Source organism: Pseudoruegeria sp. SHC-113 (assembly GCF_025376885.1).
GTDB lineage: Bacteria > Pseudomonadota > Alphaproteobacteria > Rhodobacterales > Rhodobacteraceae > Pseudoruegeria.
Map to the genome: position 1 here is coordinate 2,227,086 of NZ_JAHUBR010000001.1, position 56,291 is coordinate 2,283,376.

Here is a 56,291-nt window from a genome sequence, read left to right on the forward strand (position 1 = left end):
TTTGAAACCACTTTCCCGCGCCCTTCTTCTGATCGTGCTGCCCGTGGCCGCGCTTCTTTCGGCCCTTGCGCCTGCAGCGGCGCAGAGCCCGTTCAGCCCGGTGGCCTATGTGAACGACGGCGTCGTGACCCGCTTCGAGCTGGAGCAGCGCATCCGCTTCCTTGAGGTGCTGGGCACGCCGGGCGATCTGCGCAACGAGGCGCTGGACCGGCTGATCGACGACCGCCTGCAATCGCAAGCCGCCGCGCAGTTCAACCTGACGGCCAGCGACGAGGAAATTGCGCAAGGTATCGAAGAATTCGCCAGCCGCGCGAACCTGACGGGCGAGCAGTTCCTCGTGGAAATCGCCCGCGCGGGCGTTTCGCAGCAAACGGTACGCGATTTCGTCGCTTCCGGCATCGTCTGGCGTGAGCTGATCCGGGGCCTCTTCGGCCCCCGCGCACAGGTGACGGAAGCCGAGATCGACCGCGCGCTGGCCTATTCCAGCGGCAGCGGCGGCGTGCGGGTGCTGCTGTCCGAAATCGTGCTGCCCACAGCGCCCGAGTTTCAGGAGCAGGTGGCCCAGATCCTGCCGCAGCTGCGCCAGATCCGCTCTGTGTCCGAGTTTTCCGCAGCCGCCTCGCAGTTCTCCGCCGCACCGTCGCGCGCCAATGGCGGGCGGCTGAAGTGGCGCTCGATTTCGAGCCTGCCACCGCAGATCGCGCCGCAGATCCTTGCCCTGCGCCCCGGTGAGATCACCGATCCGATCCAGGTGCCCAACGCGCTTGTTCTGTTCCAGCTGCGCGACAAGCAGGAAGTGAGCGCCACGACCTCGCAGAACTACACCGTTGAATTCGCTCAGTACTTCATCGCCGGCGGCCGCAGCGAGGAAGGCCTGCGCCAGGCCTCGCGCATCCGCAACGAAGTGGACACCTGCGATGATCTCTACGGTGTGAACAAGGGCAAAGCCGAGGACGCCCTGCGCATCGAGACCCTGCCCGAGGCGCAGCTCCCCGCCGACATCCGCCGCGAGCTTGACGATATGGATCCGGGCGAAGTCTCCACGTCGCTCACCCGCAACAACGGCCAGACGCTGGTGTTCCTGATGCTCTGCGGGCGCACGCCGGATCTGGGCGAAGAGGTGAACCGGGGCGACATCCGCCGCGAGCTGGTGAACGCACGGCTTGTCTCCTACGCGGCCAGCTACATCGCACAGCTGCGCTCTGACGCCGTGATCCGTATCCCGTGAGCCTGCCTCCCATCGCCCTGACCTGCGGCGATCCCGCAGGCATCGGCCCCGAGATCGCCGCCGCCGCCTGGGAAGCCTTGCGCGGCGATTGCCCTTTTTTTCTGATCGGCGATCCCCGGCATCTGCCTGCCGGAACGCCCGTGGAGTTGATCGACACGCCCTCGGCTGCCGCAGAGGCCAGCAATCGCGCCCTGCCCGTTCTCGCCCACCCCTTTGCCGGCGACAGCCGCCCCGGCGCGCCGGATGCGCGCGATGCGGCCAGTGTGATCACGGCCATCAAGCGCGGTGTGGAACTCTTGCAGACAGGAGAGGCCTGCGCGCTGTGCACAAACCCGATCCACAAGAAGGCGCTCAAAGATGGTGCGGGCTTCGCCTTTCCCGGCCACACAGAATTTCTGGCCCATCTGGCCGGGGTTGAGCGCGTTGTGATGATGCTCGCAAGCCCCGCGCTGCGGGTGGTGCCTGTCACGATCCATATCGCGATCGAGGAGGTGCCGCAGGCGCTCACCCCTGTGCTGCTGGAAGAGACGCTCCGCATCACCCATGCCGCCCTGAAGCGCGATTTCGGCCTGACAGCCCCGCGCCTGCGCATCGCGGGCCTGAACCCCCACGCGGGCGAAGGCGGGGCCATGGGCCGGGAAGAGATCAACGTGATCGCCCCGGTTCTGGACCGCCTGCGCCGCGAGGGCTTGGACCTGCAGGGGCCCGTTTCGGCGGATACGATGTTCCACGCCACCGCGCGCGCGGGCTATGATGCGGCGATCTGCATGTATCACGATCAGGCACTGATCCCGATCAAGACGCTGGATTTCGACAAGGGCGTGAATGTCACCCTCGGCCTGCCCTTCATCCGCACCTCGCCCGACCACGGCACCGCTTACGATATTGCGGGCATGGGCATTGCCACCCCGTCGAGCCTGATCGAGGCCCTGAAACTGGCGCAGCGCCTTGCCGTGGCGCGCGCGAACGGAGGCCCCCATGGCCCAGCTTGATGCCCTGCCCCCCTTGCGCGACGTGATTGAAACCCACGATCTGCGCGCCAAGAAATCTTTGGGCCAGAACTTCCTTCTGGATCTCAACCTCACCGCCAAGATCGCGCGGCAGGCGGGCGACATGCGCGCCTGCGACGTGCTGGAGATTGGCCCCGGCCCCGGCGGGCTGACGCGCGGCCTGCTGGCGGAAGGCGCGCGCAAGGTGCTCGCCATCGAGAAGGACAGCCGCTGCCTGCCCGCTTTGGCCGAGATCGAAGCCGCCTATCCGGGGCGGCTTGAAGTGATCAACGGCGATGCGCTGGAGGTGGACCCGCTCAGCCACCTAACCCCGCCGATCCGGGTGGCGGCGAACCTGCCTTATAACGTGGGCACCGAACTCTTGGTGCGCTGGCTGACACCGAAAGACTGGCCGCCCTTCTGGGAGAGCCTGACGCTGATGTTCCAGAAGGAAGTGGCGCAGCGCATCGTGGCGGAGCCCGGCTCCAAGGCCTACGGGCGGTTGGCGATCCTCGCGCAGTGGCGCAGCGAGGCGCGCATCGTGATGAGCCTGCCGCCGGAGGCCTTCACCCCGCCGCCCAAGATCCATTCCGCCGTGGTGCATCTCACCGCCCTGCCCGAGCCGCGCTTCCCGGCGGATGCGGCCACGCTCTCGCGCGTGGTGGCGGCGGCCTTCAACCAGCGCCGCAAGATGCTGCGCGCCTCGCTCAAGGGTGTCGCGCCGGACATCGAGGACCGCCTGCTGGCCGCCGGGCTCAAACCCACGGACCGCGCCGAGCAGATCCCGCTCGAAGGCTTCTGCGCGCTGGCCCGCGAAATCAAGGCAGGCTGACAGCACCCTGTTCCAAAACGAAAAAAGGCGGGCATGGCCCGCCTTTTGCGTTTGAGGTGGAGCGCCTTACTCGGCGGCTTCCGGTGCGTCCGGCTGAGGGGCGTCATCGCCCTTTGCGGCAGGTGCTTCGGCCGGGGCAGCGTCGCTCTTCTTCGCACGGCTGCGGGTGGAGGGCTTGCGCTTGGGCTTGGGTTTGCTTTCCGGCGTCTCCACGAGGCCCGAATCCGCTTCGTCGTTTTCCGCGACATCAAAGATGTCAGGCTGCGGCGCGCTGCCGGGATCGACCTTGTCGGATTTGCTGCGCTCGGATTGGCCCCGATCAGACTGGCTGCGGTCAGAGCCTTTGCCATCCTGCTGCTGGTCCTGACGATCCTGCCGATCCTGGCGGTCATTGTCGCGCTGCTGCTGGCGGGCGCGCTGTTCGTTTTCCTGCTGCTCGCGGCGGGCATCGGCCTCGCGCTGCGCTTCGCCCAGCATGCGCACGTAATGCTCGGCGTGCTGCTGGAAGTTCTCCGCGGCAACGCGATCGTTGCCGAGCTGCGCGTCGCGGGCGAGCTGGGTGTATTTGTCGATGATCTGCTGCGGCGTTCCGCGGACCTTGCCTTCAGGCCCGGAGCTGTCGAACACACGGTTGACGATATTGCCGACAGACCTGCTGCGGTTGGCTTTAGACCGCGAACGTGATTTCGAAGATCTCATTGTAGTATCTATTCCAGCCTTATAGTGGCGTTCGCTTTTGCCTCTTCCGCGCCTCTTGCGGGGGTTATCGTAACCGGGCAGCTAGCGATTTCTGGCGAACTTACGAGGGGGATGGGCGATGCATCCGCGTCCTTGTACCCCATGAGTAAGCACGATGGGGCGGGCAACACAAGCGCTAATCGCGAATTCCCCTGCCTTGCGCGTCAATTGAGCGCTCCGCGCCACGGTTTCAAGGCGAATGTGCGGGCAAACGCCCCAGAACGTTGCGATCCTTACCAGAAAGATCCTGCGCAATCGTTACCGCGTCAAAGCCCGCTCCGCGCATCAGTGCGGCCACGGCCGCCCCCTGCAGGTGGCCGATTTCAAAGATCACCCGCCCGCCGGGGGCAAGATAGGCTGCGGCTTGCGCGCAGATGATCCGGTAGGGCGAAAGCCCGTCCCCGCCCGGCGTGAGCGCCATATGCGGCTCATGCCCGGCCACTTCCGGCGCGAGTTCGGCCATTTCGGCCTGCGTGATGTATGGCGGGTTGGAGAGGATCAGATCGAAGCGGCCCTCAACGTGCGAAAACCAGTCCGAAAGCCTGAAGGATGCGCGATCCGTAAGCCCGAGCGCCTGCGCGTTGCCCTGCGCGACAGTGAGCGCGGCTTCCGAAGCATCCACGCCAAGCCCTGTGGCCTGCGGGCGCTCGGCCAGCACCGAAAGCAGGATGCAGCCGCTGCCCGTGCCCAGATCCAATACGCGCGTAAAAGGCTCTTGCAGCGCCAGCGCGACCAGATCCTCGGTTTCGGGGCGTGGATCGAGCACATCAGGCGTCACCCGGAAGCTGCGCCCCCAGAACTGCCGCGTGCCGGTAAGATGGGAGACGGGCCGCCGTGCAAGCCGCCCTTTGAGAAGCGCGTCATACGCCGCCACTTGCGCCTCTGTCAGAGGATCAGGCCCCAAAAGCGTGAGCCGCCCGCGCGCAACGCCCAGCACATGGGCCAGCAGCGTGCGCGCATCCGTTGCGGCGCCTGGAATGCCGGCCTCTGACAGCCGGCGCGTGGCCGCGACAAGCGCCTGGCTAACGCTGCTCACGCCTCCATCTCGGCCAGAAGGCCAGCCTGATAATCGGCGGTGAGCGCGTCGATCACCTCGTCCAGATCGCCCTGCATCACCTGATCGAGCTTGTAGAGCGTCAGGTTGATGCGGTGGTCCGTCATGCGCCCTTGCGGGAAGTTGTAGGTGCGGATGCGCTCGGAGCGGTCGCCCGAGCCGACCTGGCTCTTGCGGTTGGCGGCGCGTTCGCTGTCGATCTTCTGGCGCTCCATGTCGTAGAGCCGTGTTTTCAGCACCTGCATGGCGATCTCGCGGTTGCGGTGCTGGCTCTTCTCCGAACTCGTGACCACGATGCCGGAGGGAATATGGGTGATGCGCACGGCGGAATCGGTGGTGTTGACGTGCTGGCCGCCTGCCCCAGAGGAACGCATCGTGTCGATCCGCAGATCATTGGCGTCGATCTGGATGTCCACATCCACGGCCTCGGGCAGCACGGCCACGGTGGCAGCGGAGGTGTGGATGCGCCCGCCGCTTTCGGTGGCCGGCACGCGCTGCACCCGGTGCACGCCGCTTTCAAATTTCAGCTTCGCGAAGACGCCCTCGCCCTGCACATGGGCGACGACTTCCTTCACCCCGCCCAGCTCGGTTTCGCTGTGTTCGATGATCTCAAACCGCCAGCCCCGGCCTTCCGCGTAGCGCTGATACATGCGCAGCAGATCGCCTGCGAACAAGGCGGCTTCCTCGCCGCCGGTGCCGGGACGAATCTCGATCATCGCCGGGCGCGCGTCGGCGGCGTCCTTGGGCAGGAGCGCCAGCTGCAAGGCCTGCTCCAGCGCCGGGATCCGCGCCTTCATTAGCGGGATTTCTTCCTCCGCCAGCGCACGCATCTCGGGATCGTCGAGCATGGCCTTGGCGTCTTCGATATCTGTGAGCAATTGCCGGTAGGCGGCGATTTCCTCGACGACCGGCTTGAGCTCGGAATACTCCCGTCCGAGCGCCGCCAAATCTCCGGCGGCGGCACCTTCCGACATTTGCGCCTCAAGAAACTGAAAGCGCTGGGTAATCTGAGCGAGTTTGTCCAAGGGAACCATGCCTTGCTTTCCCTCAAATGCCCGCTTTGGTCAAGGGGCGAGCCCGTGCTATCATCAGGGCATGATGCGCTTTTTGCTCCCTCTCCTGCTGGCAGCCGCCACCCCTGCCCTCGCCGATGTCAAAGGCCCCGGCGGCAAGGTGATCGATTGCTATTGCACCGACAAAAGCGGGGCCCGCGTGGAGCTGGGCGAGATGATCTGCCTGCAGGTGGATGGGCGCATGTTCATGGCGCAGTGCCAGATGTCGCTCAACAATCCGATGTGGCGGGAAATTTCCGAGGGCTGCCTGTCCTCAAATGTCTCACCCGGCCTGCTGGACCGCCTCCAGAGCCTGCAGCCAAGCGGCAACGCGCTTGCCGTTGACGCCCAGATCTGAGCGCCCGAAGCGCAGACGGGCGAGGATCGCCAGCCGTGCGCTGCCATCGGCCTGCGGCGCAAGCTTTACCGTCGTGTAATCGGGAAATCCCCACAGAAGGCTGCGGGTTTCATAGGTGATCATGCCGTCCGCCACGCTGCCTGCAATAACGCGGGTGCGCGGTGTGGCAAGGGCGATGTTATTCAGGGCGGCGAGCAGCGTGGCGGCCTCGCCTTGCGGCGCACGCGCATCGTCTGAGCCGATGCGCACCCCGGCCACGCCCGGATCGGGCGCGGTGTCGGGATCCTGATGCCAGCTTTGCGCATCAATCGGCGCAAGTCGGACGTAGAGCATTGCCACGGCCAGAACGGCCAGCAGCAGGATCAGCGCTGTTTTCATGCGCCCTGCGCCTTCGCACGGCGGTTCCAGGCCCAGAGGCACATGATTTCCGTAGCCACATGGGCGCCCGCGATGGCGGTGGCGCCGGTGGTGTCAAACGGCGGGTTCACCTCGACCACATCGCCACCCACGAGGTTGATCCCCGCCAGATCGCGCAGAATGATGGCGGCCTGCGCGCTTGTCAGCCCGCCCCAGACCGGCGTGCCGGTGCCCGGCGCAAAGGCCGGATCGAGCGCGTCGATGTCGAAAGTCATGTAGCAGGCGCTGCTGCCGACGATTTCCTTGATCTTTTCGGCCACAGCCAGCGGGCCAGCCAGATGTACCTCGCGCGCGTCGATCGTGTGCAGGCCCATCGTGTCGGGGTTGGTGGTGCGGATGCCGATCTGCACCGAGCGCTCAGGATCGATCAGCCCGAGCTTCACTGCCTTGTAGACAAAGGTGCCGTGGTCGATGCGGTCCATGTCGTCATCGGGCCAGCTGTCGGAATGGGCGTCGAACTGCACAAGGCTGATCGGGCCATATTTGGCGGCATAGGCTTTCAGGATCGGCAGGGTGATGAAATGATCGCCGCCCAGCGTCAGGACGTTCACATCCTTGACCAGAATCCCGGCTACGTGTTTCTCCAGACGCGCCGGAAAATCAGCCACTTTGGCGTAATCGAAGGCCAGATCGCCGTAGTCGGCGATGTTGAATTCGCTCAGGGGATCCACGTCCCAGCCGAAGGGCGGATCATAGGGCTGCAGCGTGGAGGCTTCGCGCAGGGCGCGCGGACCGAAGCGCGCGCCGGGGCGATTGGTGACGGCCTGATCAAAGGGCACGCCGGTGATCGCCAGATCGACGCCGTCGAGATCCTTCGTGTAGCGCCGCCGCAGGAAGCTCGTGGCCCCGCCGAAGGTGTTTTCATAGGCAAGCCCGGTGAGCTTGCTGCGGGTCAGAGCGGTATCGACTTCGTTGACCGCATCTTCGAGGGCCATTTCTTCACGTCCTGTGTGTTGTGATCCGGCGCCACATCGCGCCGCGTGCCGTCAGGGTTTAGCGGCTTCCAGCGCCTCTGCAAGCCCTTCGGCGCGGGCGGCGATTTCGGCCATGCTTTCGATCAGCTGCGGCGGCACGACGGCCACTTCGACCGGAACCTCAACTGGCACTTCCACCTTCACCTCCACCGGCTCGCCGCCCCCTTTGCGGGCCTCAAGCTCGGCGATCTTGGCCTCCTGCGTGGCAGCCTTGCGTTCGGCTTCCTTCAGGCGTTCATCCAGCCCGGCTGTCTTGTCGGCCAGCATCAGCCCTGCCATCAGGAGCATACGCGCTTCCGGCAGTTTGCCGATCTGGCTCACCAATGTATCGGCTTCCGTCGCGAGCAAACCGGCGGCGGAACGCAGGAAATGCTCCTCGCCCTCCTGACAGGCCACCTGAAACTCACGGCCACCGATGGAAATCTTGATCTCCGGCATCACTCTGCCTCCCCGATGACGCCCTCAAGGGCAGTGAGCACCGTGTCCAGCTCGCGCTTCTCGGCGGCACGCGCGGCGCGCAGGGCTTCCAGTTCCGCCATCATCGAGCGGTTGATCAGGAAGGGCTCGCCCACGTTCTGCTCATTGGCCCCGCGCAGGGCGGCGAGGCTTTCGGTTAGCTGGCCGTTGGCGGCGCGCAGCTTCTGGCTATCCTTCTCGGCGTCCGAAAGCTGCTGCATGAGCTCATCGACCCGGCGTTTCAGCCCGGCCACATTGGCCTCCTGCTTTTCCTGAATGGCCGCCACGCGGGCTTCAAGGCTTTCGTTGGCGGCGCGCTCGGCCTCGAGGGCGGCGCGCAGCTCCTCCAGCTCTGCGCCGCTTTGCGGGCTTTCGCCCTGCTCCTGCGAAGGCGTGCTTTCGGCAGCCGCAGCAATGCGGTCGAGCGCGGCGCGGATGCGGGCTTCGATCTCGGTGATGTCGCTCATTTGGCCTGTTCCATGGGTGCCTGTTCCATGACTCTCCCCTTCTCTTTGCCGCCTGCGCGCGGTCGGCGCGCCCCGCAGACGAATCGGGTGTTCTGCATTGAATTGAGAGTTTAGCGAATGAAAAAGGGAATTGCGCCCCCCGCCATCGGCATATTGGCCCCGGATGAGCGCCCGATTGCCTCATGTTAGCGCAGAAACTTGCACTAATCAGCGACCCTGCTATCAGGGGCGCGACCAAGCGATTTCCCGAACCAGAGGATGAACCACGTGGATATCTCTGCCCTGCGCGAAAAACACCCCGAGCATTGGAAAAAGGCCGCCGCGATCCGCGTGCTGACGCTGGACGCCGTGGCTGCTGCGAATTCCGGCCACTCCGGCATGCCGATGGGCATGGCCGATGTGGCCACCGTGCTGTACGAGAACCACCTGAAGTTCGACCCGAAAAACCCGGACTGGATCGACCGCGACCGTTTCATCCTGTCGGCCGGCCATGGCTCGATGCTGCTTTATTCGCTGCTGCATCTCACCGGCTATGCCGACATGACGATCGATCAGCTGAAGAACTTCCGCCAGTGGGGCGCAAAAACCGCCGGCCACCCGGAATACGGCCACGCCAAGGGCATCGAGACGACGACCGGCCCGCTTGGGCAAGGCATCGCCAATGCCGTAGGCTTCGCCATCGCCGAGCAGATCCAGCGCGCCCGTTACGGCAAGAAGGTCATCGATCACTTCACCTATGTGATCGCGGGCGACGGCTGCCTGATGGAGGGCGTCAGCCAGGAGGCCATCGGCCTTGCCGGCAAGCATGAGCTCTCCAAGCTGATCGTGCTCTGGGACAACAACAACATCACCATCGACGGCACCGTCGACATGGCCGACAAGACCGATCAGGTGAAGCGCTTTCGCGCCTCCGGCTGGCACGTGGTGGAATGCGACGGCCATGATCCGGAAGACATCGACCGCGCCATCACCGAGGCCAAGGCCTCCCGCCGCCCCTCCATGGTGGCCTGCAAGACCCATATCGCGCTCGGCTCCTCCGCGCAGGACACCTCCAAGGGCCACGGCGCGCTGACCGATGCCAAGCTGATCGCCGACACCCGCGCCGTTTATGGCTGGGAACATGGGCCGTTCGACATTCCGGCTGATGTGAAAGCCGCCTGGGAAGCCACGGCAGAAAAAGGCGCAGCCGCCCATGCCGAATGGCAGGAGCGTTTCGCCACCCTGAGCGAAGGCCGCCAGAAAGAACTGACTCGCATCTACGCCCGCGAAGTGCCCAAGCGGCTTTCGGCCGTCGTGAAGGCGCTGAAGAAGCAGGTGTCCGAGGAGCAGCCCAAGGTTGCGACCCGGAAGGCCAGCGAAATGGCGCTGGCGGTGATCAACCCGATCATGCCCGAAACCATCGGCGGCTCGGCTGATCTCACCGGCTCCAACAACACCAAGACCGGCGATCTGGGCGTCTTCATGCCGGATAACCGCAAGGGCCGCTACATCTACTACGGCATCCGTGAGCACGGTATGGCGGCCGCGATGAACGGCATGGTTCTGCACGGCGGTGCAAGGGCTTACGGCGGCACCTTCATGTGCTTCACCGATTACGCCCGCCCCTCCATGCGGCTCGCGGCGCTGATGCAGATCCCGACGGTCTTCGTGATGACGCATGATTCCATCGGCCTTGGCGAAGACGGCCCGACCCACCAGCCGGTGGAGCATCTGGCCATCAGCCGCGCCACGCCCAACACCTGGGTGTTCCGCCCCGCCGATGCGGTCGAAACCGCCGAGGCCTGGGAGCTGGCGCTCTCGTCGCAATCCACGCCTTCGGTGCTGGCGCTGTCGCGTCAAAACCTGCCGACGGTGCGCACCGAGCACAAGAACGTCAACCTCACCGCGCGCGGCGGCTACGTGCTGTCGCAATCCGAGGGTAAGGCACAGGTCGTGCTGATGGCGACGGGCTCGGAAGTGGAAGTGGCGCTGAAGGCGCAGGCCGCTCTGCAGGCCGAGGGCATCGGCACGCGCGTGGTGTCCATGCCCTGCATGGAGCTTTTCGCCGCGCAGGACGAAGCCTACCGCCGCAAGGTTCTGGGTGCTGGCACCGTGCGCATCGCCATCGAGGCCGGTGTGCGTCAGGGCTGGGATCAGTGGCTGCTGGGCGAGCGTGGCCGCGAGGCCAAGTCGGCCTTCATCGGCATGGAAGGCTTCGGCGCTTCCGCGCCGGCGGAAGAGCTGTTCGAGAAGTTCGGCATCACCGCCGAGGCCGTTGCCGCGAAGGCGAAAGAGCTGCTGTAAGGCAGCCCTCGAATACGATTGGAAAGAGCGCCCTCGCGGCTCTCTTTTTTGTGTCCCCCTTTGCGCCCGGAGCAAGCCGGGGGCGTGTCGGCCCGTGGGCTGGCGCTTCCAGACGGTGGAGCGTGGCACTTTATCCATGCCACATCCGCGCGCCCTTAGAACGACGCCTGCACCCAGCAAAGCGCCAGCCCGCCCGGACGGGCCGGCGCGCACCCGGCGCCTTCGGCTTGTTCCGGGTGCAGCGTGCCTCGGAGCCGCAGAGTGATTCTGCACGTGCAAAGCGCCGCGTGGAAATGGTGGCGCTAACTCCGTGAAATCGTTTGCGCTAACGCCGTCCAAATTGCCTCAGTTTGCGCTAACACGTTGGAAAAATGCAGCTTTCCGGTTGGCCCCTTAACCCCTTCCCCCCTATAGAAGGCCCAAGCCCGCCATGGCCCGGCGGCTGGTTTGAAGAGTAGGAGAGCGCGACCATGACAATCACCGTTGGCATCAACGGCTTCGGCCGGATCGGCCGCTGCACGCTGGCTCATATCGCTGAAAGCGCCCGCAACGACGTTCAGGTGGTGAAGATCAACGCCACCGGCCCGATCGAAACCAACGCCCACCTGCTGCGCTATGACTCCGTGCATGGCCGCTTCCCCGGCGATGTGAAGGTCGATGGCAACACGATGGATCTGGGCCGCGGGCCGATGGAAGTCTTCTCCACCTATGACCCGACAGAGCTCGACTGGTCCGGCGTGGACGTTGTGCTGGAATGCACCGGCAAGTTCAATGATGGCCCCAAGGGCGCCGTGCACCTTGAGCAAGGCGCGAAAAAGGTGCTCTTCTCCGCCCCGGCCACCAATGTGGACCGCACCATCGTCTACGGCGTGAACCACCGCGCGCTGCAGGCCGACGACCGGCTCGTCTCCAACGGCTCCTGCACCACCAACTGCCTCGCCCCGCTCGCCAAGGTGCTCAACGACGCCATCGGCATCGAGCGCGGCATCATGACGACGATCCACAGCTACACCGGCGATCAACCCACGCTGGACCGCCGCCACAAGGATCTCTACCGCGCCCGCGCCGCCGCCATGGCGATGATCCCCACCTCCACCGGCGCGGCCAAGGCCCTGAAAGAAGTGCTGCCCGAGCTGGAAGGCCGCCTAGACGGCACCGCCCTGCGCGTGCCCACGCCCAATGTCTCGGCCGTGGATCTGACGTTTGAGGCCGGCAAGGACGTGACGGTCGAAGACGTGAACGAGATCGTGCGCGAGGCCGCCTCCGGCCACATGCGCTCGGTGCTGGCCTATGATCCCGAGCCCAAGGTCTCGATCGACTTTAACCACACCACCCATTCCTCCATCTTTGCCCCCGATCAGACGAAGGTTATCGGTGGCCGGACCGTGCGCGTTCTGGCATGGTACGACAACGAATGGGGGTTCTCCTGCCGGATGGCCGATGTGGCCGCAGCGATGGGGCGTCTCCTGCACTAACAGGGAGAACCGGGGCGCAACCGCTGCCCCGTGCCACGCATGACAAACGGACTCGCACTTGTGCTCGGCGGCCTGATCCTCGCGATCTTTGCCGCCGATTTGCTGTTCTTCCACTGGGGCATGTCCCTTTTCCTCGCCAAGAAGTTCTCCGAATTTTCGGAATTTATCGCTTTCTGGCGATAGCGACCAAATGAACGGTTGACCTTCTTTCGCAAATGAACATGTTAGCGATAACAGATTTCCGGGGGTATGGCCCGACCCCATCACTGTTGCCGATAGGAGTTTGCGCGACATGGCTGTGAAAGTAGCAATCAACGGTTTTGGACGGATCGGGCGCAATGTGCTGCGCGCGATCGAGGAAGCAGGCCGCACCGACATCGAGGTCGTGGCGATCAACGATCTGGGCCCGGTGGAAACCAACGCCCACCTGCTGCGCTATGACTCGGTGCATGGCCGCTTTCCCAAGGAAGTGAAAACCACCGAAACCACCATCGACGTGGGCCGTGGCCCGATCGAGGTCACCGCGATCCGCAACCCCACGGATCTGCCCTGGGGCGATGTGGACATCGTGCTGGAATGCACCGGCATCTTCACCGCGCGCGACAAGGCAGCGTTGCACCTCGAATACGGCGCCAAGCGCGTGCTCGTCTCCGCGCCTGCCGCTGGGGCCGACAAGACGATCGTCTACGGGGTGAACCACGACACGCTCACCGCCGATGACCTCGTGGTCTCCAACGCCTCCTGCACCACCAACTGCCTCTCGCCGGTTGCCAAGGTGCTGAACGACACCGTGGGCATCACCCGTGGCTTCATGACGACGATCCACAGCTACACGGGCGATCAGCCGACGCTGGACACGATGCACAAGGATCTCTACCGCGCCCGTGCGGCGGCGATGAACATGATCCCGACCTCCACCGGCGCGGCCAAGGCCGTGGGCCTCGTGCTGCCGGAACTGAACGGCAAGCTCGACGGCGTCGCCATCCGCGTGCCGACGCCCAACGTCTCCGTGGTGGACCTGACCTTTGAAGCCGGCCGCGACACCTCGGCCGAGGAAATCAACGCCGCGATCCACGCTGCCGCCGCCGGCCCGCTCAAAGGCATCCTTGGCGTCACCGACAGCAAGCTCGTGAGCATGGATTTCAACCACGACAGCCACTCCTCAATCTTCTCGACGGACCAGACCAAGGTGATGGACGGCAACCTCTGCCGTGTGCTCTCCTGGTATGACAACGAGTGGGGCTTCTCCTGCCGCATGGCCGACACGGCCGTTGAAATGGCGAAATACCTGTAACAGACCTTCCAACAAGTACGTTACCGGCATGACCCGCCCGCGCTTCCCCAGAGCGCGGGCGGTTTTCTTTTGCGCGGGCGCGAACCGCCGGTATGACAACCTTGCATGACAGACCTGCCGAAACAGACCTAACCGGAAGCGCTTTGGCTGCCCATCTATGGCTCAACAACAGGATCTGAACCGAAAGGAAACGAACATGAGCCTCTTTCACACCCTCTTTGACTCCGCCCGCAAACGCATCGCCTACCGCCGCACCGTGAACGCCATCCGCAACATGCCCAAAGAGATCGCTGAAGATCTGGGTGTATTCCGCGGCGACGCCACCCGGATTGCCACGAAGGCCGTCTACGGCTGACACGCCACTTCAAAAGGCTCAGGCGCGCGATGCGCACCGGATAAAATGCGAAAGCCGCCCTTTGGGCGGCTTGCTTGTTTGTAAGGGCAAGGGGGCGCTGCCCCCGCCGTGCCTGCGGCACGACTCCCCCGGGATATTTCGGCCAAGATGAAGGGAGGCCGTTTTTGCTGAGGCGGCGGGCCTCAGGCCGCTTGGGCGGCCGCCGTTTCGCGGATCCGCTGCACCATGGCGCGCAGGCCGTTGGAACGCTGCGAGGAAAGGTGCTCGTTGAGGCCGAGCCGCGCGAGTTCGCCGCCGGCGTCCACTTTCAGCACCTCGGAGACGGGGATGCCGTTGTAGAGCGCCATGAGCACCGCGATCAGCCCGCGCACGATCATTGCATCGCTGTCGCCCCGGAAGTTGAAGGTGGCGCCTCCGCCCTGCCCGTCAATCTCTGGCAGCAGCCAAACCTGGCTGGCGCAGCCGTCGACTTTCGTGGCGGGCACTTTGAAGGCCTCTTCCAGCGGGTCCATCGCCTTGCCAAGGTCGATCACATGGCGGTAGCGATCCTCCCAATCCTCAAGGAAATCGAAGGTCTCCGCGATCTCTTCAAAGGCTTCGGTGGCCATCGGCATCTGCTCCCGTTTGGTGTTGCACCCTCACCTAAGCCGCCCACGCGTGAAGGTCCAGTGTTTCGAAGCGGGTTTTCAAGTGGCGCGCTATGGGCTAACCGATTGTCAGGCAACGAGGGACCAATTGATGAAACCTGCAGGCATCACGCTACTGGCCGCCACGCTTCTGCTTTCGGCGTGCGGTAACTCCGCCTCACTGAACCCGTTCAACTGGTTTCGCAGCGGCGACAGCGAGGTTGTCACCGTGACGACAGATGACGGGGTGATCGTCATTCAGGATCCGCGTGTGCTGATTGATCAGGTCACGGCGCTTCGGGTGGATGACACGCCCGGCGGCGTGATCGTGACCGCAACTGGGGTGGCCGCGTCGCAGGGTTATTTCCGGGCCGATCTCTTTGCGCTCAATGAAGGCGAGCCGCAGAACGGCGTCCTCACCTACGAGTTCCGCGTGCTGAAACCGCTCACGCCGCAGCCTGTCTCCACGCCGCAATCGCGCGAGATTACCGCTGGCGGTTTCATTTCCGACCCGCGGCTGCGGGAAGGCATCCGCGAGATCCGGGTGAACGGCGCGCGCAATTCCCGCAGCGCCCGGCCTTAAACCTGCGAGCCTGACTGAAAACGAGAACGGGGGCCCGAGGCCCCCGCTTTGGTGTCCGGCATCCGCTCTGCCCTCACGACAGGCGGATCACTTTCACCTTCTGCCCCTTCACGCCGAGCGCCACCTTGCCCTCGCAAATGCGCAGCGCGTCTTCGCCGAAGACCTCCAGCCGCCAGCCTTTCAGCGAGGGAACATCGCGCTCCCCGGCGGCGATGGCGTCCAGTTCGGCGGCATTGGCGATCATCTTGGGCGCCACGTCGGCCTCGTCGCTCTTGGCTTTCAGCAGCACGCGCAGCAGATCGGCCAGCGCCGGGTTCACCTGCACCTTGTCGTTGCCATTGGGCACCTTCGGGTAGGTGGCCGGATCGGCTTCGAGGCCTGCTTTCACCGCCGCCAGAATGCCGTCGGCGATATCGCCCTTGCGGGCTTCGCGCAGCAGCAGCCGCGAGCGGCCAAGATCCTTGACATCCGCCGGTTTGGTGGAGGCCATTTCCAGCAGTGCATCATCCTTGAAAACACGGTTGCGCGGGATGTTCCTGGTCTGCGCGTAATCCTCGCGGAAGCGCGCCAGCTCGCGCACGATGGCGAGGAATTTGCCTGTGTTGGTGCGGGTCTTCACCCGTTTCCACGCCTCTTCCGGCACCACGGTATAGGTGTCGGGCGTTGTCAGGACCTGAATCTCCTCGGCCACCCATTTGTCGCGCCCGGTCTTGGCGAGCTTGGCGGCGAGGAATTCGTAGATGTCGCGCAGATGGGTCACATCGGCGAGCGCGTATGTCTTCTGCGCCTCGGTGAGCGGGCGGCGGGACCAGTCGGTGAAGCGCGAGGTTTTATCCAGCGACTGTTTGGCGATCTTGCGCACCAGCGTTTCATAGCCGACCTGTTCGCCGAAGCCGCAGACCATCGCGGCCACCTGCGTGTCAAACAGCGGATCCGGGATCACGCCGCCATCGACGAAGAAGATCTCCAGATCCTGCCGGGCAGCATGGAAAACCTTCACCGTGGAGGTGTCGCGGAACAGCGCGTAGAGCGGCTCGAGCGAAAGCCCCTCGACGAGCGGATCCACCAGCACGGCATCGGTTTTGCCATCGCCGCGATAGGCCAGCTGGATCAGGCAGAGCTTGGAGAAATAGGTGCGTTCGCGCAGGAACTCGGTGTCGACGGTGACGTAATCGGCTTTCGCCGCCGCCTGGCAGAAGTCAGCAAGCTCCTGCGTGGTGGTGAGTGTGATCATGGGGACCGTTGTTTCTTTGCCTTGGGTCGGCCGGATTTGATCCGTCATAGGCCGCATTGGGAGGGAAGGAAAGGCAACTAGGGCAGATGAACCGGTGTCCGGTCGCCAGCGGCGTAACGGCGCAACACTTCCGGGTAGAGCTGATGCTCCAGCGGCAGCACGCGCGCGGCGAGTGCCTCGGGAGTGTCGCCCGCAAGGATCGGCACGCGGGCCTGCCCCAGAATCGGGCCACCGTCGAGTTCGGCCGTCACCTCATGCACCGAGCAGCCCGCTTCCCCATCGCCTGCCTCAATGGCGCGGGCGTGGGTGTTGAGCCCCTTGTACTTGGGCAGCAGCGAGGGGTGGATGTTGAGCATCCGGCCGGCCCATTTCTCCACGAAGAACGGCGTCAGCACGCGCATGAAGCCGGCAAGGCAGATCATGTCGGGCTGCGCGGCGTCGAGCGCCTCCAGCAGCTTGGCCTCGAAGGCCTCGCGATCCTTGCCAAACGGCCTGTGCTCCACCACCGCCGTTGCCACACCGCGCGCTTGCGCTTTAGCCAGCCCTCCGGCGGCCGGATCATTGGCCAGCACCAGAACGGGCTTTGCAGGGTGATCGACGGCGGCCATGGAGTCCACAAGGCTCACCATGTTGGAGCCGCCGCCGGAGATCAGGATCGCGACGCGGCGTGTCACAGAAGCGCGCCCGTGTAGGACACGCCCTCGCCCTTGGTCACGGTGCCGATGCGGTAGACGGTCTCGCCTTCGGCCTGAAGCAGCGCGGTGAGCGCCTCGGCGCGGTCCGCCGAAACGGCAAGCACCATGCCGGTGCCGGCGTTGAACGTTTTCAGCAGTTCGGCTTCGGCCATGCCGGCGGTCTCGGCCAGCCAGCGGAAAACGGGCGGCAGTTCCCATGCGCCCAGATTCACGGTTGCGCCAAGCCCTTCGGGCAGCACGCGCGGCAGGTTTTCCGTCAGGCCGCCGCCGGTGATATGGGCCAGCGCGTGCACGCCCCCTGCCCGCACCGCCGCCAGCGCCTGTTTCACGTAAAGCCGCGTGGGCGCGAGCAGCGCTTCGCCCAGCGTGCCATCGGCGAAGGGGGCTTGCGCGTCCCAGCCGAGGCCCGAAAGCTCCACCACTTTGCGGACCAGAGAATAGCCGTTGGAATGCACACCGTCAGAGGCCAGCGCCAGCAGCACGTCGCCCTCACCAACGCCTGCAGGCAGGTCCGCGCCACGCTCCATTGCGCCGACAGCAAAGCCGGCCAGATCGAAATCGCCATCGTGGTACATGCCCGGCATTTCTGCCGTCTCACCGCCGATCAGCGCGCAGCCCGAGCGCGCGCAGCCTTCGGCGATGCCCTCGATGATCGCGGTGGCCTGCTCAAGCTCCAGCTTGCCGGTGGCGAAATAGTCGAGGAAGAAGAGCGGCTCCGCCCCCTGGCAGACCAGATCGTTGACGCACATGGCCACGAGATCGATCCCGATGGTGGAGACATTGCCAGTGTCGATGGCGATGCGCAGCTTGGTGCCGACACCGTCGGTGGCCGCCACGAGGATCGGATCCTCATAGCCTGCGCCTTTCAGATCGAAGAGCGCGCCGAAGCCGCCGAGGCCCGACATCACGCCGGGGCGCGCGGTGCGTTTGGCGGCGGGTTTGATCCGGTCCACCAGCGCGTTGCCGGCGTCGATGTCCACACCGGCGTCGGCGTAGGTCAGTCCGTTCTTCTTCTCGGTCATCGGGCGGGCTCCTTCGCAATGATTGGCGTGGCCTTAGCGCAAAGCCCGCGCGAAGGAAACCGGCGATTGCAAGGGCAATCGCCGGTAATTTGCCTCAGAGCGCGTATTGCCAGGGCGTGGGCTGGTAAGCGTAGCCCGCAGCCGCGCCGCGCACCTTGCCAAGGCCGGGGAAATCAAGGTGCGATCCCGTCACCAGCAGATCGTCGGCCACCGCGCGATCAAACATCGCCAGCCGCGTCTGCAGCACCTGCGCCGGGTCGGCGTCAAAGACGATGGAGACCTCGGGATGGGCGAACTGCAGCGCGGTGATATGGACGGTATCGCCCCAGAACAGCAGCTGCTCTTCGCCCGATTGCAGCAGGAAGCCCGCATGCCCCGGCGTGTGCCCCGGCAGCGGCAGGCTGCGCAGCCCCGGCAGGATCTCGGCTTCACTCTGGAAGCGGATCAGGCGATCTGCGTAGGGCGCGAGGCTGGCGCGGGCCATCTGGAAGAAGGGCCGGTTGCCCTCCGGCACCGCCGCCAGAATGGCGTCATCATGCCAGAAGCCGTATTCCACCTCGCCCACGGCCACCTCGGCATTGGGGAAGGTCGCGCTGCCATCGGCTGCCAGCAGCCCGCCCACGTGGTCGGGGTGCAAATGCGTGGCCGCGACGAGATCCACCTGTTCGGGCGTGATCCCGACAGACGCCAGCGCAGCCGGAAGCGCGCCCAGCGTGGGGCCCATAAGCCCGGCGGTGCCCGCGTCCACCAGCACGGTGCGGCCTGCCTCTTCGATGACGAAAGCGTTCACCGGGATACGCACCCCGCCGCCGTGGCGCCTCTGCTGGGCGGCGGCGAGCCCGGCGTCAAGCTGCGCGGCATCATAGGGCGCGATCATCCCCGGCTGCAGATCGACGAACCCGTCCAGAAGCGCGGTGACGCGGGCCTCGCCGACGGTGAAGCGATAGGCCCGCGTGACATCGGCTGCCGCGGCAGAAACGGCAGTCTGGCGGGCGGCTTGCGCGAAAGCCGGCAGGCCGAACCCGGCGATGGCGGGGGCGGCCAGCCCGGACAAAAGGAACCCTCGGCGATTGATTGTCATTAGGATCTCCAATACCTAATCTGGAAAGAATGGCCGCATCGGCGGCTGCCCCTCGTATTTACGCAAGGATTTCTGGAAATGATCCCCGCCCGCCCTGATAGAAGCTATAAGCAAGGCTAATACTCATGGACCGGATCAACCTGCTCGAAACCCTTGTCATCGCCGCGCATGAAGGCAGTTTCTCGGCCGCCGGGGCACGGCGGGGCATCTCGCAATCGGCCGTGAGCCAGCAGATGCGCCTGCTGGAGGAGCAGCTGGGCCAGCAGCTTCTGCATCGCGGCGGGCGCGGCGTGCAGCCCACCCGCGCAGGCGAGATGGTGCTCGCCCATGCGCAGCGCATCCTTGAAGCCCACGCGCTGATGCTGGCGGAGGTGGAATCGCTGGAACAGACCCCATCGGGCAGCCTGCGCATCAGCGTGAGCCAGTTTCTGGGCCGCCGCGTGCTGGGTCCGCTGCTGGTGGATCTGGGCCGCAGCTACCCGGAGCTTGAGATCGTGCTGCGGCTGGAGGACCGTCTCGTGGACGTGGTGCGCGAGGGCTATGATCTGGCCCTGCGCTCCGGCGAGTTGGGCCAGACGGAAGGCTACGGCCGCCGCATCGCCGCGCTTGAGACGGTGCTGATCGCCACGCCGCAATACCTGCGCGACAACGGCCAACCGGAGACGCCCGGCGATCTGTTGCACCACAAGTTCATCCAGCACCACGAAAGCCAGTTTCGCGGTGTCATGCCGCTGACACGCGGGGGCGAGATGTTCGAGGCCCCGATCCGCGTGGGCTTCACCGCCGACGATCCCGATCTGATCATGACGGCGGTGCTGAAACACGCAGGCTACAGCCGCGTCCCCCGGCTTTTCGTGGCCGAGGGGCTGGCGGATGGCACGTTCGCGCAGATCCTGCCCGGCTACCGGCCCGAGGAAAAGCGGCTCTACGCCGTCACGCCCACGCGCCAACAGCCCGGCTCGCGCGTGGATCTTGTGGTCACGGCCTTCACGCGCGAACTGGCCCGGCTGGAATCAGAGGCCCTTGCGCGCAGCCCTGCACCCGTAGCCTAGGCCGAGTCACCCTCAAGCCCGCTTGACCCTGCGCCGGGCTTTGCCTAATCACGGCGCTGGCGGGCCTGTAGCTCAATTGGTTAGAGCAGAGCGCTCATAACGCTTTGGTTGCGGGTTCAAGTCCTGCCGGGCCTACCATCCTCCGCCCCGCTAGCCCTCCTGCCCTTCCCCGGGGCCACTCTCCCCCCCGCCGTCATCCTCAAACAGAGTCGGAGAGATTGTCACAAGGGGTGAGAATCGCGGCTGGGCGGTGCCTTCCTGCCACCCTTCCAGATAACCGACCAATTCGACCTCGTCCTCTGGCAGCGCGCGGTAGACGAAACCCTCCGCCGAAATGTAGCCAGACACGCCGCCCGACAACATACGTGCGCCACCACTGATAACGGCACCCGGCAGCGACCCGACAACCTTGGCTTTCAGCGTATAAAGGGCTTTCGGCGGCTTATCGTCTTTCCAGTGCCACTGCCCGCAGTAATCCGTGCCTTTGGTCCGCGGGCGTTTGCCTGAGACATCCGGGGGCATCAGCATACACTCTGCCGCTTCGTCTGTCCGGTTGTGGCTGCGGCGATGGGGCTTCCAATGATAGCAGGTGTCACAATCCCTCTGAAAACTCATGGGGGGCTCCTATGGTGAAGTAAAAATGTCTTTGCGTTTATGGGGGAAGAGTATAGCGGCAACCGGACCTTGGGCAAAGAATTTGCCAGAGCCCCACACGACTCGGCGGAGCACTTCTGCGGTTGAACGCGCGGTGCGGCTGGCCTACCCATGTCAGCAACTGCCCCCATACCGGAGCCCCCCTGATGCCAGCCCGCACTCTCGCCCTTCTGCTTGCCCTTGCCCTTGACTGCCTTGCCGCGCCGCAAGTCGCGCTTGCCCATAGCGGCGACGGCTACGGCGGCGGGTTCGTGGCGGGCGTCACCCATCCGATTCTCGGCTGGGATCACGTGGCGGCCATGGTGGCTGTTGGCCTTTGGGGGGCCTTCCTTGGCGCGCCGGCGATCTGGATCCTGCCGGTGGTCTTTCCGCTGGTCATGGCCTTCGGCGCGGTGCTCGGCATTCTGGGCATCCCCGTGCCTGCGGTGGAGACCGGAATCGCGCTGTCGGCGGTGGTGCTGGGGCTGATGATCGTCTTCGCCGTGCGCCCGCCGCTTTGGGTGGCCGCCGTGATCGTGGGCGCTTTCGCGATCTTCCACGGCTACGCCCATGGCACCGAACTGCCCGCCACAGTGAATGCCTTTGCCTATGCGGTGGGCTTCGTGATCTCCACCGGGCTGCTGCACCTCATCGGCATCGCCTTCGGCCTGCTGGTGAAATGGCCTGCGGGCCGCCTGGCGGTGCGCGGCGCAGGGGGCGTGATTTCGCTCGCGGGCGTGGCCTTCCTGACCGGCGCGGTATGACGCCTCTTCTCAGGGTTGGCGCGGCGGCTCTGGCCGTGGCGCTTTGCGCGGGCCCTGCCATGGCCCATGCGCCGATCCCCGGCATCAAGGGCTTCTACATCGGCGCCCTGCACCCGTTCTCCACCCCGCCGCAGGCGCTGATGATGCTGGGCGCGGGGCTGCTGGTGGCGGGCCATGCGGTCTACCGGGCCAAGTTCTTCTTCGCGGGGTTCGCGCTCACCAGCCTTCTGGGGCTCTTCACCGGGCAGCCGCCCGCGTGGCTCGATACAGCGATGTATGCGGCGGCCGCGCTCGTCTGCGCCCTTGCCGCGCTACTGCCGGGGCGCGTGCTTCCCGGCGCGACCCTCCTCACCGCCCTCTGTGGCCTGCTGATCGGCATGGCCTCGGTGCCCGATCCCGGCCCGGCGCGGGACATGGCCTTCACTATGAGCGGCGCGCTCTTCGGGGCGAACCTTGGGCTGCTCTATATCTGGGGCGGCACGCTTTTTCTGAAGGAGCGCATCCCGCAGGACTGGCTTGCCATCGGCTTGCGCATTCTGGCGGCTTGGATCGGCGCGATTGCCCTGCTGATGCTGGCGCTGGCTTACGCGCCTGCGGCCTGAAGCGTGAGCTTCCTGCAAAGGAGCGCCTGCGAGTGACACCCTTCTCCGCGATCTTGGCAAAGGGCAGTCCCAGACCGCCGGGTGGGGGCAAAGCCCCCGCCCGATGGGGGCGGTCGGGGGCTGCCCGGCGATGCCGCCGGGCCAGATAGCCGAAACTACCCCCAAAAAACGAAAAACCGGGGCCGCGCGCTCAGTGCGCAGCCCCGGTTCCCCTGTTCACGTCGCGCCGGCTAGCGGGCTAGCCATCCCCCGTCGACGTTGAACACAGCCCCGTGCACGTAGCCCGAGGCCGGAGACGCAAGGAAGACAGCCATCCCCGCGATATCGGCCGGATCGCCCCAACGGCCGGCCGGGATGCGCTCAAGGATCGCCTTGTTGCGGTCGGCATCCTCGCGCAGGGCTTGGGTGTTGTTGGTGGCGATATAGCCCGGCGCAATGGCGTTGACGTTGATGCCCTTGGCCGCCCATTCATTGGCAAGGATCTTCGTCAGCCCTGCCACGCCGTGTTTGGACGCCGTGTAGGAGGGCACGCGGATACCGCCCTGAAAGCTCAGGAGCGACGCGATGTTGACGATCCGCCCGCCGCGCCCCGCAGCCAGCGCGGCCTTGGCGAAGGCCTGACAGGTGAAGAACAGCGCCTTGAGGTTCACGTCCATCACCGCGTCCCAGTCCTCTTCGGAGAACTCCACGGAATCGGCGCGGCGAATGATGCCGGCGTTGTTGACAAGGATGTCCACGCGACGCCCGGCAAACACATCCTGTGCCGCCATCGGATCGGAGAAATCCAGTGTCAGCTCTTCGGCGCTGTCGATCAGGCCTACGGTCTCGGCGCAGGAGGAGCGCCCGGCACAGATCACATGCGCGCCCGCCTGCCCCAGCGCCACGGCGATGGCCTGCCCGATGCCGGTGTTGGCACCGGTCACAAGTGCCGTCTGGCCTTCCAGCGAAAAGGAGATCATCGCAGGTTCTCCATCGGCACCATGTCCATATCGGTGAAGGCCATGTTGTCGCCCGCCATCGCCCAGCAGAACGTGTAAGAGCCCGTCCCCGCGCCAGAGTGGATCGACCACGGCGGCGATACGGCGATCTCTTCGTTGCCCATCACCATGTGGCGCGTCTCGCTCGGCTCGCCCATGAAGTGGAACACGCGCTGGCCCTCGGCCACGTCGAAATAGAGATAGGCCTCCATGCGGCGGTCGTGGATGTGGGCGGGCATCGTGTTCCAGACAGAGCCGTTGTGCAGCTGGGTGTAGCCCATAACGAGCTGGCAGCTTTTCACGCCATCGGGGTGGATGCACTGGCAGATGGAGCGGTCGTTGGAGGTTTCGGCGCTGCCGAGCTTCACCTGATTGGCGTCCTCCGGGCGGATCAGCGCGGCCGGGTATGCCGTGTGCGCGGGGGCGGAGACGATGTAGAAGCGGCCCTCGCCGGAGAAGGAGACCGCACCCGCGCCCATCGGCAGGTAGAGCATGTCGCCCTTGTTGAGCTCCCATGTCTGATCCATCGCGCCGACAATGCCGGTGCCGCCGATGTTCAGGATACCCACCTCGCGGCGGTCCAGGAAGGAGGCGGTGCCGGTTTCGGCCACGGCGTCGAGCACCAGCGTCTTGCCGGCGGGCACGGCGCCGCCGACGATCAGGCGGTCATAGTGGGTGTAGGTCAGGCGAATCTCGCCCTCGGCAAAAGCGCCCCCCACGTGGAATTTCTCGCGCAGGCCGGAGGTGTCGAGGCCTTTGGCGGTTTCGGGATCGGTGGCGTAGAGGGTTTGGACGGTCAGCACGTCTGAGGCTCCTTTAAAGAAAATCGTCGCGGCGGGGTGTGAAACAATCAACCAGCAGCCCTGCCTCGATGCAGGTGCAGCCGTGTTCGGTGTTGGAAGGGATGACAAAGCAATCGCCCGCGCTGATGCGGGTGGTCTTGCCGTCCATCGTGAAATCGAAAACGCCGCGCTCCACATAGGTGGATTGCACGTGCGGATGGCTGTGAAGCGTGCCCACACCGCCGGTCTGGAAGCGGAACTCCACCACCATCAACGCGGGATCTTCTGCGCGCACACGGCGCTCGACACCCTCGCCCGAGGGCACCCACTTGCCGATCAACTCACTGGTTTCGCTCATCTTTCCTCCTCGCGTTTTGCGCTTTCGTTCCTTTTTGCCGATTCCGGGGCTTGACCGACTCGACGTGACTGGAATAGTAATTTCCCAGCTGATACGTCAATTAGAAAAGTGGCATGGCAAAGTTGGTGAGTGACATATCCAAACAATCCGAAGCCCAGACGGCCCCGGTGAGCCAGCGTGTCTATGAGGACATCCGCGAGCGCATCATCTCGCTGGCTCTGCAGCCGGGCGCCCGCGTTTCGGAGAAAGACATCGCCGCGCAGATCGGCGTGTCCAAAACGCCAGTGCGCGAGGCCTTCATCCGCCTGTCCGACGAAGGGCTGATGGAGATTCGCCCGCAAAGCGGCAGCTACGTTTCCGAGATCACCTTTGAGAAGGTCTACGAAAGCCTGATGCTGCGCCGCGCGCTGGAGATGGCCGTGGCCGCCGAGGCCGCCAACCAGCGCAGCACGCTGGATCTGCTGAACCTGCAGGACATGATCGAGCAGCAGCAGGCCGCCGCCGACGCCGCTGATCGCGTGGCCTTCTTCGAACTCGACACCGCCTTTCACCGTGGCCTTGCCGACATCGCGAAAATGCCCTCGGCCATCCGCATGATCCGCATGGTGCGCGGCACCGTGGACCGCGTGCAGCGCCTGCGGATCTCGCGGGGCGAAAGCCGTCACGCACAGGTGATCGAGGCGCACCGCGCCATCGTCGCCGGTATCGAAGCGCGCGATCCGGAGGCCGCCTCGGCCGCCATGGATCGCCATCTGAACTGCGTGGAGCTTTTCGCGCAGATCATCCGAAGCCCGGAAGTGCGTGAGCGAGTCGCTCAGGCCGCGGGCTGATCAAGGAACGAAACCCTGGGGAGGTTATAGGGTGACCAACGTCAAACTGGAAAAAGTGGTCAAGGCCTATGGCGGCATGCAGGTTGTGCATGGCGTGGACCTTGAAGTGAACGCCGGCGAATTCGTCGTGCTGGTGGGGCCGTCGGGCTGCGGCAAATCCACGATCCTGCGCATGATCGCGGGCCTTGAGGAAATCTCGGGCGGGCGTGTCTCAATCGGGGATCGCGTGGTGAACCGGATCGCGCCCAAGGATCGCGACGTGGCCATGGTGTTCCAGAACTACGCGCTCTACCCGCATCTTTCGGTGGAACAGAACATCGCCTTCGGCCTGCGCCTGCGCGGCATGGCGAAGGACAAGCGCCATGAACTGGTGATGGATGCCGCCGGCATCCTCGGCCTGACGGATTACCTTGATCGCCGCCCGGCGGATCTCTCCGGCGGCCAGCGCCAGCGCGTTGCCATGGGCCGCGCCATCGTGCGTGATCCTTCCGTCTTCCTCTTCGATGAGCCGCTCTCCAACCTCGACGCAAAACTGCGCAACAAGATGCGCGCCGAGATCAAGCGCCTGCATTCCCGCCTCGGCACCACCTCGATCTATGTGACCCACGATCAGGTCGAAGCCATGACGCTGGCCGACCGTATCGCCATCCTGAAAGATGGCCGCGTGGAGCAGGTCGGCACGCCGCTGGAGATTTTCGGCAATCCCGCCAATGCCTTCGTGGCCGGCTTCATGGGCAGCCCGCCGATGAACCTCGTGCTCGGTACGATCTCCGGCACCGCCGCCGCGCCTGTGGTGAAACTGGCGGACGGCTCCGCCCTGCCCGTCCCGGCCATGGCGCTGGATACCTTCGAGGATGGCAGCCGCGTGCAGCTTGGCCTGCGCCCGGAAACGATCCAGCTTGCCGACCCCAACGACACCGTCGCGCCGCTGGCGCAGATCCGCGTCGATCTGGTGGAGCCGCTGGGGATGGAAAGCCTCGTGCACGCCGAGCTGGGCGACACCTCCATCGTCGTGAAGGTGCCCGGCGTGGTGCAACTGGTTCAGGGATCGCAGGTGGGCATCACCGTTGCGCCTGAGCATTGCCACCTCTTTGCCGCCAAAAGCGGCGCGCGTCTGCACACGGCGGTGGCGGCATGACCATGAGCGACAACGCCTCCCACTCGGGGCTCGCCCCGGGTGAGGACTACAGCGACTACGACCTTCCCGAACTCAGCCTCGCGGACCGCATCCGTCAGAACTTTGCCCAGAACTGGCAGGTCTACGTGATGCTGGCACCGATGGTGATCTACTTCCTCGTGTTTGCCTACAAGCCGATGCTGGGCCTCGTGATCGCCTTCAAGGATTTCTCGCTGTTCAAAGGCATCTGGGGCAGCCCCTGGGTCGGCTTTGAACACTTCGAGACCCTGTTCAACGACCCCTATTTCTGGCGCGCGGTGAAGAACACCGTGATCATCTCCGTCTTCAGCCTGATCTTCGCCTTCCCGGCCCCGATCATCCTCGCGCTGATGTTCAACGAGCTGCGCCACCAGGGCTTCAAGAAGACAGCACAAACAATCGCTTACCTGCCGCACTTCATCTCGATCGTGATCGTGGCGGGGATCGTTGTGAACTTTTTCTCGCCCTCTGGCATCGTGAACCTGCTTCTGACGAAGCTGGGCATGGATGATCCCATCTACTTCCTGACGATGCCCGAATGGTTCCGCCCGATCTTCATCGGTTCCAACATCTGGAAGGAAGCGGGTTTTGAATCGATCATCTATCTGGCTGCCATCGCCGGTGTGAGCCCCACGCTCTACGAAAGCGCGAAGGTGGACGGCGCAACGCGCTTCCAGATGATGTATCTGATCACCCTGCCCTGCATCCTGCCGACGATCCTGATCATGCTGATCATCCGTATCGGCAACCTGCTGGAGGTGAGTTTCGAATACGTGATCCTGCTGTATCAGCCGGCCACCTACGAGACCGCCGACGTGATCACCACCTGGATCTACCGTCAGGGCCTGCAGAACAACAACTACGACGTGGCCACCGCTGCCGGTGTGTTCAACGCCGTCGTTGCCTTCGCCCTCGTCATCACCGCAAACCGCCTGTCCAAGCGCGTCTCGCGCACGGGCCTCTGGTAAGGAAGGAACAGACACATGTCTTCCCCCACCGGCACCTTCGATCTGTACAGCCGCGGTGATCGCTTCTTCGGCTGGGCCGTCACCATCCTGCTCGGGCTCTTCGTGGCCTCCACGCTTTACCCTTTCATCTACGTGCTTGCCGCCTCGATCTCGTCGGGCGCAGCCGTGGCCCGGGGCGACGTGGTGTTCCTGCCGAAGGAAATCACGCTGGATGCGTTCAACTACGTGATGGCCGACAAGGCCTTCTGGATCGCCTACGGCAACACCTTCTACTACACGATCGTGGGCACGCTGACGTCGCTCGCCTTCATCATCCCCGGCGCCTATGCGCTGAGCCGTCCGAACCTGCCCTGCCGCTCCGGCTTCAACCTCTTCGTGGCCTTCACGCTGTGGTTTCATGCGGGCATGATCCCGGTGTTCCTGAACATCCGCGATCTGGGCATCCTCGACACGCGCTTTGCCATCATCATCGCCTTCGCGGTGAACGCCTTCAACGCCATCCTGATGCGCAACTTCTTCGAGAACGTGCCGCGGTCCTTCGAGGAAGCCGCCCGGATGGATGGTGCCAATGATTTCCAGATCCTGTGGCGCGTCTACGTGCCGCTCTCCAAGCCCGCCATCATCACGGTTGCGCTCTTCTGCGCCGTGGCACGCTGGAACGGCTACTTCTGGGCCATGGTCATCCTGCGCGATCAGGACAAGCTGCCGCTGCAGGTCTACCTGAAGGAAATCATCGTCGAACTGAACATGAGCGACGAATTCGCCACCGATCTTCTGTCGGCCGGCTACTCGTTCGAAACGATGATCGCCGCCATCATCGTGCTCTCGATCATCCCTGTCCTTATCGTCTACCCCTACATCCAGAAGTACTTCCAGAAGGGCGTGATGCTGGGCGGGGTAAAGGAATGATGCGGGCGCAGAAATCCGCATCGAAAACCAAACGTCATAAACCCTGGGAGGAGAACCAAATGACGCTGAAAACCCTCATGATGAGCGCCGCTGCCGCCAGCGCGCTGAGCCTGAGCGGGGCCTTTGCCCCGGCCGCGGCCGACAAGATCGTCGAAGAGCCGCTGGAGCTTGAGATCTTCATGCACTTCCGCGACAAATACGGCTGGAACGAAGAATGGCCGGTGGCGCAGAAAGTGGCCGAGAAGACCGGCATCACCCTGAAAGGCACCGCCCCGGTCGGCGCAGGCGACACGCGCGAGCTGTTCAACCTGATGATCGCCTCCGGTGACATCCCCGATCTCGTGGGCGGTGAGTTCCGCGGCGCCGGGATGAAGGAAGCCTTCGATCAATACGGCATGGAAGGCGCCTTCCTGCCGCTAAACGATCTGATCGCCGAGCACGCGCCCGAGATCCAGAAGGTGCTGGACGAAAACCCGACGATCCGCGCCGCGATCTCGGCCCCTGATGGCAACATCTACTACATCCCCTACCTGCCCGATGGCGACGTGGGCCGGGTGTGGTTCGTGCGTCAGGACTGGCTGGACAAGCTGGGCCTTGAGCAGCCCAAGTCGGTCGATGAGCTCTACGACGTACTCGTGGCCTTCCGCGATCAGGATCCGAACGGCAACGGCGTTGCTGACGAGATCCCCTATTTCAACCGCCACGCCGAAGAGGCCATCCGCCTCGTGAACCTCTGGGGCGCACGCTCCACGGGCTCCGACAGCTACCACCAGTTCTACATCGAAGAGGGCGCCGTGGTGCACCCCTACGCCCATGAGAACTTCAAGACCGGCATCATGAACGTTGCCAAGTGGTATCAGGAAGGGCTGATCGACAAGGAAATCTTCACCCGCAAATCCCGCGCGCGGGACGAGCTTCTGGGCGGCAACCTTGGCGGCGCAACCCACGACTGGATCGCCTCCACCGCCGGCTATAACGACAAGCTCGCCGCCGACATCGAAGGCTTCTCCTTCGTGCCGATCCTGCCGCCGGCGGATGTAAACGGCAACGTCTGGGAAGAGCATGGCCGGATCGCGGTGAAACCCTCGGGCTGGGCCATCGGCTACAGCAACGAGCACCCGGAAGAGACGATCAAGCTGATGAACTTCTACTTCACCGAAGAAGGACGCAACATCGCCAACTTCGGCGTGGAAGGCCTGACCTACGACATGGTCGACGGCAAGGCCGTGTTCAAGGACAGCGTGCTGAACGGCGAAGGCTCTGTCGTCTCCCAGATGTGGGAAATCGGCGCGCAGATCCCGATCGGCTTCCCGCAGGACTACGCCTATGAAGCTCAGTGGACCTCCGAGCTCGCGACGAAAGGCATCGAGATGTACACCGAGGCCGGTGTCGTTGTGGAGCAGTTCCCGGGGATCGCCATGAACGCCGAGGAAAAGGCCATCTACGACAAGCATTGGCCGAACATCCTGTCGTTCATGCAAGAAAGCTACGAGAAGTGGATCCTCGGCGCCGGCGACGTGTCGGCCGAGTGGGGCGACTATCAGGCCCAGCTCGAGCGCCTCGGCTACGCCGAAGTGGTGGCAGCCCTGACGACCGCCTACCAGCGCCAGTACGGCAGCGCCGGCAACTAAGCCGCGCTTTGCCAGCTCCCCCGGGCGGTGTCACTCCCGCTTTGCCGCCCGGGGCCCTTTCCAATACGCCAATAGTCCAGAGGCACGCATGCCGGTCGAATCCAAGAAAAACAGCCCCTCCGCACCGCACCCCGAGGCCGCCCTGCTGCAGCCCGCGGAGAACGTTCTGACCGTGCGCTACCGCCCGTCCGAGGGCGAAGCCTGTCTGGAGAACCCGCCCCGGTTCCAATGGATCCCGCCGCAGGTGGGCCGCCGCCTCTACCAGATCGAACTGCAGCCGCTCAGCGCTGATGGCAGCGCAGCGGGCAAGCCGATCCTCTATTCCGCCATTCCTTTCGCGTTCTTCACGCCAGACGCGCCGCTACCGACGGGCCAATATCGGTGGCGCTACCGCGTGGAGGGCGACGCCGCCGGTGCCTGGAGTTCCTCTCGCCGTTTCACCCTGCCTGCAAGCGCAGCCGAAGCGCCTTTCTCCCTGGATCTCAAGCGTGCCGGCGGCCCGCGCCCCCGTCTTGCCATCGCGCCCGATGGCCACACCGCCCTGCGCAGCGATCCTGCTGTCCTGCCGCAATGGGCCCCCTTCTTTGAAAAGAGCGTCACGCCCTGGATCGAGCGCGAGATCGTGCCCGAGCCCGCGCCCTACCCGAACAACACACGCACGCCCGCGCTCTGGCGTGAAAGCTATATCGCCTGTCAGGAAGCGCTCTACGCCATCCGCAACCTCTCGATCGCCGGTGTGCTGCTGGCCGATGACGCGCTGGTCGAGAAGGCCCGCGGCTGGCTGCTGGCCGTGGCGGCGTGGGATGTCGACGGGGCCACGAGCCGGTCCTATAACGATGAAGCCGCCTTCCGCGTCGCCACCGCGCTGGCCTGGGGCTACGACTGGCTGCGCACCCAGCTTTCCCCCGATGAAGCCGCGCTGGTGCGCGCTTCACTGCTGGCGCGGGGTCGCCAGGTCGCCCGGCACGCGATGGAGGCCTCCCGCATCGAGACCTTCCCCTTTGACAGCCACGCCATCCGCTCGATCTCGGCGGTGATGGTGCCGGTGGGCCTTGCGCTGGCGGGGGAAGACGAGGAAGCCACCACATGGCTGCGCTACGCGGCGGGCTATCTTGCCGGCCCCTACTCCGCCTGGGCCGATGCCGAGGGCGGCTGGGCCGAAGGCATCCACTACTGGACAACCGCCATGTGCTACGCGCTGGAAGCGGCAGCCCTCCTGCGCAATTGCACAGGCCTTGATCTGTTCCAGCGCCCCTTCTTCCGCAACACCGGCCAGTTCCCGATGTACTGCCGCCCGGCCTGGACCCATCGCGCCATCTTCGGCGATGACGCCACGCTTGGCGATCCGCCCAGCCCCAAGATCGGCCGCAACGCCGCCTTGCTGGCCGCCGCCACCGCGAACCCCGACCTCGCGGGCTACGCTGCGCAGGTGGAGCGCTTCGCCGAGAGCGACGAGATGGCGTTCTATAATTACGGCTGGTGGGATTTCCGCTTCGACGATCTGCTGCGCGCGGCCAGCTTCCCCGAGGTGCTGCCCCGCGCTAAAGGGCCCGAGCCGCAGATGAAGCTCTTCCCCGGCGTCGGCTGGGCCTCTTTCCAGACCCGGATGGACGACCCGGCCCAGCAAATCCACTGCTTGTTCAAATCCTCGCCCTACGGCTCGATCAGCCACAGCCACGGCGATCAGAACGCCTTTTGCCTCTCGGCCTTCGGGGAGGATCTGCTGATCCAGTCCGGCCATTACGTGGCCCATAACTCCACCATGCACCGGCGCTGGCGGCGGCAGACGATCTCCAAGAACGCGCTGCTGATCGACGGCAAGGGGCAATATGCCGAGGAGGACAAGTTCCTCGCCCGCAAGGCTGCCGGCCGGATCGTGCAAAGCGGCTCCGCGCCCAACCATCACTGGGCCGTGGGCGATGCAACGGCTGCCTATGCCGCCCATGTGCCGGGCCTTCTGGAGGCCCGCCGCGAGGTGCATCAGGTCTTTGGGGCGGCCTTCGTGGTGATCGATCATATCCGCTGCGAAGAGGCGGTGCCGATCACCTGGCTGGGCCACACCGAGGGCACGATCCGCACCGAGGAACTGGCCGCCACAATCGAAGGCGTGCAGGCACAGGCCGGGATCGAAATCGCCTATTCCTCGGCACCGGTGGCCGGGCTGAAGGTGGTTGAGGGCTTTGATGAGGTCCTGCCCGAGGATTACGCCGGGCTCACGCTGTCGCGCCGCCTTGAAATCCACTGCGCCCCGGCGCGCAGCCACACGCTGGCGGTGCTCATCAACCCGGTGAAGCGCGGCGAAAGCCCGGATGTGCTGGGCTTCATCGAGGATCAGGGCTTTGGCAAGACGCTCTACTGCCTGAGCCGGGATGAAACCCCGGTGCGCATCGCGCTGCCCGGCTGACTCAGCGGTGCCGCGCCTAGCGCGCGAGCACCAGATCCACCTGCAACCCGCCCAGATCGGCGCTGCGGCCCAGCCGCAGCGTGCCGCCGTGGCTGCGAGCGATGTCGAGCGCGATCGACAGGCCCAGCCCCACGCCCGTACCCTTGTTCTGGTTGCGCGCGGGCTCCAGCCGGGAGAACGGTTTGAGCGCGTTTTCCCAATCCTCCTGCGCGATACCGGGGCCGTCGTCCTCCACCCGGAACACCGCGGCGCGCTCCGTCATGGAGAGGCCCACCCGGCAATGCGTGCCATAGCGCACCGCGTTGCCCACCAGGTTTTCCAGCGCCCGCTGCACCGCCACCGGGCGAAACAGCGCCGTGCCCTCGGCCTCCACCGTCCCTAGCGAGACCTTCTGCCCGGCCCGCTGGGCATTCTCCACCACCCGTTCCACCAGCGCGCGCGGATCCGTGGCCTCGGGCTGCTCGGCCCCCTGCCCGCGCGCAAAGCTCAGGAAGGCGTCCAGCAGTTGCTCCATGTCCGCCACATCACGGTTGAGCGCGCGCACGTCCTCGCTGTCCTCCATCATCGAAAGCCCGAGCTTCAGCCGCGTGAGCGGCGTGCGCAGATCGTGGCTGACGCCTGAAAGCAGCAGCGTGCGCTGTTCGATCTGCCGCTCGATCCGGTTGCGCATGTCCAGAAACGCCTGCCCCGCCGCCCGCACCTCAAGCGCGCCGGAGGGGCGATAAGCCACCGACTGCCCCCGCCCGAAGGCCGCCGAAGCATCCGACAGCCGCTTGATCGGGCGCAGCTGGTTGCGCAAGAAAAGATAGGCGATGATCGTCATCAGCACGGCGGTGGCCACCGTCAGCACCAGCAGCTGGTGCGGGTTGGAGGCCGTCACCCGCCGCCGGGCAAAGCGCACCTCCACGGGGCCATGGCGGCTTTCGAGCGAAAGGTGCACCCATTTGTCATCGCTCTTCAGATCGATCCCCTGAACCGTGTCCAGACTGTCGTGCAGCACCAGCGTGGCTGTTTTGCCGGTGAGATCGTAGAACAGGCGGCTGTCGCCCTCGATCGCCTCGCCTGGCACCTCGACGAAATACTGCAGCGGCTCGCCAAGGCTGCGGGTGATCAGCTGTGCCGTTTCCGCATTGGGCGCGGTGTTCACGAGATCCACGATATACTGCAGCTCCACCACGACATTGCGCGTCATCTGCTCCGTCACGCCCTCGAAATGGCGCTGCAGGAAGACGATGGAAACCACCAGCTGCAGCGTCACGATCGGCAGGATCAGGATCAGGGCGGCCCTTTGATAGAGGCCTCGGGGCATATAGCGTTTCAGCCAGGCGAAATTCATGGCATCACCCTAGCGATGCGCCGAAACGGAAGGAAGCGCCATTCATGCAAGCTCCTGAAGCGATTGCCGCCTTTGACCCACGCCCCGGCGTGGCCGAAGAGATCCGCCCCGGCATCCGCCGCCTGCTCGCACCCAACCCCACGCCGATGACATTTCGCGGCACCAACACCTATCTGGTGGGCACGAGCGATCTGGCTGTGATCGATCCCGGACCGGAGGATCCCGCGCATCTTCAAGCGATCCTCGCAGCAGTAGGCGATGCCCCGATCCGCGCAATTCTCGTCACCCACAGCCACTGCGATCACAGCCCGCTGGCCCGGCCGCTTTCTGAGGCCACCGGCGCGCCGGTCATGGCCTATGGCGACAGCCGCGCGGGCCAGAGCCCCCTGATGCGGCGGCTGGCGGCGGCGGGCGGGCTGGCCGGCGGCGAAGGTGTGGACGACCTCTTCGCGCCCGACAGCTGCCTTGCCGATGGCGCTTTCGCGGAAGGCGACAGCTGGCGGCTGCAGGCGCTGCACACGCCGGGCCACATGGGCAACCACCTCTGTTTCACTGATGGCGAAGTGATCTTCTGCGGCGATCTGGTGATGGGCTGGGCCTCAAGCCTCGTCTCCCCACCCGATGGCGACCTCGCCGCCTTCCGCGCCTCCTGCACGCGGCTTCTGGCGCGCAACGAACGCTTTTACCTGCCCGCCCACGGCGCCCCCCTGCACGAGCCGCACGCGCGCCTGACATGGCTGCTCGCCCACCGCGACACACGAGAGCGCCAGATCCTCGCAGCGCTCTCAGAAGCCCCCGGCACCCCGGCGGAACTCGCCGCCCGAATCTACACCGACACGCCAGTCGCGCTCCTGCCCGCCGCCGCCCGCAACGTGCTGGCCCACCTGATCGATCTCACCGAACGCGAGCTGGTCCGCGCCGCGCCGGAGCCTGGTGAAACGGGCGTGTTTTCACTCGTGGCCAAGGCGTCCAGCCCGGGCCAACAGGGCTGACGCTGGGGGAAGAAATTTTTTGCCCGGATTTCGCATTTTTGTCGTCAAACCCTCTGGACCTCCCCGAACACCATGGGTATATCCCCCCTCATGTTCCGGCGTAGCTCAGCGGTAGAGCAGTTGACTGTTAATCAATTGGTCGTAGGTTCGATCCCTACCGCCGGAGCCAAAAATCCCAAGGATATCAGGGATATACAAGATGGGTCCCGCAAGGGGCCCTTTCTTGTTTGGACTACGGGTAACGTTTGGGGTAACACCTCCTACGTAAGACTCTTTTACGCGGTGGAGCTCGAATCCTCATGTGCGCCGCTTTACCTTCAAGAATTCATCTTCGCGGCTAACTCCGCCCTTTCAAATCCTTCCAAGGCCAACATGTGGAAATACACGGCGACACGATTGGTCGCACGGCAGGAATGTCGCTGCCATCGCATCCTTCGGGCAGACGGAGCCTGAACACATTCTGATCGAACAGAGATTGATCAAAGGGCGCAGTATCGACACCTAAGCCCCAGCCTGTTACGCGTTTACCCACGCTTGCCCGATAGTGATCAGGTTCTGAAATCCGTGACACATCCAACGGACGCCCGGCACGGGCACAGAATTCACCCCAAGTCGCTCCAACTTTCTGGTCGTTGGGTTCCACTGCGGAAGGCAATCGCAGAATGAAACCGAGCCTATACCCTATACTGCGCGGCCGCCTTATAGGTGCCAGCAAAGCGCCCAACGGCCCAGTGCCGACCTTGGTGTTCTACGCGGCGAATGGCAGTGAAGTGCCCTATCTCCCGATTTCTGCGGGTCGAATGAGCGGGTAGTTTGCCGACTTCGCTGTCATCTGATGAAAACACTCGGATGACGGCTTCGCGCCCGAAAACTGCCGTTCAGTAATTCACGGCATCCTTCAAAGTGGGCGGCAGACCTGCCGTTAGCGGCGGGTCGCACCTACGACGGTTAAGTGGGCAAAGTTGAAGTTCGCGCTCAAGTTGTCCGACGTGAGTTCAGGGTCGCAACGGGCTGTTCGCCAAAGACCTCCTTGTAGAGTTTGCTGAACCGCCCGTGATGCTCGATTCCGTACATCTGACAGACGTCTGACACTGTCGTTGGACCATTGCTGTCCAGTAGGGCGCGTCTTGCGCAATGCAGCCTTGCCTGGGAAAGCACTTGCGTGGGCGTTGCGCCGCGAACCTTGCGAAAGGCGGTTTGAAGAGTCCGTTCGGAGATACCGACGTGACGAGCGATGTCCCGAAGACTGCCGATCTCGTCGGGCCTATCGTAGATCAGTTCTTCGGCCTTTCGAACGTATTTCAGAGACAGGGCATGCACGCGGCCGGGCGGCTGACGCGAGGCAGGACCGAGGAATGCATCGAGACAGCCTTTTACCTGGTCAGTAACGACCGTCGTCCAGGCTTCTGCCAAGTGCGCTTCGATTTCTCTTTCGCCGGCAAGGGCGACCTGCGTGGCAAGGGCGAGCGTCAGGCGAGCCAGGTGTAGATCTTCGTCCTTTGACACATCGCCCCAAACCATGCCTCCCCGTGCTTCCACTCGCGAGAGACGATCACCCAGCAGTCGAGACGGCATGGACAGCACGAACGCTTCGTAATGGGCTTCCCGATCGGGTAGGACGGTCGTTTCGCGCGTCCCGCGGCCAATCAGAATCCATGGTTCGTCCTTGCGTTTAAACCGCATGTGTTCGTTTCGGCTCGACAGCGTGCCCTTTACTGGCACCAGAAGGTTGGGACGTTGGAGTTCTGACAAGACAACATCATGTCCGGTGGATTTAATATAAGCGAGGCTCATCGAGCCGACATCACTGATCGCGACGACTGCCTCACCAGCAGTAGGGTCGTGCAGATTGAGAGTGGCTTTTCCGGTGAACTGACGCCTCGAAAGCGTCGACCGTGCGTTGCTGTAGCACGAACTGAGACGAAATCCTCCGAGGCCGTTTGGAAGTCTGCCGTCGGCAGCCTTGCTCAGAACACGCGGAGCGAGCCCGGCCAATGGTCTGGAAACCTGTGCAATCAGATCGGACATTTCTTACCCGTGTTTCGGCTATCGGATAACCACTGCGCTATTTGGATAGACTTGCGCCTGAAAGGTTGCAATCCTCGTCGTTGAATCCTGGGCAGACAAATGGCGGTCCGCAGTGTTTGATCCCAGCATGCCAACACCTTTGGCGACGCTTGCCATGATAGCGTTACCGTTTCTGAAGTAAGAATGACAAACGATGCTCAAGGTTTTTGAAACAATGAATAAACCTCTTCTTTTCATAGCGATATCCGCAGTGCTCACTGTATCGCCCTTTGCTCCTGCGTCCGCAAATGTTGGCCAGGCCGCCATCGATGGCTGCATCGATCAGATACGCGCGGTCGGTGGCCCAGACGGTCAGAGCGGAACAGTATTGTCGTCAGAGTATTCTGAGGCCAACTCCCTCATCATGTTCCAAGATGCAGGAAACACTGTGTGGCGCTGCCTTGTCTCCAATGACGGCGTCGTTGCAGAACTCACCGTCGCGCAAGCGGCCGATGACGGCGGCGGCGCAATGGCCGGCTCTTCGGGTGCAGGCGCGTCAAGCACCGAGCGGGTCCAGTTCGCAAGCGGTACTTCTGGTGCGGAGCTTACCGGCTCTCTCCTGCCACAAGAGAGCCGGCGCTACATCCTTGGTGCGCGCGACGGTCAGTTCCTGTATTTCCGCCTCGCCGCGAACGGCCCCGGAATGACCTACGTGATCTATAACCCGGACGGGTCAGTCCTGCTCGATGAAATGGGAGCGGCACAAGAGTATCGCGGGCAGCTCTGGCAATCGGGAGACCACGTGATCGAGGTCTACAACACCTCCAACGGTGCGCAGTCCTACAACGTCATTTTCGGGATCGAATGACACGATCCCCGAAGAGGATCCGTATCGAATTGGAGAAACCATGAAGAAACCAATCATTTTGGTTTGTGCACTCGCGACACTCGGCGCTGTGGCCGGGTGCGTAGAGACATCAAGCTCGACCGCACCGTCAACTGGCCAGCCGTCCGTGGGAAGCTCAACCGATCTGACGGCATTTGAGGGTGCGCGTGCCGGTCAGGCCGAGATGGGCATCCAAAACCTCGGCTACGAGTTGGTCCGGACGGATGGCCTCACGGCCTACTGGTTCAACCGTGGCACGGGCGCCTGTGCTCGCATCACGACATCAGATGGTCGCTACTCCGATGTGACCATGCTCCCGGCCGAAGACTGCTGATACTCCCGCAAGTGAAAAACACGCCACAATCGAACCGAAGGGAAACCCTATGAAAAACGTCCTCGCTGTCTCTATCATCCTCGTTGTCCTGGCGGGATGTGTTGAAGAGCAGTCCTTTACGACAGAGGCCGATATCTCGGAGGCAAACCGAAACACCGAGTGTCCCGTGGATGTCTCGGAAGCTGATCGCGCCAACTACCCAGCGTGCAATTGATCCTGCTTCGCAGTCGACCAGGCACATGGTCGGAGATCACCGGGACCAAATGAGATCCAGGCGGACGATAGCCTGCCAATGGGTCGTTCGGATCGTCGGGGTATTGTACCTCTTTGCCCTGGCGTTGCTCCTGATCGGGACCTTCGGGCTATTCGGTCAGGAGCGCGACCCCTTGGCCGGAGTTTTCCTGATGCCGCTTGGTCTGCCGTGGGTTCTCTGGTTGGATGGATTTCCGGAAGCGTTGCTTCCTTGGCTGGCCGCTTTTGCGCCAGTTCTGAACCTCGCGATCCTGACATTGCTCTGTCGCTTTCTGCACGGCGGCAAAGCCCCTGAAAAGCAAATCAATGAAGGAGGGCCAGATGCATTTTGACCTCGCACATGCGCTCGTAACGGGCGTTCTGATTTTTGTCGTAATGATCGGGATGCACAAGGTGGGTCTCTATGTCCCGCACAAGGAGGGTGGCCCTCGGTGGAGTTGGCCACTGTTCTTCGGAATTGGTGCCGCTGTGTTCATCCTGAACCTGATTTGGCCCTGAAGGCTGTCGCTACTGGCGGGCGTGTCGATTGGTACGCACGTTCGAGATAGAGAACCTGCGTGCAAACCATTTCCAGGCTTTCCTACAGGTTTTTGCGACACGCTTGGAAGTCCGGACGTGGTCGGTTGGGATGGTTGCGACGGCTGAGGCGAATGTCCGGGCTTGTCGCCAGACCGGACATTGCCCACAAAGCCCCGACGTCGGTTTTGCGCAGGTAGCGATCGGTGGGAGGCACGGCCGGATAGTGTGGAGCCGCTATTCATGCTGCGTGCGGCGAAAGCCTGCAAACCGCCCTTTCTCTCGGTTGCCGCGGTAGCGAAGCGTGACACGATGCGCGCGTAGCGAACTTTGGGAGCTTTAGCTCTGCTATCGCAGTGCCAGATGTGTTGAAGTTTTTGGGAGACCGTAGTGTATCACCAGGTAGCTCGGCCCTCAGTTTAGAAACTCGCTCGCTGGGTCCGGCTCATCTTCGCGCGGAGTCGATACCTTTGACCGATCGGCAGGCGTGCCGCCCATGGAAGCAAGGCAAAGCCGCAGCTGGTTGAATGCTCCAATGGGTGCGGCGGGATCTTCTATGATTGCAGCCTGCAAGCGTGCCGCGATTGCCAGTATATGCCGGTCGGATTTTGTCAGCCACGGCAGTTCGTCAGCCAGCTCAAGCCATGCGTCCCGCTGCGCCTTTGTAAACTTTGCAGGGGGCTCGCCCAGAGGGCCAGTATCCGGCTCGTGTCGTTCACGGTAGCGCTGCGGATCTTTGAGGTCGGCACCGGTGATCTTCGCCACGGCTTTCGGTGTTCGATGGTTTGCCGTCAGGTCGTCCTGCCTCTGTTGAAGGCCGCGAATGGGCCAAATCGTCTAACTGCGGATGCGTGCAAACGGCTCCCCCCGCCGGTTCCCACGAAGAAACCCTGAGAGATTGAAGGTACCCCCCTCCTGTTGGTCCCGTAGATGGCGGGCAGGAGGGGGCTGACAGTCTTGCCGGATTGAACCCAACTCTACGCTCGGAGCAGGCATCCGGCTTCTCGCTATCGGGCTGACTGGCTCACCCGAAATTGCATCTTCGGTAATCGACGTGATCCTATCGCCCTTGATGCAGACGTTACGAACGGCGTCGAAATTGTTTTCCGGGTCCATGACCCGCCCGTTGAGCAGTGCAACATCGCAATCTGCGGCAAACGCCGGGGTTGCGAAACCTGAGAGTGCGACCAGAATGGCTATCGCGGATGTTTTCATTTCTAAGACTCCAAAAGTTGTTGGCGGACAGAGACCGATGACCCCGCCGTAATGGAGAGGTCAGTTCAGCGTATTCTTGTAGATCACGCCGTCCTTCATGATCATTCGAATGCTTGGGACATCCTGTCCGCGCGGCGGCGCATCAAACCATGTATCCACCGCGCCGATGGCCGAGATGTCTTCAAGTGGGTTCCCGTCTACGATCAGAATGTCGGCGTAGGCGCCTTCTTCGATCACACCAAGCTTGCCTTCAGGGTAAGGGTTTCCTCGTCCGGTCAGAGCCGCCAATTCGCCACCATTCGAGGTCATCATCTGCAATGCCCAGAGGTTGCCAAACTCACGCGCGACAAACGCCTTCGTAAAATCCATTGACTGGCGATAAGGGACACCCGTGAGAAGCACGTAATCGGAATCGAACACCATCTTCGGCTTGTATTTTTTCACAAGATCCATGAGCTGCTTGCTGTTTTCCCGCAACCACAGAAACTTCGCCGTCGGCGGGAAAGTCGGGTCCTGATGCATCGGGTGTTCCAGAGCTTCGGGCGCAAGCGCAGTCAGGTTGGGCGAAAAGAACGCCTCTTTTTCGACCAGCTTCTGCATCGTCGGTTCGGTAATAGTCAGGCCGTGGTCTACCACTTTGACACCAAGATCGAGAGCACGGGACAGGTCGCTGTCCATAAATACGTGCATAGCGACGTATGAGTCCATATCGCCTGCAACCTCTACTGCAGCAGAAATCTCTTCGTTTGTGAAAGCAGACTGATAGATCGGGTCCTTGATCGATGTCACGCCACCGCTGACCATGATCTTTAGATAGTTTGCCCCTAAAGCAAAATTCCTCCTCGCACCCTGAAGCACCTCGGCGGGCCCGTCCACCAATCTGGTTATCTCCAGTCGCTCAAGATTGCTCTCGTTCTTGCGCTGACCAGCGATACCCCAGTCGCCGTGTCCGCCCGTTTGGCTAAGGCATGCGCCGGAGGAATAAATTCTTGGGCCGGGAAGTGATCCTTCATCAATAACCGCTCTAAGCCCACCATGAGCGCCGCACATATCGCGAACCGTTGTAAAGCCCATCGCCAACATTTCCTGCGCGAATGCGGCAGCACGTGCGCCAATCTCTTCCCATGTGGTGTCCTGAAGCCCCGGGATAGTCCCGTTCTTGTACATGTTCACATGCACATGGCTGTCGATAAGCCCGGGCATGAGCGTACGACCGTCTCCGTCAATGACGGTCACATCCACTTCTTTGGTCTCGATGCCGCGTTCCGTTTGAACGGTGAAGGAGTAGCCGTCGATGCCGCCGACTGGATCAGGCAACCGCTTGGATCCCCCGGTGCGCACATCGACTTCCCACTTCCCGCCCTCAGGAATGTCAGCGTCAATCTTGTGAATCTTGTTGCCTACGACGAGAACGTCGACGTCCTTGAGCCCGTCACTCACTCCATCAAAAACCATCACATTCTTAAAGAGTGTAACAGGGGGGATGTCACCTGCGGCCTCCTGTGCAAAAGCCGCGCTTGTTGTGAGAGCGACTGCGCTCGCCATCATTGTAGATTTGCCGAGGTATTTCATGGGCTTCCTTTCCCTTCCGCTATCGGGGTGCGCGGGGTGCCGAGGTGAATTCACCCCGCGCGACACTCAATCGAGTGTATTCTTGTAGATCACGCCGTCTTTCATGATGATTTTCAGATTGGCGTCCGGCTCGGCCAACAGAAGGATGTCCTCCAGCGGGTTGCCATCGACGAGTAGAAGATCTGCATAGGCACCTTCCTCGACCACGCCGAGGGGGCCGTCTTGATACGGGTTGTTCAAGCCGGTCAGTTGGTTCATGCGGGCGCCGTTCGACGTAGCGATGCGCAGAATGTCATATGCGCTGAAACCCGCTTCGTGCAGATACCCGATTTCGTCGTTCATCTTCTTGTCTTGCTCAAGCGTCTGATCCCAGTTGTTCACAAGGTCTGTGCCCAGTGTGTAGAGATCGATCATGCCCGGCGTCGTCTGGATTACTTCGATCATATTGGCTGCAGCATCGCGCACGCTTTTCCATTTTACAAAGGACGCTGGCGTGTAAAAGGCTTCCGCTTGTTCGGTGGTCACCGAGTAGACCGGGGCCACCGCCGTCGCGAACATGATCTGCTTTTCGACCATAATCTCGGCAGCCTCCTTGGTCAGGAACGGGATGTGTTCAATCGTCTTGGCGCCATTGTCGATGCAGTTGCGGATCGCCTCTTCGGTGAACACATGGCAGGTGACATAGGTGCCCCATTGCGCGGCCGTCTTGACCGCCATCTGGATCTCGTCAGCCTGATACTGAAGTGAGTGCAGCGGATCGAACTCTGACGTAACCCCGCCGCTGACCATGATCTTGATCTGGGTTGCCCCGCGACGCAGGTTTTCACGCACCGCCATTCGGATTTGCTCAGGTCCGTCGGCAATAAAGCTCATGTCCGTCTCGACCCAATGCGAAGGACCCTGTCCGGAGAGTGTCGGATGCCGGTCGTTCAGTTTGCGGAAATCGGCATGACCGGATGTCTGAGTGATAAACGCTTCCGAGGAATAGATACGCGGGCCGGGAAACATTCCGGTGTCAATGATGCGGGCGATGGATTTGGCCGGACCACCAAGGTCGCGCACGGTTGTGAATCCGTTCATCAGGATGCGTTCGGACCGGATCGTGGCGACGCCGCCAAGGTGAAAGGGAGTGATGTTCTGGCGTAACCCGTCGCTGAGCGGATTGAATACCGTAAGATGCACGTGCTGGTCATGCATCCCCGGCATCAGCGTGCGCCCGCCGCCGTCGATGATCTGGGCGTTGGCGACGGCCAGAGGTTCGGTCGAGACATCGGCGATCAAGTTGTCGACCACCAGCACATTGGCATTCTCGATCCGCTCTTCGTTCACCCCGTCAAAGACATGCACATTGGTGAAGAGGATCGGAAAGCTCTCCTCTTGAGCAAATGAATATGTTGCGACCGCTGAAAGAACAGTGGCGACTATAAATCTATTGAACATTTTTGAGTTTCCTTCTTGGCAATGCACTGCTCTGCACGATTGTATCTTTGCGTGTGGCGCTCAGACTGTCATTAGCAATATGGTTGAATTGTCCAAAAAAATGCTCGAAAATGCGAATAGAAAATTAGATCGCGATAGTTCAGGTCGGCAAATGAAACTCCCAACTGTTGAATGCTCGATGGCGCAACCTTTTGTGTCCCTTGCCCTCAGCCATGGCCTTGAAGTTGAAAAATTTCTTGAGCCATCCGGCCTCTGTCTGAAGGACGTGCAGCGCGGCGAAGCGTTCATGGCAGGGCAGCATTGGTACGATCTGATCGACAATCTCGCGAAGGCATTGAGTAACCCGCATTTAGGGTTTGACGTCGGTGCTAATGCGGCTCTCAATACATTGCCCAACCTGTCGATCCTTGAAACTCAAAGCGCGACGCTCGGTGATCTTTTAATATCGCTTGTTGTGGACGTCGGCAGGATTTCGTCCATGGCGAACTACAATCTCGAGACCAACGGTCATGTCGCTAGGTTGGTTGCAAAACGCACATTCAAGCCATCTTCTCCACCTGGCCAAGTCGACGGCTATTATCTGGGATTTATGGTTCGACTAGTTCGATCCGTCTGCGATCCCGACTGGGACTCCAAGAAACTACAATTCTGGGTTTGCAAACCTGATTGTATCCCTGATTGGCAGAGAAAGGAAATTTCGGTACGCAGGACCAACCGCATGGGGGCGCACATCGAGTTTCCAGCAAACTGGTTGTTGCTTCGGTCCGGAGGTGGGCAAAGCCAGAATCTCCCGGAGAACTTCACAGGCGCCGACGACTTTCTTCAGCAAACCCGCGATTTGCTTGAACTGCATCTCGACAAGCAACCTGCCACCCTGAACTGGTTTGCAGAGTTGTATTCGCAAAGCCCCGACCGTTTGAAACGCACCTTCCGAGCCAATGGTACAAGCTTCAAAGCAGAACTGGAAAAATGTCGGGCGAAGCGAGCGAAGACTTTGCTTGTAAACAGCCAACTTTCGATAAAAGAAATTGGTGAAAGTGTTGGGCTTCTGGACCAACCCAGTTTTCACAGGAGTTTCAAGCGATGGACCGGGATGACTCCGAATGAATTCAAAAAACGCAATCAGATATGCAACTCCGACTGATCGTTAAGCTAAAGATTACCGCTCCAAGATTCAGAAGCGACGACGCAAGTCCCAACTTACTGCAGGCGTTGGCTCGCTTCGGATATCCGGCGTTTTTCCGTGGGACTTCAACGCCGCGAAAAGCGTAAAGACTAGGCCATACCGACTCAACAGGCTTCTCACGGGCGTTTCGGATATGGGCTGATAAGGCCCCCGCAGCTTTCAAACGATCCAACAAATACGCTTACCCCGCGAACGAAGCCCACTTCTGGAAAGCGGTCATTGACCAAATGGTGGCTTTGTCCCGCAAACTGTGAGTTCGCTTGCGCTGAGATTCGGCGGTCGCAGCGAATGGCAGGTTCGACGGGCCGCGCTGCAGCATCGAGATCCGACATCGAAGGTCCGGAAAGGGCCGATTGCGGTCGCAAGCCACTATGGGCGGAAAGAAGTCATTCGCTGCATATGCAAACTCCAGCACGCCAAATACCTTAAAATTTGTTCAACTCACTGACTATTGATCATTGAGCCGACAATTCGCTCCCTTGAACGGGGAAAATGAAAGTTTGACCTCAACTTGCCTTGCGACACAGGCCTTGCGGGCTGTTTCAGCCTAAAATTTGTGCGACCTCACATCTTCCTGTCCTGCCGCGTAGGTGCGGTGCGGCAACGTTCCGGCGTCCAGACGCATGGGGTTCGGCACGCTTGAAAAACCGCCGGAGGAAGATTTTGCTCCAAACCGTATGGCATCAGTTCAGTTCGGCGCATGCGCTAAAGTCGTTTCCTCAGTCACCGGTGCCCGCAACGGTAGCAGCGGGTCGGTGGGAAGGCTGATCATAGCGTTGAGGAAACTGAGGCAGCACGATTACGCGCTGCCTCGTTGGTAATGCACTAGAACTTACCCATTTCTCTAAGGATCTCGCGGTTCTTTTCGCGATGACGCCATGCTGCACCCATGCTGTTTTTAAGGTTTTCCGGCAGCATTTCCATCGGAACCACAAGGTCACCTTCAACGGGCCAATCCATCAACAGCTCCGGCTTGTAGCCTTCGGGATAATACAAATCTGGATCAAGCTCGCTTTGACGAATAAAGGGTTCCTGAATGTCTTCGCGGGCGTGTGGCGGAGCTGGAACGACCAATTGCTCATTGGTGAAATCAAACTGCGGTGCGCGCACATTTGGGAATTCAGGCAAGATGCCTTCGCGTACCCAGATCTGATCCTTAGTAACGTTGACCACAATGCCGTCAGGTGCTCCAAAGTGGAACGGACCTTTCCAGTGCTCACGGATCTCTGCCACTGACTCTTCTAGCAAGTATTTATCGTAGCTCATATGCGTGGTCATGAAGAGGCGTGGTTGAATCAAGTCAGCTATATAGCCAGCTGCGTAAGTTGGCGTGTGATGCGTGTCGATGGTATACCGTGCAAGGAAGGGGGGGACGCCCTGAACCCCGGAGTTGATCTCGACAACTTCCTGCTGTTGTTCGGTGATGTAGACATCGCATCCTTTGGCGTACTCGACATCCAGCAAGTTCGGACGGCCATCGCCAGTCCACACAAAGCATAGATCATTCCAATCAAGGCGATATGCTGAGGCACCGTCTTTGGCGTGGCTGCGTTGCCAATGTCGCACGGTGACACCGTTTTCATCATAGATAATGCCGCCGTTATCACGGAAATCAAACTCATTGACTTCGATGTCCCAGCCTACACCGGCAGGGAATACGCTGAACGCATCACGGTGCCAGGCGGTCATCATCTTCATGCCTTCGACCATGGCCGCCGTGCCGTACTCCGGTGTGCGCCCAGAGGGACCATGAATGCGCAAGGGCTCATGCCAGCCACCGCTCCATGTGCGGAACATCCACACATACGGAAGTGCACCAAAGTGATCGACATGCAAATGTGTGATGAAGATATTGGTCAGCTCGTTCAACGCGACGCGCGCAGCTTGGTAGTTGGCTACGGAGCCTTCACCGATGTCAAAGATGAAATTGTCGCCATTGCCGAGCTCGACGAACACGGACGTGTTGGCTTGACCGGGGCGGATGATCGGAGCGGTCCCCATGAAGGTGATCCGCATTTCCTCCGGTTGCACTTCTTCAGTTCCCGGGAACCAATTGGCAGCACTGGTCAACCATGGTTGAGGCGATATTCCCTCAAACATGAGCCCCTCTTTCCAACGCCCGTTTGGCACGCCCCCTGTTAGGGCATTCTGAATGTCTTCAGCGGAGGAAGGTTCACCTACTTCCGGTATCTGCTGCGCGCTCACCCAGCTTGCCAGTGAAAGTGAGGCGAGCGCCGCAACGCATATCGCTTTAAGCTTTTTCAATTTTCCCTCCTTAGGAAGTTCGTGGAAAGGCGGATCGGTTTAGTCAGAAAGATCGGTAAATCACCGATATTGCTCAATTCTTTGCGGGGTCATAACATAGGTGCTTTCGACGTTTCGCTGGCCGTCGGAGTAGGTTACTAACTCCGTCTGTCGTTCGGCCTTTAGCTCTCCCATTATCCAAACGGGGTCATACATCCCGCGTATCGGGTAGCCATCGGGGTAGTGGACGTGGATCAACTGATTTGCCGCGGGAGGCGGCGTATGCACGCAGGCTCCCACTGTGGGAACGAGTAAGAACTCGATCGCAAGCCTTCCATCCATTTCCAATGGCAAGATGTAACCGGGGACCCGGACAGGTTGCGCTAGGACTTCTGGGTTAGGGGCACTGAACCGACGTTCGTGCGCTTTCATAAGTCTTTCACGCTCCGCGAACAGCCAGTCTGGATCTAAGCCACCTGATACGAGCTTGGCTCTGATTTTAGAGGCTTGTGAGCGGGCGAAATCGTTGGCGCTCTCCGCATCCGTCACTTCAATGCGATAAAGCGTGACAAGATCGTTCTTTTGCCGGTAATCCAGATCTTCAAACGGGTTGGAACCCATTTCTACTTCCGGTACCAGATCCGCCCAACCAAGATTTCGCGGGTCGCTTGCATTGGCTTTCGTCAGGCACAATGGCGCAGAGATACTGATTGCAAGTGCAAACACAAAGAAGCTGGATACCTTAAGACGCTTCCACGTCGTCATTGTCACCTCCGCATCAAAATTTAGGAAAGACGGCTTACCCGCACCAATTCAACTAACAGCTCCCGCCTTATGCGGTTCCACTCAGCGCGTTCGGGTTCGCTGCATCGACCAGCGTTTAGTTTGCTACAAACCGCTTGGTAGTCAGCAAATGCCTCACGCAGTACCGAGTTTTCCGATAGTGACCGGCGGATTTGAGAGGCGAGATCTGGCAGATCTTCTTCAAGGGTCGGCATTGACTCTGCACCTTGGGAACATAGGGTCGAAGGCACATCTAAACTGAATGTTTCCAACCGAAACGGTAAGTGAGTTACCGTGAGGTGGGGGTGAGCCAAGCATGAGTTCTGGAAAAAAAAAGACAGCAAATCAGAGGCTTAGCTCAGAAGAGCGTGCAGCAGTTGAAGCTGAGCTTGAAAGAGTTCTACACAGTGCCCCGTTTGCAGGCTCACCACGCCTCCAAGCTTTCCTTAGCTACGTTGTGAACGAAGGTACTGAAGGCCGTGGTCGTGAGATTCGCGCTAAATCTGTGGCAGTCGATGTGTATGATCGAAAGCTTGAAGGCGAAGCTGGATTGAATCTTGTCCGGGTGGAAGCGCGCCGCCTCCGCCGACTGTTGGCCGAATACTACGAATCTGAAGGCAAGGAATCGTCTGTCAGAATCTCAATGGCGTCCGGAGGATATCGCCCTCAGTTTGACTTTCACGAGCTCCCCGAACCGATTGATGACGAGCCTATGCCAAGTGCTGAACAGGCCCGTCGTTTCATACACCCTGGTTGGATTCTGGCGGTTGTAGGCTTGTTTGCAGCTGTTGCTGTTGGTTCTTTGGTCTTATCGACTTTACGCACCGCCCCCCTTCAAGTTGTGCCGAAAGATCCGGAACGGGTCGCATTGAGAGAAAGATCTGTTCCCACATTGCAGGCCAAGAATATGGCAGACCAAGCGCGTGGGATGCTGTTCCCGGTGTTTGATAGAAAGCGCCAGGAAATAGCACTCGGAATGTTTCAGCACGCGATCGAACTGGATCCAGCTCTGCCCGATGGGCATGCAGGCTACGCTCAAACCATTGCAATTATTGGAATTTTCACGCCGGATGCCGATTTGAGAGAGGAGCGGATTTCAGCATCCCTTTCAGCAGCAGAACGGGCGCTAAATATCGCTCCAGCAGATGCTTGGGCAAATGGCGCAATGGCTTTAGCTCTTGCCTCATCCCGAGAGTATCCGTCTGCAATCAAACACGCACGTATTGCGCTAGATTTGGCCGAGGACGATGGCCATGTTTTGGATTTGGTTGGCATGACTGCAATCCTGGCAAACGAGCCAGCCTTGGCAGCCAGTGCAAGCGATCCAACACGAGAAAGACGGGGCTCCGGTAGGTTTGGCGCACGCAACATTTGGGCCGTCTCTCAGCTTATGTTGGGGAACTATGCAGAGACAGTGAAAGCTTTCGATGGCGCGGCAGCCGTAGGTGCGCCAGTAAGCCCTCCGTCACTTCTGTTTCAGGCAGTCGCTTACGAACGGATGTTACAAGCCGAAAAGGCGAATGAATTGCTTGGCGAATTGTTTGCGACCTGGCCGGATTTCCCTGCTGAATTCACTGTTGAAGCGATGTTTGCCGACGGTTCAAATGTGGAGCAGATAGTATTGAAATTTCTTGCGAAGAACGCCCCAATTCGATAGCGGCGCTGAACAGGAAGACCAGCGAACACTGATTGCAACTCAGGCTGTGTCACCAAGATATCAATGAGTAGAAAACGTTAACCTTGCGGCTTGAAAAAGTTGGCATTGGATTGGGAGATTCCGTTGATTGTTACGCGATCCCCCGGATTTAGCGATAGCAGCGAACGACCGCTTTGACGGGCCGCACCGCAGCGTAGTTAAGTCGAGTTGAAAAGCAGCTTTGGGCCGTTGTTAGCGGTGGCTCTGGTTCGATAAAAAATTCGGGTTCAGACGACGGCGGCCAATTACGGCAACTGGCGTTTTTCGAGTGTCTGTTTCCCCATCTCCTCTCACACCTTCAAAGCCGCCGCGCCAAGACCTGTCCGCTCCGAAGACGGCAAGGCGTGTTTTTGAGAACACGCAAGGAGCCAGCGGCGGTGGCTTGTTCGTGTACGCGTGACATTGGCCACTCTCCGTGGTGTTTGGGGGCGATGTTTGGCGGCGCGTTCCTTGGCTGGCTGCGCACCCGCAGCCCCGGCGTGGGCTCGGTGTCGACGCCTGCCGCCAATGCGCTCTCCGATCTTGGCCTGTCGCTCTTCATCGCCGCCGTGGCCATCGGTGCAGGCGGTTCACTGATCGCGACGCTGCAGGCCTTCGGGATCAACCTGATCCTCGCCGGAGCCTTCGTAACGACGGTCTTCACGCTCGCCTGCTTCCTGTTCGGCCATTTCGTCATGCGGCTGAACGTGGCCGAAAACGCCGGGGCCACCACGGGCGTGATGACAGGCGTGGCCATTGCCGAAGTCTGCAAGGACGCCAAAAGCTCCGCGCCCGCCGTGGCCTTCGGGCTTCCCGGTGCCGTCTCCAGCCTGACCTTCATCGTCGTCGGGCTGATCATTCTTGCGATCGTGCCCTAGGCCAATCCGGGAAAATCCGTGCGACACCCGCCCTTTTCGGGCGCTCAACGTGCTCCCACCATTTCCCGAAACTTTCCTGGGGACATCCAAGATCAGTGGCGTAAACACTGGCGGGCTAGACACGCCGAAGCCAAACCGTCCACAGGAACCTGAAAAAAGCAAATCCTGCGCCGTTCACTCGGGCGGGATCTTGTTGCTGAAAAGGCTTTTTCCCCTCACCATTGCAGATAGCTTGCAAAGCATTCCGCGTCCACCGGCCGACAAATCTTGTCCTTGCTTTCTTGGCTGAGTGCATCGGCAGTCGCGCCAGACTTGCACAGACGCGGTACTTCGGCATCAATCCCTCTGTGTTTATGGACAAAACGCGCCAAACTGTCTTTTCTTGCACCACAATTTGCTTCGGTGTGCTCAATGTCTGGCGAGAAGACCACCACAAACCACTTTCCGCGCGCAAGCCTTGGCCGCCCCTGTCACGACCGCAGGCGCGTGCTTGTCGGTGCCCTAGCTTCGGTTCTTGCGGGCTGCACAGAGCCTCGACATCTGATTGGTATTTCGACAGTTGACACCACGTCGCTCACTGGCAGCAGGAAACATACGATCGGCATCGTCACCACGCGCGCACCTTCACAGGAAACCGGAGAGCTCTTCTCCGACGGACGTGCCACGGTGCAGAGTTTTGCTTCGGTGGATGTGCACGTGCCCCCAAACCATCAAGCGGGGCGCATCGAACGGCCGCGTCAACTGCCCCCTGATCCGGCGCGTCACTTTGTAATCGATTCCCCCGAAACCTTTTCCAGGGGACCCTTCTATCAGGAGATTAACGAAAGGCTTGCCGCACTGCCCGCAAAGGACCGTCGCCTGTTGGTCTGGGTTCACGGCTACAACACGACATTGACAGATGCGGTGTTGCGACTGGCGCAATTCGTAGAAGACACGGGCTATACCGGCGTGCCGATCCTGTTTTCCTGGGCCTCAGCCGGTAAGCTCAGAAAATACGTCTACGACCTCAACAGCGCCCTGGCAGCGCGCGACGCGCTGGCCGCGCTATCCAATGACATCGCAACACTCAACACCGCAAACATCGATGTTGTTGCCCATTCGATGGGCGCGCTCCTGACCATGGAAGCCATCCTTTCCCAGAGCAACGTTGGTGTTTTCGCCAGTTCCGGGAAGATCGCCAATATCGTTCTGGCCGCCCCTGACATCGATTTTGATCTTTTCGCCACGCAGATCCGGAAAATCCCTACCAAGGATCGTGGTTTCTATGTGCTTGTGTCCGGCGATGACCGCGCGCTTTCGCTGTCTACCTTCATCGCGGGCGGCACGCGGGTCGGGCGCGCCGATACAGAGGCGCTCACGAGGCTCGGCGTGAATGCGATCGATTTGAGTCAGGTGAACGATGGCGCCAGCAATCACCATTCGAAGTTCGCGGAAGCGCCCATCGTTGTTCAGCTGCTCGGCACGCGCATGCTGGCAGGTGACACGTTCTCTGAACCTCCGCCTGACGGGCTGGGCGAAGCTCTGGTCGTGGGCGCAACTGGACTTGTGGAGGTGCTGGACTAGCGCAGGGCGGTTTTCGCTTCCATCAGCCCTTCTGCCACCGCCTCGGCCAGGATCGGCGCCATGCTGTGGGAATTGAGCCAGGCTTCGGGATCTTCGTACAGGAGCGGATCCAGCGCGGCGACGCGTTCCAAGGCTCTTCGGGCAGCCTGCGCATTGGACAGATTGTGATGCGCGATGGCCAGAAGCGCTGGCCCGAAAGACCAGCCATCCGTTGAGGCGCGCTCGGCATCCTCGACAACAGAGGTCCATTCGCCGTCTAACAGATGCGCCGCGGCGAGCAGATGGAAGTAAAACGGCGGTGGCGCGACTGAACGCTCCAGCGCCTGTTCCATGATCGGCACACCCTCATCGAAACGCCCGGCAATCCCGTACCTCAGGGCAAGATTGGCGAGAGCCGCAGGATCGTTCGGGTTTATTTCAACGGCTTTTCGCGCGTAGTCGATCGAGCGTTCGATGTCGCCTGAATACTGCTCCACATGCGAAAGCGCCTGAAGAACGTCCGTATCTTCTGGGTCAAGATTGAGCCCCCGCAGCGCCGCCGCGCGCGCCAAGGCAAACCCCTCTTCCCGCGACAGCGCGGTTTCATGGCCAAAGCGCACAGCATCGTTGCGCAGGTAGGCAAGCATGGCCCACGCCCGAACGTAGCCCGGATCTTCCCTTACAGTCGCTTCGAGGCAAGCGCGCACGGCCGGGTATTCTTCGTTGGAGTAGGTGCGCCTGTAGATCTGGGCACTGGCCACACAGGCAAAGCCCCGCAAAGAAGGATCACGCCGCGCCTTTTTCGCGCGCACATCCCGGAGCACATGCCCATGCTGTTGACCAAGGGTCGATGCGATCTCAACTGCGATATGATCCCTGATCGCCGTGATGCTCTGCCCTTCCAGCCCCTCCATGAAGCGCTCGCTCCAAAGAACCTCGAAATCATCTGCGCGAACGAGCGTGGCCTGCACGAACAGCGCCGTGTCATCGCGCCAGACTGCGCCTTCGACCCTGTAATCCGTCTTTGGCGGAACAACATGAGACGTTGCTTGAACCGGCGCGGGATCGGCGGGCACGGCATGGACCGCGAGATCCGGGAACTTGATCAAGGCGGCAGCGACATCGCTTGTCAGCCCCGAGGATACGAGCGCAACGGTGGCATCACTGCCACGCGCCTCAAACGCATCCACGAGAAGGGTCACTGTCTTTGGGTCCGTTTCGACGGCAGTTGAGGTGGCTGGTTCGCGCCCCACAAGCAGGGTCACCGCAACGCCAACGAGGGCCGCAATGGCAAAAACCGCCACCATGAGGCGTGCCCCTTTTCCCGTGCCGCTGGCATTTTCTGTTTCGGGTGGGATCTCGGGCTGTTCCGGGTCCGGTTCGCTGGGTGCTCCTTCGGAAGGTTGCGCTTCGAACTTCGGTATATAGTGGCCCTTCGGGATGCTGATCCTGACAGGATCGTCCCGGCCGGGCCCCACGTAATAAGTATCGAGATCACGGCGAAGCTTGCGCGCTTCAAGCCGCACAACAGGATCGGCTTGCTGATCAAAATCCGCGCCGCGATCAAAGACAGCCATCGCAATCGTGGTGGCTTTGAGCGTGCTTTCCCGCCCGGCCAATGTCTCGTCGACAATGAACAGAAGCATCTCGCGGCGCCGGACACTTGCCTGAAAAGCCCTGTCATTCAGGATCCGTTCAAGTTGCTTGCGGATCTCCTGATCTGTCACCGGGCGGTCTGTCGTCTCGTGTCGCTTGGGCACCTTTGGAACTCACTCTGCTGCGTCATGGACTTCGACACGCGGGAAGGGATAACACGGTAGGTCGTCTGCCAAAACTCACATCAACCGGCGTTCTCCTACGTAAACTACATGTAGGAACGTAGGTCTGCGCGCCGCCCTATGGTCTTTGAAGGCAACAAGGCGAGGCAGATGGACGGTTTCCTTCAACAACTTGCAAAGCAGCATCCGGAGCACAGCAGGGAAATACAGCGCCTCATGGGCCAGAGTGCGAGCTTTCGTGCGGTTTGCGAAGACATTGCAATCACCAACGACGCCATCCTGCGCTGGTGCGACTTCCCGGAACGCCTAAAGGAGTACGAAGACATCCGGGCAGGCCTGTTGGAGGAATTCTGGTCACACCTAAACTCGGTAAGAAATCGTTGATTAAACCTTTCTCAAAGCGTCTGCTACATCGCTCATCGGAAGGTAGTTTTGGAAGGATATTGGCAAGATGATCAAAGTGTTATGGCGGCAAGCGGCGCAAGCTCTCCGGAGAGGTGGCAGGCCTGAAAGCCCATTGCGCTCCACGGCCTGCGCCCTTTGCCTTGCACCGATTGTTGCTCTTGCGGCACCTGCCAGCGCGCAGGAAGCGACAGCGGAGATCAACAACGGCACGAACCCGACCCTGCTGACCACGCAGTTCGGCGTGCAATACCAGTTCAACCAGATCGATTCGAGCCTGAACACGGGCCTGTTCGAAGCCTTTTTCACCAAGCCCTTTGGCGAGGCCGGAACGCGTGCCCTGCGGTTCACGGTGCCGGGGTCCGACAGCCCGTTCAACTCGAACCCGGTCTATGGGGGAACGGCCCGTGACGATTTCACACTGGGCGACATCAGCATCACCTATATCGATGTGTTCTACCTGACGGAGAGAAACGGCTCCGCCTTCACCTTCGAGCTGTTTCTGGACACGGCCACAACCGATACCGCTGGCTATGGCCAGTTCGTTGGCGAAACCTCCATCTTCTACGCTTGGTTCCTGGACAACGGCGCGATCTTCGCGCCAGCCTGGGTGCAGACGTTCGGGCTGGAAGGCGGAAATGATGCTGGCCGGGACGTCAACACGACGACGATCGATTTCTACTACGTGCCCAAGCTCAAGAACCCGAAGTACTACCTGACGTTCGACCCGGCCATCATCCACGACTGGGAAACAGGCGATACCTTCGGCAGCCTGCAGGTCACCGCTGGGATGTTGACAGGCAAAGCCTTTGGCGGCGACAGTCAGGTATTCATCAAACCCGGTGTTCTGATCGGAAAGGATCGACCCGCCGAATGGTCCCTGCAGGTTGGCTACAAGGTCCTCAATTTCTAGCACAGACCTCCGGCCACCAAAGCCAGCACGACACACATAACCACTCTGTCCTTTTCAACACACGTAAGGATCCCCAATGCGTAACAAGACCTTAACCCTGCTGATGTGCACGACGATGGCAACCACTCCGGCCGTTGTCCTCGCCCATGAAGACAATCACGCCATCATCCCGGCGGGCGTTGTGGGAGAGATCGAAACCACGACCACCAAGATGAAGTTCGACAACGTGCTGTTCCGCGGCGCGCAGGTGTTCAACGGCTGTGACGACGGTTTGGTGGAAAGTGATGTGCTTGTCAGCGGACAGCTGATTTCCCGCGTTGCCCCCGGCCTTGAAGCGCCAGAGGGGGCGTTCGTGATCGAAGCCGAGGGCCGCACGCTGATGCCCGGCCTGATCGACAACCACTGGCATGGTGTTTTCGCCGAAGCAACCATTGCCCAGCTCGCCTTGACCGGCGAGGGTTACTGGAACCTGCTGGCTGCAAAAGCGTCCAACAACGCGTTGAACCGCGGGTTCACAACCCTGCGCGACGTTGCCGGTCCGATGTTCGATATCGCGCGCGCGACGAATGAAGGTTTAATCGATGGCCCACGGATCTTCCCGTCAGGTCCGGCGCTGTCCATCACCGCAGGCCACCAGGATTTCCGCATCACGCGCGATGTGCCCACCCCGCTCGGTGAATTGCACTCCTTCGAGGAGGGCAACATGTTCTACCTCGCCGACGGTATCCCCGCCGTGCTGAAACGTGTGCGCGAAAACCTGATGCAGGGCGCAACCCACATCAAACTGATGGCCGGTGGCGGCGTGACGTCCTCCTATGACCCGATCCACGTGATCCAGTTTACCGATGACGAATTCCAGGCGGCTGTGGAAGCCACCGAAGCCTGGGGCACCTACGTCACGACCCACGCGATCAACAATGAAGCCGTGCTCCATTCGATCGAAAACGGCGCTAGGGCCGTTGAACACGGCCACATGGCCACCCGCGAAACGCTGGAGTTGATGAAGGAGAAAGACGTCTGGCTCTCCATGCAACCCTTCATGGACGATGAAGACGCGCCCGCATTGAACGAGTTCCAGAAAGCAAAGTACAAATTCGTCACCGACGGGACGGACTTTGTTTACAAAACCGCCAAGGAACTCGGGCTGAAAATCGCCTTCGGAACCGACACGCTCTTCAGCGCGGATCTTGCCAAACGTCAGGGGGCCGTTCTCGCCAAGATGGAGCGGTGGTTCACCCCCTATGAAACGCTGAAAATGGCAACCTGCGACAACGCCGAACTTCTGAAAATGTCGGAGAAAGTGACACCCTACCCGCTCGGCCCGCTCGGTGTGATCGAAGAAGGTGCTTACGCCGATATCCTCCTTATCGACGGCAATCCGCTGGAGGATCTGCAACTCATTGCTGACGCAAAGGCCAACTTCGACGTGATCATGAAAGATGGTGTGATCTACAAGTACGATATGGACTAACACAACCGGAATGCCCGGGGCCATGAAAACGGCCTTTGGCCCCGGCAACACGCTCCCTTGGCCATGCTGCATGGGGAAAGCGAGCCAATTGATTAAGATCGAAAGAGACTTCGCATGTTCACCATTGGTGCCCAGCAGCACAACTCTCGCGCCTTGTTGTCCGTTTCGCGGCTCCTGCCATTCGTGGCCGCACTCGCACTGCCGTTTGAAGTTCACGCCGAAGCCGGGACCCTAACCGACTGGCAGGACTTGGCGCCAGCCGTCGAGGCGTTTGAGGATCCTTTTCTCGGCCTCACGTACAGGCAGAAGGATGATCTGCGCATCGTGCTGAAAGCCTCAGTGGAAAGCGGCGATGCGGATCAGGCGCAATCTGCATCAGAAGCGAGGGCCCGGCTGCAATCCGTGGGTCTGGACGCCGATACCCTGCTTCAGCAACGGCTCGTTGTCATGGAAAAGCGGCGCGCGCGGGATACGGGCGTTACCGAGGAATTCCTTGGTCAGGATGTCGTGGTTGATGGCTATGTCCTGCCGCTTGCCTCACGAGATGGGCGCGTCACCAGCTTTCTGCTCGTTCCCTGGGTCGGGGCCTG

General features: G+C 61.7%; 55 protein-coding genes and 2 tRNA genes (1 of these 57 only partly in view). 33 read left to right on the forward strand and 24 right to left on the reverse strand.

Annotation, left to right across the window (positions count from 1 at the left end; genetic code table 11):
• The first annotated feature begins 1 nt into the window (after position 1).
• The 3 genes from KVX96_RS11015 to rsmA are packed head-to-tail and all read left to right on the forward strand — an operon-like array spanning position 2 to position 3,049.
• Positions 2–1,228, forward strand: coding sequence for a peptidylprolyl isomerase (locus KVX96_RS11015; protein WP_261194480.1), 1,227 nt, complete (start codon positions 2–4; stop codon positions 1,226–1,228).
• Positions 1,225–2,220 (forward strand): 4-hydroxythreonine-4-phosphate dehydrogenase PdxA, encoded by a 996-nt coding sequence (gene pdxA / locus KVX96_RS11020; protein WP_261194481.1) that lies wholly within the window; start codon positions 1,225–1,227, stop codon positions 2,218–2,220. The genes KVX96_RS11015 and pdxA overlap by 4 nt, the downstream gene beginning before the upstream one ends.
• Complete coding sequence (gene rsmA / locus KVX96_RS11025; RefSeq protein ID WP_261194482.1) at positions 2,207–3,049, forward strand: 16S rRNA (adenine(1518)-N(6)/adenine(1519)-N(6))-dimethyltransferase RsmA; 843 nt, start codon at positions 2,207–2,209, stop codon at positions 3,047–3,049. Before pdxA ends, rsmA begins: the two co-directional genes overlap by 14 nt.
• A gap of 66 nt (positions 3,050–3,115) precedes the next feature.
• Here the strand turns inward: rsmA and KVX96_RS11030 are convergent, their stop codons facing one another.
• The 3 genes from KVX96_RS11030 to prfA all read right to left on the reverse strand — a co-directional run bounded on the left by KVX96_RS11030 (position 3,116) and on the right by prfA (position 5,875).
• The gene (locus KVX96_RS11030; protein ID WP_261194483.1) at positions 3,116–3,748 is read right to left on the reverse strand and encodes a DUF4167 domain-containing protein; all 633 of its coding nucleotides are present in this window, start codon (positions 3,746–3,748) and stop codon (positions 3,116–3,118) included.
• A 229-nt stretch (positions 3,749–3,977) separates the two neighbouring features.
• Positions 3,978–4,823: a peptide chain release factor N(5)-glutamine methyltransferase gene (prmC, locus tag KVX96_RS11035; RefSeq protein WP_261194485.1), complete on the reverse strand. Its 846-nt coding sequence runs from the start codon at positions 4,821–4,823 to the stop codon at positions 3,978–3,980.
• On the reverse strand, positions 4,820–5,875 hold the full coding sequence (prfA, locus tag KVX96_RS11040; protein ID WP_261194486.1) for a peptide chain release factor 1: 1,056 nt from the start codon (positions 5,873–5,875) through the stop codon (positions 4,820–4,822). Before prfA ends, prmC begins: the two co-directional genes overlap by 4 nt.
• A gap of 64 nt (positions 5,876–5,939) precedes the next feature.
• Here prfA and KVX96_RS11045 point away from each other — a divergent pair, with 64 nt between their 5' ends.
• Positions 5,940–6,251 (forward strand): hypothetical protein, encoded by a 312-nt coding sequence (locus tag KVX96_RS11045; protein ID WP_261195441.1) that lies wholly within the window; start codon positions 5,940–5,942, stop codon positions 6,249–6,251.
• Here the strand turns inward: KVX96_RS11045 and KVX96_RS11050 are convergent.
• From KVX96_RS11050 to KVX96_RS11065, 4 genes are read right to left on the reverse strand one after another with little or no spacing between them, the layout of a single operon-like run.
• On the reverse strand, positions 6,177–6,629 hold the full coding sequence (locus KVX96_RS11050; protein WP_261194488.1) for a DUF1499 domain-containing protein: 453 nt from the start codon (positions 6,627–6,629) through the stop codon (positions 6,177–6,179). The genes KVX96_RS11045 and KVX96_RS11050 overlap by 75 nt on opposite strands.
• Positions 6,626–7,603: an agmatinase gene (gene speB / locus KVX96_RS11055; RefSeq protein ID WP_261194489.1), complete on the reverse strand. Its 978-nt coding sequence runs from the start codon at positions 7,601–7,603 to the stop codon at positions 6,626–6,628. Before speB ends, KVX96_RS11050 begins: the two co-directional genes overlap by 4 nt.
• A gap of 51 nt (positions 7,604–7,654) precedes the next feature.
• Complete coding sequence (locus tag KVX96_RS11060; protein ID WP_261194490.1) at positions 7,655–8,080, reverse strand: cell division protein ZapA; 426 nt, start codon at positions 8,078–8,080, stop codon at positions 7,655–7,657.
• On the reverse strand, positions 8,080–8,565 hold the full coding sequence (locus tag KVX96_RS11065; protein ID WP_261194491.1) for a hypothetical protein: 486 nt from the start codon (positions 8,563–8,565) through the stop codon (positions 8,080–8,082). The genes KVX96_RS11060 and KVX96_RS11065 overlap by 1 nt, the downstream gene beginning before the upstream one ends.
• Before the next feature lie 267 nt (positions 8,566–8,832).
• Here KVX96_RS11065 and tkt point away from each other — a divergent pair, with 267 nt between their 5' ends.
• The 5 genes from tkt to KVX96_RS11090 all read left to right on the forward strand — a co-directional run bounded on the left by tkt (position 8,833) and on the right by KVX96_RS11090 (position 13,972).
• Positions 8,833–10,848 carry a transketolase gene (gene tkt, locus KVX96_RS11070; RefSeq protein ID WP_261195442.1) on the forward strand — a complete coding sequence of 672 codons (2,016 nt, stop codon included), beginning with the start codon at positions 8,833–8,835 and terminating at the stop codon, positions 10,846–10,848.
• A 470-nt stretch (positions 10,849–11,318) separates the two neighbouring features.
• A complete protein-coding gene (gene gap, locus KVX96_RS11075) occupies positions 11,319–12,323 on the forward strand; it encodes a type I glyceraldehyde-3-phosphate dehydrogenase (RefSeq protein WP_261194492.1) in 1,005 nt (334 codons plus the stop codon).
• A 39-nt stretch (positions 12,324–12,362) separates the two neighbouring features.
• Positions 12,363–12,506, forward strand: a complete 144-nt coding sequence (locus KVX96_RS11080) for a hypothetical protein (protein ID WP_261194493.1) — start codon at positions 12,363–12,365, stop codon at positions 12,504–12,506.
• A 109-nt stretch (positions 12,507–12,615) separates the two neighbouring features.
• A complete protein-coding gene (gene gap / locus KVX96_RS11085) occupies positions 12,616–13,617 on the forward strand; it encodes a type I glyceraldehyde-3-phosphate dehydrogenase (protein WP_261194494.1) in 1,002 nt (333 codons plus the stop codon).
• A gap of 196 nt (positions 13,618–13,813) precedes the next feature.
• Entirely contained in the window at positions 13,814–13,972 is a 159-nt protein-coding gene (locus KVX96_RS11090; RefSeq protein ID WP_261194495.1) for a hypothetical protein, read from the forward strand.
• A 182-nt stretch (positions 13,973–14,154) separates the two neighbouring features.
• On the opposite strand, the gene KVX96_RS11095 is transcribed toward KVX96_RS11090, so the two are convergent.
• A complete protein-coding gene (locus KVX96_RS11095) occupies positions 14,155–14,580 on the reverse strand; it encodes a SufE family protein (RefSeq protein ID WP_261195443.1) in 426 nt (141 codons plus the stop codon).
• 130 nt (positions 14,581–14,710) lie between these two features.
• Between KVX96_RS11095 and KVX96_RS11100 the strand changes: the two genes are divergently transcribed.
• Positions 14,711–15,181, forward strand: coding sequence for a hypothetical protein (locus tag KVX96_RS11100; protein WP_261194496.1), 471 nt, complete (start codon positions 14,711–14,713; stop codon positions 15,179–15,181).
• A 73-nt stretch (positions 15,182–15,254) separates the two neighbouring features.
• Here KVX96_RS11100 and rnd read toward each other — a convergent pair whose 3' ends face one another.
• The 4 genes from rnd to KVX96_RS11120 all read right to left on the reverse strand — a co-directional run bounded on the left by rnd (position 15,255) and on the right by KVX96_RS11120 (position 19,213).
• Positions 15,255–16,415 carry a ribonuclease D gene (gene rnd, locus KVX96_RS11105; protein ID WP_261194497.1) on the reverse strand — a complete coding sequence of 387 codons (1,161 nt, stop codon included), beginning with the start codon at positions 16,413–16,415 and terminating at the stop codon, positions 15,255–15,257.
• Between the two features lie 77 nt (positions 16,416–16,492).
• Positions 16,493–17,089 carry a phosphoribosylglycinamide formyltransferase gene (gene purN, locus KVX96_RS11110; protein ID WP_261194498.1) on the reverse strand — a complete coding sequence of 199 codons (597 nt, stop codon included), beginning with the start codon at positions 17,087–17,089 and terminating at the stop codon, positions 16,493–16,495.
• Positions 17,086–18,132, reverse strand: a complete 1,047-nt coding sequence (purM, locus tag KVX96_RS11115) for a phosphoribosylformylglycinamidine cyclo-ligase (protein WP_261194499.1) — start codon at positions 18,130–18,132, stop codon at positions 17,086–17,088. The genes purN and purM overlap by 4 nt, the downstream gene beginning before the upstream one ends.
• Before the next feature lie 94 nt (positions 18,133–18,226).
• Positions 18,227–19,213: an MBL fold metallo-hydrolase gene (locus KVX96_RS11120; protein ID WP_261194500.1), complete on the reverse strand. Its 987-nt coding sequence runs from the start codon at positions 19,211–19,213 to the stop codon at positions 18,227–18,229.
• A gap of 125 nt (positions 19,214–19,338) precedes the next feature.
• Here KVX96_RS11120 and KVX96_RS11125 point away from each other — a divergent pair, with 125 nt between their 5' ends.
• Both KVX96_RS11125 and KVX96_RS11130 read left to right on the forward strand, forming a co-directional pair.
• Positions 19,339–20,265: a LysR family transcriptional regulator gene (locus tag KVX96_RS11125; RefSeq protein WP_261194501.1), complete on the forward strand. Its 927-nt coding sequence runs from the start codon at positions 19,339–19,341 to the stop codon at positions 20,263–20,265.
• Between the two features lie 61 nt (positions 20,266–20,326).
• A tRNA-Ile gene (locus KVX96_RS11130) sits at positions 20,327–20,403 on the forward strand.
• Positions 20,404–20,415: 12 nt separating this feature from the next.
• Here KVX96_RS11130 and KVX96_RS11135 read toward each other — a convergent pair.
• Positions 20,416–20,880 carry a hypothetical protein gene (locus KVX96_RS11135; protein ID WP_261194502.1) on the reverse strand — a complete coding sequence of 155 codons (465 nt, stop codon included), beginning with the start codon at positions 20,878–20,880 and terminating at the stop codon, positions 20,416–20,418.
• A gap of 185 nt (positions 20,881–21,065) precedes the next feature.
• Here KVX96_RS11135 and KVX96_RS11140 point away from each other — a divergent pair, with 185 nt between their 5' ends.
• Both KVX96_RS11140 and KVX96_RS11145 read left to right on the forward strand, forming a co-directional pair.
• Complete coding sequence (locus tag KVX96_RS11140) at positions 21,066–21,662, forward strand: HupE/UreJ family protein (RefSeq protein WP_261194503.1); 597 nt, start codon at positions 21,066–21,068, stop codon at positions 21,660–21,662.
• Positions 21,659–22,264 (forward strand): hypothetical protein, encoded by a 606-nt coding sequence (locus tag KVX96_RS11145; RefSeq protein WP_261194504.1) that lies wholly within the window; start codon positions 21,659–21,661, stop codon positions 22,262–22,264. The genes KVX96_RS11140 and KVX96_RS11145 overlap by 4 nt, the downstream gene beginning before the upstream one ends.
• A gap of 230 nt (positions 22,265–22,494) precedes the next feature.
• On the opposite strand, the gene kduD is transcribed toward KVX96_RS11145, so the two are convergent.
• Genes kduD through KVX96_RS11160 form a run of 3 tightly spaced genes read right to left on the reverse strand, consistent with a single transcriptional unit; the run spans position 22,495 to position 24,381 of the window.
• The gene (kduD, locus tag KVX96_RS11150) at positions 22,495–23,223 is read right to left on the reverse strand and encodes a 2-dehydro-3-deoxy-D-gluconate 5-dehydrogenase KduD (RefSeq protein WP_261194505.1); all 729 of its coding nucleotides are present in this window, start codon (positions 23,221–23,223) and stop codon (positions 22,495–22,497) included.
• Complete coding sequence (gene kduI / locus KVX96_RS11155; RefSeq protein ID WP_261194506.1) at positions 23,220–24,044, reverse strand: 5-dehydro-4-deoxy-D-glucuronate isomerase; 825 nt, start codon at positions 24,042–24,044, stop codon at positions 23,220–23,222. The genes kduD and kduI overlap by 4 nt, the downstream gene beginning before the upstream one ends.
• A gap of 13 nt (positions 24,045–24,057) precedes the next feature.
• On the reverse strand, positions 24,058–24,381 hold the full coding sequence (locus KVX96_RS11160) for a cupin domain-containing protein (RefSeq protein ID WP_261194507.1): 324 nt from the start codon (positions 24,379–24,381) through the stop codon (positions 24,058–24,060).
• A gap of 125 nt (positions 24,382–24,506) precedes the next feature.
• Here KVX96_RS11160 and KVX96_RS11165 point away from each other — a divergent pair, with 125 nt between their 5' ends.
• From KVX96_RS11165 to KVX96_RS11190, 6 genes are all read left to right on the forward strand, one after another.
• Positions 24,507–25,211: a GntR family transcriptional regulator gene (locus KVX96_RS11165; RefSeq protein ID WP_261194509.1), complete on the forward strand. Its 705-nt coding sequence runs from the start codon at positions 24,507–24,509 to the stop codon at positions 25,209–25,211.
• Positions 25,212–25,242: 31 nt separating this feature from the next.
• Positions 25,243–26,349 (forward strand): ABC transporter ATP-binding protein, encoded by a 1,107-nt coding sequence (locus tag KVX96_RS11170; RefSeq protein ID WP_261194510.1) that lies wholly within the window; start codon positions 25,243–25,245, stop codon positions 26,347–26,349.
• Between the two features lie 2 nt (positions 26,350–26,351).
• A complete protein-coding gene (locus KVX96_RS11175; protein WP_261194512.1) occupies positions 26,352–27,335 on the forward strand; it encodes an ABC transporter permease in 984 nt (327 codons plus the stop codon).
• A 15-nt stretch (positions 27,336–27,350) separates the two neighbouring features.
• Positions 27,351–28,244, forward strand: coding sequence for a carbohydrate ABC transporter permease (locus KVX96_RS11180; RefSeq protein WP_261194513.1), 894 nt, complete (start codon positions 27,351–27,353; stop codon positions 28,242–28,244).
• 59 nt (positions 28,245–28,303) lie between these two features.
• Positions 28,304–29,875, forward strand: coding sequence for an extracellular solute-binding protein (locus tag KVX96_RS11185; RefSeq protein ID WP_261194514.1), 1,572 nt, complete (start codon positions 28,304–28,306; stop codon positions 29,873–29,875).
• 88 nt (positions 29,876–29,963) lie between these two features.
• On the forward strand, positions 29,964–32,279 hold the full coding sequence (locus tag KVX96_RS11190) for a heparinase II/III family protein (protein ID WP_261194516.1): 2,316 nt from the start codon (positions 29,964–29,966) through the stop codon (positions 32,277–32,279).
• 16 nt (positions 32,280–32,295) lie between these two features.
• Here KVX96_RS11190 and KVX96_RS11195 read toward each other — a convergent pair whose 3' ends face one another.
• On the reverse strand, positions 32,296–33,615 hold the full coding sequence (locus tag KVX96_RS11195; RefSeq protein ID WP_261194517.1) for an ATP-binding protein: 1,320 nt from the start codon (positions 33,613–33,615) through the stop codon (positions 32,296–32,298).
• A gap of 44 nt (positions 33,616–33,659) precedes the next feature.
• On the opposite strand from KVX96_RS11195, the gene KVX96_RS11200 reads away from it, so the two are divergent.
• Positions 33,660–34,607: an MBL fold metallo-hydrolase gene (locus tag KVX96_RS11200; protein WP_261194518.1), complete on the forward strand. Its 948-nt coding sequence runs from the start codon at positions 33,660–33,662 to the stop codon at positions 34,605–34,607.
• Between the two features lie 94 nt (positions 34,608–34,701).
• Positions 34,702–34,776, forward strand: a tRNA-Asn gene (locus KVX96_RS11205).
• 806 nt (positions 34,777–35,582) lie between these two features.
• On the opposite strand, the gene KVX96_RS11210 is transcribed toward KVX96_RS11205, so the two are convergent.
• Positions 35,583–36,635: a helix-turn-helix transcriptional regulator gene (locus KVX96_RS11210; protein WP_261194519.1), complete on the reverse strand. Its 1,053-nt coding sequence runs from the start codon at positions 36,633–36,635 to the stop codon at positions 35,583–35,585.
• A gap of 193 nt (positions 36,636–36,828) precedes the next feature.
• On the opposite strand from KVX96_RS11210, the gene KVX96_RS11215 reads away from it, so the two are divergent.
• From KVX96_RS11215 to KVX96_RS11225, 3 genes are all read left to right on the forward strand, one after another.
• The gene (locus tag KVX96_RS11215) at positions 36,829–37,482 is read left to right on the forward strand and encodes a hypothetical protein (protein ID WP_261194520.1); all 654 of its coding nucleotides are present in this window, start codon (positions 36,829–36,831) and stop codon (positions 37,480–37,482) included.
• Positions 37,483–37,627: 145 nt separating this feature from the next.
• Positions 37,628–37,834 (forward strand): hypothetical protein, encoded by a 207-nt coding sequence (locus KVX96_RS11220; RefSeq protein ID WP_261194521.1) that lies wholly within the window; start codon positions 37,628–37,630, stop codon positions 37,832–37,834.
• A gap of 317 nt (positions 37,835–38,151) precedes the next feature.
• On the forward strand, positions 38,152–38,418 hold the full coding sequence (locus KVX96_RS11225; RefSeq protein WP_261194522.1) for a hypothetical protein: 267 nt from the start codon (positions 38,152–38,154) through the stop codon (positions 38,416–38,418).
• Positions 38,419–39,016: 598 nt separating this feature from the next.
• Here KVX96_RS11225 and KVX96_RS11230 read toward each other — a convergent pair.
• The 3 genes from KVX96_RS11230 to KVX96_RS11240 form a co-directional block, all read right to left on the reverse strand.
• Positions 39,017–39,367 carry a hypothetical protein gene (locus KVX96_RS11230; RefSeq protein WP_261194523.1) on the reverse strand — a complete coding sequence of 117 codons (351 nt, stop codon included), beginning with the start codon at positions 39,365–39,367 and terminating at the stop codon, positions 39,017–39,019.
• A gap of 510 nt (positions 39,368–39,877) precedes the next feature.
• The gene (locus KVX96_RS11235) at positions 39,878–41,389 is read right to left on the reverse strand and encodes a metal-dependent hydrolase family protein (RefSeq protein ID WP_170542485.1); all 1,512 of its coding nucleotides are present in this window, start codon (positions 41,387–41,389) and stop codon (positions 39,878–39,880) included.
• Between the two features lie 66 nt (positions 41,390–41,455).
• The gene (locus tag KVX96_RS11240; protein WP_261194525.1) at positions 41,456–42,829 is read right to left on the reverse strand and encodes a metal-dependent hydrolase family protein; all 1,374 of its coding nucleotides are present in this window, start codon (positions 42,827–42,829) and stop codon (positions 41,456–41,458) included.
• On the opposite strand from KVX96_RS11240, the gene KVX96_RS11245 reads away from it, so the two are divergent.
• Positions 42,822–43,973 carry an AraC family transcriptional regulator gene (locus KVX96_RS11245; protein WP_261194527.1) on the forward strand — a complete coding sequence of 384 codons (1,152 nt, stop codon included), beginning with the start codon at positions 42,822–42,824 and terminating at the stop codon, positions 43,971–43,973. The genes KVX96_RS11240 and KVX96_RS11245 overlap by 8 nt on opposite strands.
• A gap of 867 nt (positions 43,974–44,840) precedes the next feature.
• On the opposite strand, the gene gntH is transcribed toward KVX96_RS11245, so the two are convergent.
• Positions 44,841–46,280: a guanitoxin biosynthesis MBL fold metallo-hydrolase GntH gene (gene gntH / locus KVX96_RS11250; RefSeq protein ID WP_261194529.1), complete on the reverse strand. Its 1,440-nt coding sequence runs from the start codon at positions 46,278–46,280 to the stop codon at positions 44,841–44,843.
• 60 nt (positions 46,281–46,340) lie between these two features.
• Complete coding sequence (locus KVX96_RS11255; protein WP_261194531.1) at positions 46,341–47,024, reverse strand: DUF3299 domain-containing protein; 684 nt, start codon at positions 47,022–47,024, stop codon at positions 46,341–46,343.
• Positions 47,025–47,358: 334 nt separating this feature from the next.
• Between KVX96_RS11255 and KVX96_RS11260 the strand changes: the two genes are divergently transcribed.
• The 3 genes from KVX96_RS11260 (at position 47,359) to KVX96_RS11270 (ending at position 51,158) form a co-directional block, all read left to right on the forward strand.
• Complete coding sequence (locus KVX96_RS11260; RefSeq protein WP_261194533.1) at positions 47,359–48,699, forward strand: tetratricopeptide repeat protein; 1,341 nt, start codon at positions 47,359–47,361, stop codon at positions 48,697–48,699.
• Between the two features lie 470 nt (positions 48,700–49,169).
• Complete coding sequence (locus tag KVX96_RS11265) at positions 49,170–49,595, forward strand: hypothetical protein (protein WP_261194534.1); 426 nt, start codon at positions 49,170–49,172, stop codon at positions 49,593–49,595.
• Between the two features lie 411 nt (positions 49,596–50,006).
• On the forward strand, positions 50,007–51,158 hold the full coding sequence (locus KVX96_RS11270) for an alpha/beta hydrolase (RefSeq protein WP_261194536.1): 1,152 nt from the start codon (positions 50,007–50,009) through the stop codon (positions 51,156–51,158).
• Here the strand turns inward: KVX96_RS11270 and KVX96_RS11275 are convergent.
• A complete protein-coding gene (locus KVX96_RS11275; RefSeq protein ID WP_261194538.1) occupies positions 51,155–52,864 on the reverse strand; it encodes a hypothetical protein in 1,710 nt (569 codons plus the stop codon). The two genes, KVX96_RS11270 and KVX96_RS11275, sit on opposite strands and share 4 nt — an antisense overlap.
• A 171-nt stretch (positions 52,865–53,035) precedes the next feature.
• Between KVX96_RS11275 and KVX96_RS11280 the strand changes: the two genes are divergently transcribed.
• The 4 genes from KVX96_RS11280 to KVX96_RS11295 all read left to right on the forward strand — a co-directional run.
• Positions 53,036–53,299, forward strand: coding sequence for a hypothetical protein (locus KVX96_RS11280; protein WP_261194539.1), 264 nt, complete (start codon positions 53,036–53,038; stop codon positions 53,297–53,299).
• A 133-nt stretch (positions 53,300–53,432) separates the two neighbouring features.
• A complete protein-coding gene (locus KVX96_RS11285; protein WP_261194540.1) occupies positions 53,433–54,230 on the forward strand; it encodes a hypothetical protein in 798 nt (265 codons plus the stop codon).
• Positions 54,231–54,306: 76 nt separating this feature from the next.
• Entirely contained in the window at positions 54,307–55,701 is a 1,395-nt protein-coding gene (locus tag KVX96_RS11290) for a metal-dependent hydrolase family protein (RefSeq protein WP_261194541.1), read from the forward strand.
• A 114-nt stretch (positions 55,702–55,815) separates the two neighbouring features.
• Positions 55,816–56,291 carry the 5' portion of a DUF3299 domain-containing protein gene (locus tag KVX96_RS11295; RefSeq protein WP_261194542.1) on the forward strand. Its footprint extends 211 nt past the window's final position, so 476 of the gene's 687 nt are visible here — the first part of the coding sequence; it begins with the start codon at positions 55,816–55,818; its stop codon lies off the right edge, out of view.

Excerpts from the sequence above, each read along its gene's own strand:
- rsmA (WP_261194482.1), top strand. The coding sequence starts at position 2,207 with ATGGCCCAGCTTGATGCCCTGCCCCCCTTGCGCGACGTGATTGAAACC.
- KVX96_RS11030 (WP_261194483.1), bottom strand. The coding sequence starts at position 3,748 with ATGAGATCTTCGAAATCACGTTCGCGGTCTAAAGCCAACCGCAGCAGG.
- prfA (WP_261194486.1), bottom strand. The coding sequence starts at position 5,875 with ATGGTTCCCTTGGACAAACTCGCTCAGATTACCCAGCGCTTTCAGTTT.
- KVX96_RS11045 (WP_261195441.1), top strand. The coding sequence starts at position 5,940 with ATGCGCTTTTTGCTCCCTCTCCTGCTGGCAGCCGCCACCCCTGCCCTC.
- KVX96_RS11050 (WP_261194488.1), bottom strand. The coding sequence starts at position 6,629 with ATGAAAACAGCGCTGATCCTGCTGCTGGCCGTTCTGGCCGTGGCAATG.
- speB (WP_261194489.1), bottom strand. The coding sequence starts at position 7,603 with ATGGCCCTCGAAGATGCGGTCAACGAAGTCGATACCGCTCTGACCCGC.
- KVX96_RS11060 (WP_261194490.1), bottom strand. The coding sequence starts at position 8,080 with ATGCCGGAGATCAAGATTTCCATCGGTGGCCGTGAGTTTCAGGTGGCC.
- KVX96_RS11065 (WP_261194491.1), bottom strand. The coding sequence starts at position 8,565 with ATGAGCGACATCACCGAGATCGAAGCCCGCATCCGCGCCGCGCTCGAC.
- gap (WP_261194492.1), top strand. The coding sequence starts at position 11,319 with ATGACAATCACCGTTGGCATCAACGGCTTCGGCCGGATCGGCCGCTGC.
- KVX96_RS11080 (WP_261194493.1), top strand. The coding sequence starts at position 12,363 with ATGACAAACGGACTCGCACTTGTGCTCGGCGGCCTGATCCTCGCGATC.
- gap (WP_261194494.1), top strand. The coding sequence starts at position 12,616 with ATGGCTGTGAAAGTAGCAATCAACGGTTTTGGACGGATCGGGCGCAAT.
- KVX96_RS11090 (WP_261194495.1), top strand. The coding sequence starts at position 13,814 with ATGAGCCTCTTTCACACCCTCTTTGACTCCGCCCGCAAACGCATCGCC.
- KVX96_RS11095 (WP_261195443.1), bottom strand. The coding sequence starts at position 14,580 with ATGGCCACCGAAGCCTTTGAAGAGATCGCGGAGACCTTCGATTTCCTT.
- KVX96_RS11100 (WP_261194496.1), top strand. The coding sequence starts at position 14,711 with ATGAAACCTGCAGGCATCACGCTACTGGCCGCCACGCTTCTGCTTTCG.
- rnd (WP_261194497.1), bottom strand. The coding sequence starts at position 16,415 with ATGATCACACTCACCACCACGCAGGAGCTTGCTGACTTCTGCCAGGCG.
- purM (WP_261194499.1), bottom strand. The coding sequence starts at position 18,132 with ATGACCGAGAAGAAGAACGGACTGACCTACGCCGACGCCGGTGTGGAC.
- KVX96_RS11120 (WP_261194500.1), bottom strand. The coding sequence starts at position 19,213 with ATGACAATCAATCGCCGAGGGTTCCTTTTGTCCGGGCTGGCCGCCCCC.
- KVX96_RS11125 (WP_261194501.1), top strand. The coding sequence starts at position 19,339 with ATGGACCGGATCAACCTGCTCGAAACCCTTGTCATCGCCGCGCATGAA.
- KVX96_RS11135 (WP_261194502.1), bottom strand. The coding sequence starts at position 20,880 with ATGAGTTTTCAGAGGGATTGTGACACCTGCTATCATTGGAAGCCCCAT.
- KVX96_RS11140 (WP_261194503.1), top strand. The coding sequence starts at position 21,066 with ATGCCAGCCCGCACTCTCGCCCTTCTGCTTGCCCTTGCCCTTGACTGC.
- KVX96_RS11145 (WP_261194504.1), top strand. The coding sequence starts at position 21,659 with ATGACGCCTCTTCTCAGGGTTGGCGCGGCGGCTCTGGCCGTGGCGCTT.
- kduD (WP_261194505.1), bottom strand. The coding sequence starts at position 23,223 with ATGATCTCCTTTTCGCTGGAAGGCCAGACGGCACTTGTGACCGGTGCC.
- KVX96_RS11160 (WP_261194507.1), bottom strand. The coding sequence starts at position 24,381 with ATGAGCGAAACCAGTGAGTTGATCGGCAAGTGGGTGCCCTCGGGCGAG.
- KVX96_RS11175 (WP_261194512.1), top strand. The coding sequence starts at position 26,352 with ATGAGCGACAACGCCTCCCACTCGGGGCTCGCCCCGGGTGAGGACTAC.
- KVX96_RS11180 (WP_261194513.1), top strand. The coding sequence starts at position 27,351 with ATGTCTTCCCCCACCGGCACCTTCGATCTGTACAGCCGCGGTGATCGC.
- KVX96_RS11185 (WP_261194514.1), top strand. The coding sequence starts at position 28,304 with ATGACGCTGAAAACCCTCATGATGAGCGCCGCTGCCGCCAGCGCGCTG.
- KVX96_RS11190 (WP_261194516.1), top strand. The coding sequence starts at position 29,964 with ATGCCGGTCGAATCCAAGAAAAACAGCCCCTCCGCACCGCACCCCGAG.
- KVX96_RS11195 (WP_261194517.1), bottom strand. The coding sequence starts at position 33,615 with ATGAATTTCGCCTGGCTGAAACGCTATATGCCCCGAGGCCTCTATCAA.
- KVX96_RS11200 (WP_261194518.1), top strand. The coding sequence starts at position 33,660 with ATGCAAGCTCCTGAAGCGATTGCCGCCTTTGACCCACGCCCCGGCGTG.
- KVX96_RS11210 (WP_261194519.1), bottom strand. The coding sequence starts at position 36,635 with ATGTCCGATCTGATTGCACAGGTTTCCAGACCATTGGCCGGGCTCGCT.
- KVX96_RS11215 (WP_261194520.1), top strand. The coding sequence starts at position 36,829 with ATGCTCAAGGTTTTTGAAACAATGAATAAACCTCTTCTTTTCATAGCG.
- KVX96_RS11235 (WP_170542485.1), bottom strand. The coding sequence starts at position 41,389 with ATGAAATACCTCGGCAAATCTACAATGATGGCGAGCGCAGTCGCTCTC.
- KVX96_RS11240 (WP_261194525.1), bottom strand. The coding sequence starts at position 42,829 with ATGTTCAATAGATTTATAGTCGCCACTGTTCTTTCAGCGGTCGCAACA.
- KVX96_RS11255 (WP_261194531.1), bottom strand. The coding sequence starts at position 47,024 with ATGACGACGTGGAAGCGTCTTAAGGTATCCAGCTTCTTTGTGTTTGCA.
- KVX96_RS11260 (WP_261194533.1), top strand. The coding sequence starts at position 47,359 with ATGAGTTCTGGAAAAAAAAAGACAGCAAATCAGAGGCTTAGCTCAGAA.
- KVX96_RS11265 (WP_261194534.1), top strand. The coding sequence starts at position 49,170 with ATGTTTGGCGGCGCGTTCCTTGGCTGGCTGCGCACCCGCAGCCCCGGC.
- KVX96_RS11270 (WP_261194536.1), top strand. The coding sequence starts at position 50,007 with ATGTCTGGCGAGAAGACCACCACAAACCACTTTCCGCGCGCAAGCCTT.
- KVX96_RS11280 (WP_261194539.1), top strand. The coding sequence starts at position 53,036 with ATGGTCTTTGAAGGCAACAAGGCGAGGCAGATGGACGGTTTCCTTCAA.
- KVX96_RS11290 (WP_261194541.1), top strand. The coding sequence starts at position 54,307 with ATGCGTAACAAGACCTTAACCCTGCTGATGTGCACGACGATGGCAACC.